Here is a 57,671-nt window from a genome sequence, read left to right as displayed (position 1 = left end):
GCCCTTCCGGCACTGCTCAGCGGGCTTCGCCCGGGGTGTTACTCGGCCTCGTCGGCCTTGACCTCGTCGTCGCCGTCAACGGCGGCCTCGACGGTCTCGGCGGCCGTCTCGACCTCGTCCTCGTCGTCGGAGAGGTCCACGACGTCACCGTTGGTGTCGACGACCTTGGCGGCCTCGACGACGACCGCGAGGGCCTTGCCGCGGGCGACCTCGCCGACCAGCATCGGGACCTGGCCGCCCTCGACGACGGCCTGGGCGAACTGGTCGGGGGACATGCCGGAGGACTGGGCACGGCGCATGAGGTGCTCGGTGAGCTCCTCCTGGTTGACGCCCAGCTTCTCCTTGTTGACCAGGGCGTCCAGGACGAACTGGGTCTTGATGCCCTTGATCGCCTGGTCCTTGGTCTCGGCGTCGAACTCCTCGACCGTCTTGCCCTGGAACTCCAGGTACTTCGCCAGGTCCAGGCCCATCTGGCCGAGCTGGTGGTGCTCCAGGTTGTGCTTGCGGGTGTTGACCTCGTCCTCGAGCAGCTTCTCGGGGATCGGCACCTCGACGAGCTCCAGCAGCTTCTCCAGGACGCGCTCCTGGGCCTGCGTGGCCTGGTCGTACTGCTTCATGTTCTCGAGGCGCTTGCGGCTGTCGGCCTTGAGGTCCTCGAGGGTGTCGAACTCGCTCGCCATCTGGGCGAACTCGTCGTCCAGCTCCGGGAGCTCCTTGGCGGAGACCTTGGTGACCTTGACGGTGACCTCGGCGTCCTTGCCCTCGGCGGAGCCGCCCTTCAGCTGCGAGGTGAAGGTGGCCTCGCCGCCGGCCTCCAGGCCCGTGACGGCCTCGTCGATGCCCTCGAGCAGCTCGCCCGAGCCGATCGTGTAGGAGACGTCGGAGGCGACGCCGTCGGGCAGCACCTCGCCGTCGACCTTGGCCTCGAGGTCGATGGTGACGACGTCGCCCTCGGCGGCGGCGCGCTCGACGTCCTTGGTGGACGCGAAGCGGCCCCGCAGCTGCTCGACGGACTTCTCGACGTCCTCGTCGGAGACCTCGATGGCGTCGACCTCGACCTCGATGCCGGAGTAGTCCGGGATCTCGATCTCGGGACGCACGTCGACCTCGGCGGTGAAGGCCAGCAGCTCGCCGTCCTTCAGCTCGGTGATGTCGACCTCGGGCTGGCCCAGCGGGTTCAGGTCGGCCTCGTTGACGGCTTCGGTGTAGAACTTCGGGAGGGCGTCGTTGACGGCCTCCTCCAGCACCGCACCGCGGCCGAAGCGCTGGTCGATGACGCGGGCCGGGATCTTGCCCTTGCGGAAGCCCTTCACCGTGACCTGCTGGTTGATCTTCTTGTACGCCGCGTCGAGGCTGTCCTTGAGCTCCTCGAAGGGCACCTCAACAGTGAGCCGAACCCGCGTCGGGTTCAGGGTCTCAACGGCGCTCTTCACGGTTCGGTCTCCTTGTGGCTGACTGCTGGGGGATCTGCCGTCTCGCTGCGATTCAGCGGTTCAGCGGACTTCGGCCCGGTACATCAGACACACGGGCACGCAGCTTGCATAGTAGCCGCAAGCGGCAATCAGCCCACAACGCGATCTTGCGGTGGTCGGGGTGGCCGGATTCGAACCGACGACCTTCCGCTCCCAAAGCGGACGCGCTACCAAGCTGCGCCACACCCCGTCGGTGCGACACGTAGGGTACATGCCCGGAGACCCTCTGATGCGCGGTGTTTCCCGAGCCCTTTCGGACAGGTCGCGGACCGGGCACGGAATGTGGTGTGCGATCCGCCGGAACGACCCGCTAGGATGCTGTCCGTGCCACGGTCCCCGGACCTGCGGCGCACGCAATGCGGGCGTAGCTCAATGGTAGAGCCCTAGTCTTCCAAACTAGCTACGCGGGTTCGATTCCCGTCGCCCGCTCTGAACGGCTCAGGGCCAGGTCGGAGGATGTTTCCTCCGCCTGGCCCTGACGCGTTCCCGGAGTCTGGGCGGGGAGTGCGGAACGGGTGTCCCGCCCGTCCCGGGCTCGGCCGTGCCGGTTGCGGTCGAGGAGGCGGACGGGTGGGGGCGGAATCGCCCGGGGCTCCGTTTCACCGGGTGCCTGGTGACTGCCCGGCGCGTCGCCGACCGGCCGTGACGGGGGCGCCTGTCGCGGTGGAGTGCATGGAGGGGCCGGCCCGGCGCGGGCCGAGGCGGCGTTCCGGCCGGTGTGCTGATCGTCCACGCGGACGGCGTGGCGGCTGCGGCCGCCCGCCGGGCCTGGGGCTACCGGAGGATCGGCCTGGCCCGCCCACGGGAGGGGCCGGGCCCCTGCGACCGCTTGCTGTCAGAGCTTGATGTTCGCGATCATCGTCGCCAGTGAGTTGAGGAAACGGTTCACGTCGTCCGCGATCGAGCTGGACGCCAGGAAGAAGCCGAAGAGGGCCGCGACGATGGCGGGGCCCGTCTTGATGTGGTTGCCACGGATCAGCACCACCAGGATGACCCCCAGCAGAACCACCACTGACAGCGAAATGGCCACTTCTGATCACACCTTCGGTCGTCCCCTGGTCGGCCGGGGGCGCACGGCCGAGAATGCCCCCACATGGACCATCCTCCCACCAACGGGCCACAGTCATACGCCCCGTGACGAAAGGCCACTGTTCCGTTTTCGTCAACGGCCGCGCCCTGTCGGCCTCAGGGGGCAGTGAGCCCCAGGAGGGAACGGACATATGCGTACTTGGCGGACAGCCGCTCGCGGGTGGGGGCGTCGAGTACGGAGAGGCGTGCGGGGTCGGCGTTGTGCGCGAGGTCTGCCTCCTTGACGAGGAGGGCGCCCGGAGTGGCCAGGATGCGGGCCGCGTAACTCTCGACCGGCTCACCGGGGCGCTTGGTGACGGCGAGAACCATGTCCTTGACGGACTGGGGAAGAGCGGCGGAATCCAGCCAGGTGAGGCTGAGCGCCTCGTCCTCGATCGCGTCGTGCAGCCAGGCCGCCGCCTGCTGCTCGGGGCTGCCGCCGCGCACGCGCACGCCTTCGGCGACGGCCGCGAGGTGCTCGGCGTACGGCCTGCCGGCCTTGTCGGTCCGGCCCTCGTGCGCGCCGCGCGCCAGGGCCTCGACCTCCAGGAGGGTCAGGGGACTGCTGGTCATGCGATCTCCCTCGCTGCCGTGCGCAGGGCCCGGGCGGCCCTGCGGACATCTGCCTGCGTCGTACGCCAGTTGGAGAACGCGGCACGCAGCCCGGCGGTTCCCCCGTGGACGGTCGGGGTGACGAACACCTCGGCGGACACCGCCTCGCGCAGGGCGGTCAGCCGGGCCGGATCGGGGTCCTCGGCGAGGGTGAAGCAGACGACGTTGAGGCGGACCGGGGCGAGGAGGGCGAAGGCGGGGTCCTCCTGCAGGGCCGCGCCGAGGGCCCTGGCGCCGGCGATGTTGCGTTCGACGACCTCCCGGTGGCCCCGGCGGCCGTAGGCGCGCAGCGTGAACCAGGCGGCGAGGGCGCGCAGCCGGTGGGAGTTCTCCGGGGTGAGGTGGACGAGGTCGGGGTGTTCGCCGAGGGGGCCGAGGTAGGCGGCGGAGTTCTGGAAGACGCGGGCCTGCAGGTCGCGTCGGCGGGTGAACTGGACGGCGCTGTCGTAGGGGACGTTGAGCCATTTGTGCAGGTCGACGCAGACGGAGTCGGAGGCGTCGAGGCCTGCGGCGAGGTGCGCGTGGTCAGGGGAGAGCGCGGCGAAGGCGCCGAAGGCGGCGTCGGTGTGCAGCCAGAAGTCGCGGCGTGGGCGGAGGGCGGCGATGGCGGGGAGGTCGTCGAAGTCGACGGTGTTGACGGTGCCCGCGTTGGCGACGACCACCGCCGGGCCGGGGGTGTCGGCCAGCGCCCGGTCGAGGGCGGCGGGGTCGACGGCCTCGCGGCCGGGCAGGGTCGGGACGCGTACGAGGGAGCTGCGGCCGAGGCCGAGGAAGGAGAGGGCCTTGGCGATGGAGGAGTGCGGGGCGCCGGAGAGGACGCGGACCGGGCCGAGGGCCGCGGCGCCGTCCTCGGCCGGGGACACGCCGACGCGCTCGCCGAGCCATTCGCGGGCAATGGCGAGGCCGGTGGTGTTGGACATGGTGGCGCCGCTGACGAAGGTGCCGGTGTGGGCGTCGGAGAGGCCGAAGAGCTCGCGCAGCCAGCCGACCGTCTCGCGTTCGAGGTCCTGGCCGGCGCCGTCCATCGAGGAGTTGGAGTTCTGGTCGTGGGCGGCCGTGAGCCAGTCCCCGGCGAGCGCCGCGGGGGTGGCGCCGCCGGTGACGAAGCCGAGGTAGCGGGGGCCGGCGGAGGCCGACAGCCGCGGCTCCCAGTGCTCGCGGAACGCGGCGAGGGCGCTCTCCGTGCCGCGGCCCTCCTCGGGGAGCGGTTCGGGGTCCCGCGGCTTCGGCGCGGGCGGTACGACGGCACGCTCGTCCAGGGTGGCGAGCGCTTCGGCGGCGGCGCGGCGGGTGGCGTCGAGCAGGTCGGGGAGCCGGGCGAGGTCGGCGGCGAGCGTGCGGTCCATGGGGGCACGGTAGGGCCGGCGCCCGCCTGCGCGGGCGGGCCAATCCCGGGCGAGTGGCCCGGACCACCTGTATCGCCGGCACCGGTCGACGCCGTTTCGACGGGCGCGCCGCGGGCGGCGGGTGATCGCGAAGCGGGGGGTGCGGGGCGTGGCCGGGGGCCCGGGCGTGGTGCTCGCGGCGGCGCCGGCGGGCCTCGGGGCGCCCGGCCCTTCGGGGGCCCGAGGGCGGGAGCGGAGCCTCGGGGCGCGCCGGCGCGCCGGCGCCGCGGGCGGCTCCGGGGCCGGAGGGGAGCCCGCCCGGTCTGCGGCCCGTGCGGCCCCCGGCCCTCCGACCAGGGGCGTCCCGGAGGGCGGGAGCGGGGCCTCGGGGCGCCCCGTGCGCCGGCGCCGAGGGCGGCTCCGGGGCCGGAGGGGAGCCCGCCCGGTCTGCGGCCCGTGCGGCCCCGACCTGCGCCGGGGCGGGGTACGGCTGCTGGAGCAGCAGGGGCGCGGCTATGGGGGTTGCGGGTGGCGGGCTTCCGGCCGGCGCACTGCGGTACGCCGTACGTGCTGGAGGGCTAACCGCGCCGCGGGACGGCCGCGACGATCCGGTGGCGGGCCTCGGTCGGACACGGCGCGGGGGGATCACCACGGGCGTGCCGGGCACCGAGGCGCCACCGACAGCGGGTGATCCGGGCGCGGGCCGGACCGGGCTCGGACACCGGCGGGCGGATCCGGGGCCGGATCCGGCGGGTGTCGGCGGGGCGTGGGGCACATCCACTGCGTCGGAGTCCGGGCGGCCGCGGGGGCGGGAGTTGGGCGAGCGGTGGTGAGCGGTCACGCGGGGGCCACGGTCCCGGCGGAGCTGCGCGGGAGGCGGTCCGCTCCATCCGGCCCGGCTTCCGGGCCGGTTTTCGCCGGAGCGTTCTCGTCCGGCTGCCTGCGCCGTCGCATCCCCTTGGTGTGCCGCGCCGCCGTCCTGAGCGGGGCTGCGACGCTACGGATCACGGCGGGGCGGCGGCCATGGAGCGGGCCGGGGGTCCGAAGGGTCGGGCAGACCCCCGGATCACGGGGACCGGCGGATGAGGAGCAGGGCGCGGTCGTCGTTGACGTCCTTGGCGACCTTCTCGATCAGGTGCCAGGCGGCGCCCTGCCAGCCGGCGGAGACGTAGCGGTCGGCTTCGCCGGTGAGGCGGTCGATGCCCTCGCTGATCTCGCGGTCGGCGGTTTCGACGAGGCCGTCGGTGAAGAGCATCAGGACGTCGCCGCGGCGGAGGTTTCCCCGGGCGGGGGTGAACTCGGCGCCGTCGTAGACGCCGAGCAGCGGGCCCTCGCCGGTCTTCTCCTGCCAGCGGCCGGTGCCGGCGCAGAGCTGGAGGGCGGGCAGGTGGCCGGCCGAGAGGAGTTCGTAGTCGCCGGTCTCCAGGTCCAGGACGAGGTGGATGGAGGTGGCGAAGCCCTCGTCCCAGTCCTGGCGGAGCAGGTAGCCGTTGGCGGCGGGCAGGAAGCCGTGCGGCGGCAGTGCGCCGAGCAGCCCGCCGAAGGCTCCGGACAGCAGCAGGGCCCGGGAGCCGGCCTCCATGCCCTTGCCGGAGACGTCGGTCAGGACGATCTCCAGGGTCCGGCCGCCGTTGGTGCGGGCCGCGACCACGAAGTCGCCGGAGAAGGACTGGCCGCCGGCGGGGCGCAGGGCCATCTCGCGGTGCCAGCCGCGTGGCAGGGCGGGCAGCTTGCTCTGGACGCGGATGCGTTCGCGCAGGTCGAAGAGCATGGTGCCGCCGCGCCGCCAGGGCACGCCGACGCGGCTGCGGAACTGCGCGATGACCAGTCCGAAGAATCCGCAGGCGGCGACGACCAGCACGGTGCCGGGGGTCACCCGCGCCGGGCCCTGGGTGTAGGGGCCGAGTACGAGGGCCTCGACGATCAGTGCGGCCGCGGAGGCGGCGTACAGGGCGAGGAGGCTGGCGGGGCGCAGCAGGAGGCCGCCGGCCACGATCGGCAGGACGAGCGCCGCCGGCGAGAACCAGACGGGCAGCATCAGCGTGCCGCAGGCTATGGCGGGGACGGTGAGCAGCAGCCCGCCGAAGGCGAGCCAGTCGGAGGCGTCTCCGCGGAAGTAGTCGACGGCGGATTTGCGCAGGACGGTGCGGCCCCGGTGCGACCGCATGCGCATCCGGGCCAGAAAGGTCTCCACGCGTGCTCCGGCCATTGCTTCGGGACCTTATCCATCCTGGCTGTGAATGCGCAGGGGTACCCCCGCACCCGCGGTCCGGGGGTGCCCGAAAACACCCGTGCCGTCATGGATTGCACTGGCGGGGATGGCCGCATGGCTCTGGAGATGTGCGTATTGCAGGGCATTGCCGGGCGATGGGCGGGATGCCCGGTACGGCCGCACGAACAGCCGTACGCCAGGGGAGCGCTAGTTCTGCTGGCAGGTGGGGCACCAGAAGAGGTTGCGGGCGGCGAGACCGGCGGTGCGGATCTCGCCTCCGCAGATGTGGCAGGGCAGGTTCGCCCTCCGGTAGACGTACACCTCGCCGCCGTGGTCGTCCACCCGCGGCGGCCGGCCCATCGCCTCGGGGAGGTGCTCGTCGCGGACGGTGTCGATGCGGTTGTCGCGCACGCCCTGGCGCATCAGGACGGCCAGGTCCTCCCACAGGGCGTCCCACTCGGCGCGGGTGAGGTCCTTGCCCAGGCGGTACGGGTCGATGCCGTGCCGGAAGAGGACCTCGGCGCGGTAGACGTTGCCGACGCCCGCGACGATCTTCTGGTCCATGAGCAGCGCGGCGACGGTGGTGCGGGAGCGGGAGATGCGGGCCCAGGCCCGGTCGGGGTCGTCGCGGTCGCGCAGCGGGTCCGGGCCGAGGCGGGCGCTTATCGCGGCCTTCTCCTCGTCGGTGATCCACGCGCAGGTGGTCGGGCCGCGCAGGTCCGAGTAGTACGCGTCGTTGGCCAGGCGCAGCCGGACGGTGTCGGTGGCCGGCGGGGCGGGTGCGGGGCCGATCGCGTACTTGCCGAAGAGTCCGAGGTGGATGTGGATCCACCCGTTCTCCTCGAATCCGAGGAAGAGGTGCTTGCCGTGGGCGTCGACGCCGTCCAGAACCCGCCCGTCGAGGAGGGCCGCGCTCTCGGCGAACCGCCCCTGGGGGCTGCTGACGGCGACCGGCCACCCGGCGAACCGCTCCAGGTGGTCCTCGGCGAGGCGGTGGATCGTATGCCCCTCGGGCACTGCGCGCTCCTCGGAGACGAGAGAAGAAGACGAGGAAGGGGAACAAGACGATGGCCGTGCCACCCGCCCGGCGGGTGGCACGGCCGGAAGCGGGATCAGCCCTGCGGGTGGTGGGCCGGGATCGGGGGGAGCTCGCCGGTCTGCTCGTAGGCGGAGAGCATGTCGATGCGGCGGGTGTGGCGCTCCTCGTCGGAGTACGGGGTCGCCAGGAAGGCCTCGATGAAGCTGACGGCCTCGTCCTGCGTGTGCATCCGGCCGCCGACGGAGATGACGTTGGCGTTGTTGTGCTCGCGGCCGAGCTGGGCGGTCTGAACGCTCCAGGCCAGGATGGCGCGGACGCCCTTGACCTTGTTCGCGGCGATCTGCTCGCCGTTGCCGGAGCCGCCGATCACGATGCCGAGGCTGTCGGGGTCCGCGGCGGTCCTCTCCGCGGCGCGGAGGCAGAACGGCGGGTAGTCGTCCACCGCGTCGTAGATGTGGGGGCCACAGTCGACGGGCTCGTGGCCGTTGTTCTTGAGCCAGTCCACCAGGTGGTTCTTGAGCTCAAAGCCGGCATGGTCGGATCCGAGGTACACGCGCATGTGACGAGTGTGGCACGAGGAGCCCCGACAGCCCGCGGCGGGTGTCGCGTAAGTCACTTCTAAAGCTCAAGTAAACCCAAAGAACGCAGATGGGACACGGCAGGACGCCGGTCCTGGACGTTCGCCCCAACGCAACGATCCGGATTGAGGTCTTCCGTCCTGCGTTCATCTCAGGTTTGAATGCCGGGGCTCGCAACCCGAGAACCTAAGGATCCGTCCATGAGTTCCACGACGACCCTTCAGAAGGCAGGCGACCCCACCGGTAACCCCGGTGAGGGTCTGCCCTCCGACGGTCTGAAGGCCGGTCTCAAGAACCGCCACCTGTCCATGATCGCCATCGGCGGCGTCATCGGCGCCGGTCTCTTCGTCGGCTCCGGTGGCGGCATCGCCAAGGCCGGCCCCGCCATCCTGATCTCCTACGCCCTCGTCGGCGCCATGGTGGTCTTCGTGATGCGGATGCTCGGCGAGATGGCCGCCGCCAGCCCGAACTCGGGCTCCTTCTCGGCCTACGCCGACCGCGCGCTCGGCCGCTGGGCCGGTTTCTCCATCGGCTGGCTCTACTGGTTCTTCTGGGTCGTCGTCCTCGCCGTCGAGGCCACCGCCGGTGCCGCGATCCTCGAGAACTGGATCCCGGCCGTCCCGCAGTGGGCCTGGGCCCTGATCGTGATGGCGGTGCTGACCGTCACCAACCTCGGCTCGGTCGCCTCCTACGGTGAGTTCGAGTTCTGGTTCGCGGGCATCAAGGTCGTCGCCATCGGCGCCTTCGTCGTCATCGGCATGCTGGCCGTCTTCGGCTTCCTGCCCGGCTCCGACAACCCCGGCGCGGGCTTCGCGCACCTGACCGACGCCGGAGGCTTCTTCCCCAACGGCTACGGCGCCGTCCTCACCGGTGTGCTCATGGTCGTCTTCTCCTTCATGGGCAGCGAGATCGTCACCCTCGCCGCCGGCGAGTCGGAGAACCCCCGCAAGGCGGTCACGCAGGCCACCAACTCCGTCATCTGGCGCATCGGCGTCTTCTACCTCGGCTCGATCTTCGTCGTGCTGACGCTGCTGCCCTGGAACGACAAGTCGATCACCGAGAAGGGCTCGTACGTCGCCGCCCTCGACTCGATCGGCATCGCGAACGCCGGCACGATCATGGAGGTCATCGTCCTGACCGCCGTGCTGTCCTGCCTGAACTCGGGCCTCTACACCGCCTCCCGCATGGCCTTCTCGCTTGGTGAGCGCGGCGACGCCCCCAAGGCGTTCGCCAAGGTCAACGCCAAGGGCGTGCCGGTCGCCGCGATCCTCGGCTCCACGGTCTTCGGCTTCGTCGCCGTCTACTTCAACTACGCGTTCAAGGACACGGTCTTCAACTTCCTCCTGAACTCCTCCGGCGCCATCGCGCTCTTCGTGTGGCTGGTGATCTGCTTCACCCAGCTGAGGATGCGCGGGATCCTGGTCCGCGAGGCCCCGGAGAAGCTCACCGTGAAGATGTGGCTCTTCCCGTGGCTGACCTGGGCCACCGCCGCACTGATCATGTTCGTGATCGGCTACATGTTCGTCGACGACGCGAACCGCGAGGTGGTCACCCTCTCCACCCTCGTCGCCGGCCTGGTCGTGGCCGTCGGCGTGGTCCTGGACTTCCGCCGCAAGCGGGCCGCCGTCCAGGGCTGACCGAGCCCGATCTCGTCCCGTACACACGCCGGAGCCCGGCCCGCCTCGTCAGGCGGGCCGGGCTCCGGCCGGTACGGGGGTGGGTGGCGCCGGCGTCAGCCGCGGCGACCCACCAGCTTCCAGGCGGCCGGCAGTGCGCCCATCGCGAGAGCCGCCTTGAGGGCGTCGCCGAGCAGGAACGGGGTGAGCCCGGCCGCGACGGCGGCGCTCAGGGACATCCCGGTGGCGGCCATCAGGTACGGCACGCCCACCGCGTAGATGACCGCGGAGCCGAGCACCATCGTGCCCGCCGTACGCAGGACCGAGCGGTCGGCGCCGCGCCGCGCGAGGGCACCGACGACGGTGGCGGCGAGCAGCATGCCGAGCACGTAGCCGAAGGAGGCGCCGCCCGCGCCGGAGGTGCCGCCTGCGAACCACGGCACGCCGGCCATGCCGACGAGGGCGTACAGCGCCAGCGCGAGGAAACCGCGTCGGGCGCCGAAGGCGGTGCCGACGAGCAGCGCGGCGAAGGTCTGGCCCGTGACGGGGACCGGGGAGCCGGGCACGGGCACCGCGATCTGTGCGGCGATCCCGGTCAGGGCGGCGCCGCCGACGACGAGCGCGATGTCGCGCACGCGGCTCGCGGGCAGCAGGTCGGCGAGGACGGTGCCGGGCCGGAGGGAGACGGAAGCAGTGCTCATGAGGGGGCTCCGCGAGGTGGTGGGGGTGGGGACGATCACCGACGTTAGTGCGCGGTCCGGGGCCGCCCCACCGCTGCCCGGAACAAAGCCCCGCTCCCCGCGATGGTGGGGAATGAACAAAGCCCACCCTCCTCAACGGGCTGGCGTGATCCTCGTCACGAGCAACATCCAACAACACGTCCGTTTTGCACGGACAGCCGCCGCTCAGCGAGACTGTTGGATCCCGCCAAGCCAAAGGCGGAGTCCCCACCATCGCTGGGCCGAACGAGAGTACGAGCACCCCTCATGCGTGAGCGCCTGCCAGACGCACCTCCCACGACGGGCGACCTGCCCTCCGAACCTCTGAGCCACAGCCTCAAGCAGCGCCACCTGACCATGCTGGGGCTCGGCGGCGTGATCGGCGCCGGCCTCTTCGTCGGCTCCGGTGCGGGCATCGGCATCGCCGGTCCTGCGATCATCTGCTCGTACCTCCTCGCCGGAGTCCTCGCGATGCTGGTGATGCGCGCACTGGGCGAGATGTCGGCCGCGATGCCCGCCTCCGGATCGTTCTCCGTCTACGCGGAGCGCGCTCTCGGCCGCTGGGCCGGCTTCTCGGCCGGCTGGCTGTACTGGTTCCTGCTGGTCGTGGTGCTCGCCGTGGAGGCCACCGGCGCCGCGAAGATCGCGAACGGCTGGGCGCCCTCGGTCGACCAGTGGGTCTGGGTGCTGCTCTTCATGGTGGTCTTCACCGTCAGCAACCTGGCGGCGGTGAAGAACTTCGGCGAGTTCGAGTTCTGGTTCGCCGCCCTCAAGGTCGGCGCGATCGTGCTCTTCCTGATCCTCGGCACCCTCGCGATCTTCGGCGTACTCCCGGACACGGATCCGGTCGGCATGGCCAACCTCACCGGCCACGGCGGCTTCTTCCCCGAGGGCTTCGCAGGCGTGGTCGCCGGCATGCTCGCCGTCATCTTCGCCTTCGGCGGCCTGGAGGTCGTCACGATCGCGGCAGCCGAGTCCGACGACCCGGCCCGGTCGGTGTCCCGGGCGGTCCGCAGCGCCGTGTGGCGCATCCTCTTCTTCTACGTCGGCTCGATGGTGGTCATCGTGACCCTGCTGCCGTGGGACTCGCTCGAGCCGGGGCAGAGCCCGTACGTCGCCGTCCTGGACTCCATCGGCATTCCGGGGGCCGGCCAGATCATGAACATCGTGGTGTTCGTGGCCCTGCTGTCGGCGCTCAACGCGAACCTGTACGGGTCCTCGCGCATGATCTTCTCGCTGGCCGAGCGCGACGAGGCGCCGAAGTCGCTGCTGACGGTCTCGGGCGGCGGCGTGCCGCGCCGGGCGGTGTTCGCCTCGGTGGCTTTCGGCTTCGTCTCGGTGGTGCTCAACCTGCTGTGGCCGGAAACGATCTTCCTCTACATGCTCAACGCGGTCGGCGCCGTACTGCTGTTCGTATGGGCGCTGATCGCGGTCTCGCAGCTGAAGCTGCGCCGCCGGATCGAGCGGGACATGCCCGAGCGGCTGGTCCTGCCGATGTGGCTGTTCCCGTACGCCACCTGGGCCGCGCTGGCCGGGATGGCGGCGGTCCTGGTGCTGATGCTGTTCGACGACTCCGCCCGCCCGCAGCTGCTGTGGTCCACGGGCGCGGCCCTGTTGGTCCTCGCCGTGGCGGGCGTCCGCGAGCTGCGGGAGCGGCGGGAGCGGCAGGCCGGCTGACGGGCCCGGCCGAATCCGAAGGTCTCGCAGTTGGTGCTGCGCCGCCGGCTGGAGCGCGAGGCCCCCGAGAAGCTCGTCGTACGGATGTGGTGCTTCCCGTACCTGACCTGGGTGGCGCTCGCCGGGGTGGCCGGCGTCCTGGTGCTGATGGCGCTGGGCGAGGACACCCGGGTCCAGGTGATCTTCACGGGCGGGCTCGGCGTCGCCCTCGCCGCGACCGGATACGTACTGCAGCGCCGGGCGGCCGCCGCCCGCTGACAACCCCTCGACCGCAGGTGGGCCCCGTGCGTGCGCACGGGGCCCACCTGCGTTCCACAGAGGCGACCCTTACGTGTGAGCTGGAATAGATACTGCTAGCGTGCAGTTGCGCATTAATTGCAATTAGCGATTGGCACGCCGAGGGGACCGGACAACACGCATGGCCATCTACACGCTTCCTGAGCTTCCGTACGACTACGCGGCGCTGGAGCCGGTGATCAACCCGCAGATCATCGAGCTGCACCACGACAAGCACCACGCGGCCTACGTCACAGGCGCCAACAACACGCTGGAGCAGCTGGCGGAGGCGCGCGACAAGGAGAACTGGGGCGCGCTCAACGGCCTCGAGAAGAACCTCGCGTTCCACCTCTCCGGCCACATCCTGCACAGCATCTACTGGCACAACATGGCCAGCCCGAAGACCGGCGAGGGCGGCGGTGAGCCCACGGCGGCCGACGGCCTGGGCGACCTGGCCGACGCGATCACCGAGTCCTTCGGCTCCTTCGCGAAGTTCAAGAAGCAGCTGACCTTCGCGTCCTCCGCCACCCAGGGCTCCGGCTGGGGCGTGCTCGCGTACGAGCCGGTCAGCGGCCGCCTGATCGTCGAACAGGTCTACGACCACCAGGGCAACGTGGGCGTCGCCAGCACCCCGATCCTGGTCTTCGACGCCTGGGAGCACGCCTTCTACCTGCAGTACAAGAACCAGAAGGTGGACTTCATCGAGGCGATGTGGAACGTCGTCAACTGGCAGGACGTCTCCAAGCGCTACGCCGACGCCAAGGCGAACACCCCGCTGCTGATCCCTGCCAAGGGCTGATCGCACCCCGAGCCCGTCCGCCTCGTGATCGTCTTCTCAACCTTCACCCGCGGGCGTGTCCAGCAGAAGACCCCCGTGAGGACGTGACTCACGGGGGTCTTCTGTGTGTTCCGGCCGAACGGGCTACTCGAAGGACGGGCCCTTCGTGCGGGTCCGCTTGATCTCGTAGAAGCCGGGGGTGGAGGCGACGAGCAGGGTGCCGTCCCACAGCCGGGCCGCGGCCTCGCCGCGCGGGGTCGGGGTGACGACCGGGCCGAAGAAGGCGACGTCGCCCTCGCCGTCGGCGCCCGGAACGGAGATCACCGGGGTGCCGACCTCCTGGCCCACGCGGTCGATGCCGTTGTTGTGCGACGCCCTGAGCACCTCGTCGTACTCGTCGGAGTCGGCGTACGCGAGCAGCTCTGCCGGCAGGCCGACCTCGGCCAGCGCCTCGGCGATCACCTCGCGGGTCGGGCCCTTGTCCTCGTTGTGGATGCGGGTGCCGAGCGCGGTGTAGAGCTTGCCGGTGATCTCGTCGCCGTGCTTCTGCTGGGCGGCTATGACCACGCGTACGGGAGCCCAGCCCTTGGGGCCGAGCAGCTCGCGGTAGACCTCGGGCAGCTCGTCGAGCTTGTTCTCGTTCAGGACGGCGAGGCTCATCACGTGCCAGCGCACCTCGACGTCGCGGACCTTCTCGACCTCCAGCATCCAACGGGACGTCATCCAGGCCCAAGGGCAGAGCGGGTCGAACCAGAAGTCGACCGGGGTCTTCTCGCGCACCTGGGTCTCGGTCATGTCTCTCCTCGGTGTCGGTCTCGGGCGGCAAAGGCATCAACGGCGCATGTCCTTGGTGGCCAACCAGGACGCCCTCGCACGCATTCCCCGTCGTGCGAGGATTCGACCAAGAACGCGATCACGCACGAAGGAGTGCAGGTGCCCGGAGAGAATCTGTCCCGCGAGGAGGCCCGCGAGCGGGCCGAGCTGCTGTCCGTCGACGGGTACGAGGTCGTCCTCGACATCAGGTCGGCGGTGGACGAGGCCGAGCCGGCCGACGGTCCGCGGACCTTCCGCTCGGTGACGACGATCCGCTTCCGGGCCGCGGCCCCCGGCGGTGCCACCTTCGCGGACCTGATCGCCCCTTCGGTGAACTCCGTCACGCTGAACGGGCGGGAGCTCGACGTGGCGACCGTCTTCGACGGGGCCCGGATCACCCTGGACGACCTGGCCTCCGAGAACGTCCTGGTCGTGGACGCGAACTGCGCGTACAGCCGGACGGGCGAGGGCCTGCACCGCTTCGTGGACCCGGAGGACGGCGAGGTCTACCTCTACACGCAGTACGAACCGGCCGACGCCCGGCGGGTGTACGCGAACTTCGAGCAGCCGGACCTGAAGGCGCCCTACCGCTTCGAGGTGACCGCGCCCGAGGGCTGGCAGGTGTGGAGCAACGGCGCCGAGGAGTCCCGCGAGGGGCAGACCCGCCGCTTCGCGGAGACCGCGCCGATCTCCACGTACATCACCTGCGTGGTCGCCGGACCGTACCACTACGTGACGGACACCTACACCCGCGGGGACCTCACCATCCCGCTCGGCGCGATGTGCCGCAAGGGGCTCGCGAAGCACTTCGACGCGGACGACGTCTTCCTCGTCACCAAGCAGGGTTTCGACCTCTTCCACGAGATCTTCGACTACCCCTACCCCTTCGGGAAGTACGACCAGGCCTTCGTGCCGGAGTACAACCTGGGCGCCATGGAGAACCCGGGGATGGTGACCTTCCGGGAGGAGTACATCTTCCGCGGCAAGGTCACGCAGGCCTCGTACGAGCGGCGCGCGAACGTGATCCTGCACGAGATGGCGCACATGTGGTTCGGCGACCTCGTCACGATGAAGTGGTGGGACGACCTGTGGCTGAAGGAGTCCTTCGCGGACTTCATGGGCTCCTTCGGGCTCGTCGAGGCCACCCGGTTCGACCAGGCGTGGGTCACCTTCGCCAACAGCCGCAAGGCGTGGGCCTACCGTGCCGACCAGCTGCCGTCCACGCACCCGATCACGGCCGACATCCGTGACCTGGAGGACGCGAAGCTGAACTTCGACGGCATCACCTACGCCAAGGGCGCGGCGGTGCTCAAGCAGCTGGTCGCCTACGTCGGCCGGAAGGCGTTCCTGGAGGGCGCCCGCCGCTACTTCAAGGCGAACGCCTATGGGAACACCACCCTCGACGACCTGCTGTCGGTGCTCGGCGAGGTGTCCGGGCGGGACATGGCCGAATGGTCGCGGGCCTGGCTGCAGACGGCGGGCGTGAACGCGCTGACCCCGCTGGTGACCTACGACGCCGCCGGCCGGATCACCGAGCTCGCGGTCCTCCAGGAGGGCGACGAACTGCGCCCGCACCGGGTCGGCGTCGGTCTGTACAGGCTGGAGCCGGACGGCGCGCTGGTCCGCTACGCCCGGGCCGAGGCGGACGTCTCCGGGTCCCGCTCGGTGATCGCGGAGCTGGCCGGGCAGGACCGGCCCGACCTGGTCCTGGTCAACGACGAGGACCTCACCTACTGCAAGATCCGCTTCGACGAGGGTTCGCTGGCCACGCTGCGCGCGCACCTGGGCGACCTGACGGATCCCCTGGCGCGGGCGCTGAGCTGGTCGGCGCTGTGGAACCTGACGCGGGACGGCCTGATGCCGGCGCGCGACTTCATCTCGCTGGTGCTGGCGCACGCGGGCCGGGAGACGGACGTCGGCGTCCTGCAGCAGCTGCACGCGCAGGCGCAGGCCTCGGTCACCCACTACGCGGCGCCGGACCGGCGCGAGCAGAGCGGCCGGGACCTGGCGGCGGGCGCGCTGCACGAACTGCGGACGGCGGAGCCGGGGTCGGAGCACCAGCTCACCTGGGCGCGGTTCTTCGCGGCGAGCGCGGCCACCGAGGGCGACTTCCAGCTGCTGCTGGGGCTGCTGGAGGGTTCCGCGCGGATCGACGGGCTGGACGTGGACCAGGAGCTGCGCTGGGACTTCCTGCTGCCGCTGGCCGCGCACGGGGCGGTGGACGAGGCCGTCCTCGCCGCCGAACTGGTCCGGGACGACACGGCGTCGGGCAAGCGGCACCAGGTGCGGTGCCTGGCGGCGCGCCCCTCGCAGGCGGTGAAGGACCAGGCGTGGGCAGCGGTCGTCGAGTCGGACGCACTGTCGAACGCGCTGGTGGAGGCGACGATCGCGGGCATGCAGCAGTCCTCGCAGCGGGGCCTGCTGGCGGCGCACGCGGGGCGCTACTTCGAGGTGATCGAGCGGGTGTGGTCCGACCGGTCGATCCAGATCGCGATGGACATCGTGCGGGGCCTCTACCCCTCGCTCCAGGGTGACGCGGCCACGCTGGACGCCACCGACGCCTGGCTGGCCGGGCATGAGGACGCCGCCCCCGCGCTGCGCCGCCTGGTTCTGGAGGCCCGCGACGACCTGGCCAGGGCCCTGCGCGCCCAGGCCTGCGACGCGGCGGCGGGCAACTGACCTGCGCCGCCGCTGCCGGGGTCTGACCCGGCAGCGGCGGCTCGACCCGGTCAGCCGTACGGGCGCACCCCATCGGCAGTCGAACGCCCGTACTTTAGCCCCGTCTTGTCCGGATTTGTCGACGAGCGTGTAACAGGGGTTAGCAAGGCCATGGCCTGAGGGAATCACCGCGTCATGAACCACAACGCACCCCTCCCCCTCGCCCACCTCACCGGCAACCGTCCCCGCGTGCTGACCCTGGCGCAGCTGCGCGAGCACGGCGTGAGCGCCTCCGAGGCCGCCCAGCGGCCCTGGCGACAGATCCTGCCCGGCGTGTTCCTGCTCCACGCCGGACCGGCGACCAGCGAGGAGCGGCTGCACGCCGCGCTGCTGTACGCGGGACGGCGCGGTGCGGGCGAGGCCATGATCACAGGGCTGGCGGCGCTGGCCCTGTACCGCTTCGCCTCCGCACCCCCGCTGCTCGCCCTCTCGCACATCGACGTCCTCGTGCCCGGCATTCGGCGGCTGCGGTCCACCGGCGACGTGCGGATCGTGCGCGCGCACACCGCGCCCCGGCCCCAGGAGGTGACCGGGCTGCCTGTGGCACCCGTCGCGCGGGCCGTCGCCGACGCCGTCGCACAGCTCTCCGACGCCGGCACCGTGCGCCGGCTGCTGAGCGAGGCCGTCCGCAGCGGGCATTGCGAACCGGCCGCCGTCGTACGGGAGCTGACGGTGGCCCGGCTGCTGAACCGGCCGCACGTGGTGGATGCCGTCGATTCCCTCCTCGCGGAGGGCCGGGTCATCGCCGAGGACCGGCTCTACCAGGTCGTACGCGGCCACGAACTCCCCGACCCCGTCTGGAACGTGGATCTGCGGATCCCCGGTGGCCCGCACCTCGGCGGGGTCGACGCGTACTGGCCCGAGCACGGCGTGGCCGTGGAGATCGACACGCGCGCCCCGCGCCAGGGGGAGGACGAGGAGTGGTCCGAGTGCGTGCGCAAGCGCGAGACCCTGGAGCGGCTCGGGGTGACCGTCGTCCACATCACCCCGCGCAAGCTCCGCGACTGGCCCGAGCAGCAGGCCGCGGTCATCCGGACCGCCCTGACGGCTTCCGTCGACCGCGAGCCCGGCGCCTACCTGGTGGTGCTCCCGAGGTGAGGGGAGTACTCCGGGGCACTCCACAGCAGCCGCCCCGGATGCACGGCCTCCACCACCGACTCCACGCGGAAGAGGGTGCGGCGGCCGCCGTCGGACGCGAACTCCGTCCGGGCCCGGCCGCTGAGCTGGAGGACGGACCCCTTCTCCCAGTCCGGGAAGAGCAGCCCCGCCCGCGGGTCGGCCGTCAGGTTCCCGAGGGTCAGGAACATCGCGTTCCCCGCGTAGTCGGGCCAGGCCAGCTCGACCGGGGAGAGCACCTCCACGAAGCCCGGCAGGCCGCCGCGGTGGCTGGCGTCGACCCCGTCCGCCTCCGCCGTGGTGGCGACGAAGAAGGTGTCGGCGCCGCGTACGGTGCGCACCTGGCCGGCGGTGAGCGCGTCCCCGCGGCGCACCACACCGGCCCCCTCCGCGACCACTTCCAGCGGCTGCCGCTTCTGCAGGTACTTCGGGCAGTTGGCGAAGACCTGCTCGGCCTCGACGGTGAAGCCCCGCGGGGTCGCCGCGAGGGTTCCGTTCAGCCGCATCCGGCGCCGGGTCCGCGGGTCGAGCGCGATGGTCCCGACCCGGGTCCCGGCCGTCCCCAGCGCCCCGGCGAGCGGGTCGCCCGCGGGAGGGCCGCCCGCGACGGCGATCCGGTGCGGGCCTGTGGCCCGTACGAAGCCGGGCGGCCCGGTGAGCAGGGAGGCCCACATCCGGCCGGAGCCGTCGGCGGCCCCGACGACCAGGTGCGGCTGGAGCTCCAGGAAGGCCGCGGCGACGTCACGGATGCCCGTACCGATCGAGCGGCCGACGTGCTCGGCCGGCCCGCGCACGCCGACCCGCTCCTGCACCGCCAGCGACCCCCAGTGGTAGACGCCGCTCATTAGAAGAAACCGCAGGTCGGGGCCCCTGTGGTGGGGGCGGGGGCATCCTCGGCGCCGGTCGGCACGGAGATCTCCAGGCGCGTGCCGTCGGGATCGTGGAAGAAGATGCCGCCGGAGACCGCGCCCTCGCCGTGCGCGACGACGCCCTCGTAGGCGAACTCGACGCCCAGACCGCGCAGCCGCTCCTCGTAAGCGCGCACCTCCTCGATGGCGCCGGCCGAGAACGCCAAGTGGTGCAGGCCGGCGGCGGCGGGCGCGAATGCTCCGTCGGCCTGCTGCCAGAGCGTGAGGACGAGCTCGCCGTCCCGGCCGAGCAGGGCGAAGCGGCGACCCTCCTCCTTGCCCTCGCCCAGCACCTGGAAGTCGAGGGCGTCGCCGTAGAAGGCGAGCGAGCGCTCGAGATCGGTGACGTTCAGGCCGACGTGCCCGGTGCGGAGCTTGCTGATGGCAGTGGTCATGACGGGTCCCTCCACGGAGATCGTCCAACAAGTTCTAACCTTCTAAATTCAATTTAACGGTTAGAGCGAGAGGCGTCAACCGCTCACGTACTCTTGAGGGGTTAGCGAGCGAGGAGACGGACATGACGACGGCGGACCCGCGGCCCCTGACCGGAGAGCCGATCTCCCTCGACCTGCTCAACACCCGCTGGGTGCAGGAGGGCGAGGCCGTCGACCTCTTCGCCGGCGCGTTCGGGCTGAGTCGGGTCGAAGGACTCGCGGTCTGGCTGGAGTCGACCGGGCTGGCGGGCCGGTTCCGGGCCGACGCCTCGACCCTGGTCCACCTGATGACCGCGCGCGAGGCGCTGGCCCGCGCGGTGGCGGACCCGGCCGACGAGAGCGCCCGGGCGCTGGTCGACGCCGTACTGGAACACGGCCGCATCCGCGCCACGCTGACCGCCGAAGGTCCGGGCGAGCGAGCCGAGTTCGCCGATCCCGCCTGGGGGCCGGCCTGGACGGCCGCACGCGACTACCTCGACCTGCTGGGCTCCGCGCCCGACCGGATCCGCAAGTGCGCCTCGGAGACCTGCGTCCTGCACTTCCACGACACCTCGCGCAACGGGACGCGGCGCTGGTGCTCGATGTCCGCCTGTGGAAACCGGGCGAAAGCCTCACGCCACTACGCGCGCACGCGCGAGCGCTGATCGCTCGAAATCTGTCACACCCGCACCGGGGCGCGACCCCGCCCCGGTACCGACTTGGGGCCACTAAGTCGATAAATCAACTCTGCTCCCCCTGGGGTTCGCACCACTGTGCCCTGATACGGCCGCACTGGCGGAAACACCGCACTGGCGAATGTCCGCCACGGTAGGTCTCGGTCGATGACATCCCTCCCCAAAGAGCGGTCGGTTGCGCAAAGCTGACCGGTCATCCGGCACCGAAATCCGGACCGTATCTTTCACTTACCAGGGATGCTGATGACCCTCGAATCCCCCAGCTCCATACCCGGGGCCAGACGCGCCGTGCGCGTCGCGGCCGCGGCCGGCCTGGTCGCCGCCCTCGTGACGGGCGGCGCCGTGCCGGCCTTCGCGGCGACCGGAGCCGACACCCCGGGCACCTCGCCGGCGGTCAAGTCCGCCGACCAGAAGCTCGGTTCGGCCGACGTCGAGCTCCTCCAAGAGGCCAAGGCCAAGGGTGACGCGAACGTCACCGTCATGGTCGCGACCGCCCCCGGCCAGACCAAGCAGGTCGCCGACCAGCTGGACTCCGTCCAGGGCGCCTCGGTCGGCCGGACGTACGACAACCTCGGTTACGTGCGCGCCACCCTGCCGACCGGTCAGGCGGAGGCCGCGCTGAAGGCGGCCGCCAAGCTGTCCTCGGTGCACGGCATCGACCTGCGCCACGAGATCCAGCTGCCGGACCCGCGGCCGGACTCCGGCCGGGAGACCGGCACGGTCAAGAAGACCGCGGCCGAGACGTACGCGGCGCCGGACAAGAACACCCCGGCGAAGAACCCGTACAACCCGTCCTTCGAGACCGGTGCGGTCGACTTCGTCGCGAAGAACCCGCAGGCCGACGGCCGCGGCGTGACCATCGGCATCATGGACTCGGGTGTCGACCTCGGCCACCCCGCCCTGCAGAAGACCACCACCGGCGAGCGCAAGATCGTCGACTGGGTCACGGCCACCGACCCGATCACGGACAACGACGGGACCTGGCGCGCCCAGATCACCCCGGTCTCCTCCGCGGGCGGCTCCTTCACCGCGGGCGGCCAGAGCTGGAAGGCGCCCGAGGGCAGCTTCCAGTGGAGCCGGTTCAGCGAGTCGATCACCGCCACCGGCGACATGGCGGGCGACGTGAACCGCGACGGGGACACCACCGACCGGTTCGGCATGCTGTACGACGCGGCCGCCGGCACCGTCCGCGTGGACACCGACCAGGACGGCGACTTCACCGACAACGAGCCGATGAAGCCGTACAAGGACGGCTACCAGATCGGCTACTTCGGCACGGACAACCCGGCGACCGAGGTCGCCGAGCGGATCCCGTTCGTGATCGAGATCCGCAAGGACGTCCCGATGGACCCGCTCGGCGGGGACTGGGTCGGCAAGAAGGCCGACTTCGTCAACATCGGCATCATCGAGTCCGAGCACGGCACGCACGTAGCCGGCATCACCGCCGCCAACAGCCTCTTCGGCGGCCAGATGAACGGTGAGGCGCCCGGCGCCAAGCTCGTCTCCTCGCGCGCCTGCTCCTGGTCCGGCGGCTGCACCAACATCGCGCTGACCGAGGGCATGATCGACCTCGTCGTCAACCGCGGCGTGGACATCGTCAACATGTCGATCGGCGGCCTGCCGGCGCTGAACGACGGCAACAACGCGCGCGCCGAGCTCTACCGCAACCTCGTCGACACCTACGGGGTCCAGCTGGTCATCTCGGCCGGCAACTCCGGCCCGGGTGTGAACACCATCGGCGACCCGGCCCTCGCGGACAAGGTCATCTCCGTGGGCGCCTCGGTCTCGAAGGAGACGTGGGCCGCCAACTACGGCTCCGGCGTGAGCACGAAGTACAACATGTTCCCCTTCTCCTCGCGCGGTCCGCGTGAGGACGGCGGCTTCACGCCGACCATCAGCGCCCCCGGCGCGGCCATCAACACCATCCAGACCTGGCTGCCCGGCGCGCCGGTGAAGGAGGCCGGCTACACCCTGCCGGCCGGTTACGGCATGCTCCAGGGCACCTCGATGGCCTCCCCGCAGGCGGCGGGCGCGAGCGCCCTGCTGATCTCGGCCGCGAAGCAGCAGAACATCAAGCTGACCCCGGCCTCCCTGCGGGTCGCGCTCACCAGCTCCGCGAAGAAGATCGAAAACGTCCCGGCGCACGCGCAGGGTTCGGGTCTGATCGACGTGAACGGCGCGTGGGAGTCCATCCAGCGCGACGCGAAGGCCAACGAGTTCACCGTCAAGGCGCCGGTCGACACCGCGATCGACCAGTTCCTGAAGACCCCGGGCTTCGGCACCGGCCTGTACGACCGCGAGGGCGGCCTCAAGGTCGGCCAGAAGAAGGTCTACAACGTCGTCGTCACCCGCACCACGGGCGTCAAGTACGGCACGCGGCACGACCTGAGCTGGCGCAACAACGACGGCACCTTCAAGGTCGTCGGCGGCTACGACTACGTCACCCTGCCGCTGAACAAGCCCGTCACCATCAAGGTCGAGGCCAACGCCAAGACGGCCGGCGTCCACAGCGGCATCCTGCAGCTGGACGACGAGACGACCGAGGGCATCGACAAGCAGATCCTGACGACCGTCGTGGCTTCCGCCCCCCTGGCCGCGCCGGCGTTCTCCCTGTCGCAGTCCTCCACCGTGCAGCGCAACTCGCACAAGTCGTACTTCGTGACCGTGCCGCCGGGCGCCAAGAGCCTGGAGGTCGCGCTCAGCGGTCTCGCGGCGGGCGCCCAGACGCGCTTCATCGCGATCCACCCGTACGGCGTGCCGGTCGACCCGACGGCCACGACCAACTGCTACCCGAACTACGACAACCCGGCCAACACCTGCCGCCCCGACGTGCGCTCGTACCCCGAGCCGACGCCGGGCGTCTGGGAGATCGAGGTCGAGGCCCGTCGTACGTCTGCGGTCCTGGACAACCCGTTCAAGCTGGACGTCTCCGTGCTCGGCGCGGCCTTCGACCCCGCGGTCAAGGTCCTGCCCGAGGTGAAGCAGGGCACCCCGGCCCCGGTCCAGTGGAGCGTCAAGAACGGCGGCGCGGCCATCACCGGCGGCAAGCTCAAGGGCGGCCCGCTCGGCTCCGCGAAGGTCGCCAAGCCGACCATCGCCAACGGTGAGACCCACACCACCGAGATCGCCGTGCCCGCGGGCACCTCGCGCCTCGACGTCGCGATCGGCAAGGTGTCCGACACCGCCGCCGACCTCGACCTCGAGGTCTACAAGGACGGCGTCAAGGTCGGCTCCGCGGCCGACGGCGACTCCGAGGAGGCCGTGAGCCTGGTGAACCCGGCCGCGGGCACCTACACCGTCAAGGTGATCGGCTACGCGGTCCCGTCCGGCTCCACCACGTACGACTACCGCGACGTGTTCTTCTCGGCCGCCCTGGGCTCCGTCCAGGTCGACGAGGCCGCCGCGGTGAACCTCGCCACCGGCGCCACCGCGCAGGTCTCGGCGAACGTCCTGGTCACCAGCGCGGCCCCCGAGGGCCGTCAGTTCTTCGGCCAGGTCGAGCTGCTCAACGCCCGCGGCACCGCCGCCGGCACCGGCAGCGTGCAGATCGAGAAGGTCCTCCCGTAGCACCTTCCGCAGGAAGACCCGAGGGGGCGGCGCTCTGACGAGCACCGCCCCCTCGGGCCGTTCCCCCGGCTTCTGCCACCCGCCGAGCGAGCGCGGCGACTCGGCGAAGGCGCTCGGGGGTCCTTGATGCCCGCCCCGGTGAAGGTGCCGCCGGCCGGGTGGCCGACGCCGTGGTCGGCGGCTTCCGCGACGGCCGCGAGCGCCGGTGGGGACCGGCGTCGACGACTGTTGCGGCGAATGGCACGCACGGTGGATCTCCCCGAGGTATGTTGCGATCAGCAGTCGATCATGTCCGCATAGCGGTCATGATCGACCGGACGGCAAGAGGCCCCCACCAGGCAAAACGGTCGTTCCGGGGCCGTGGGACACGGCCGCCGTGCACTCGTCATGGGTGTTCACATTCAGAACACCGTCCGTTCCTCGGACAATAAATTGGACAAGGCGCGTGGGGTCGAACGCATGATGGCTCCACGCGCGCCCGCGTCGTACCGCAGCAGAAGGAGTCACCGTGAGGGTCGGAATCGTCGGAGCCACCGGACAGGTCGGCGCAGTCATGCGCAGCATCCTCGCCGAGCGCAAGTTCCCGGTGGACGAGCTGCGCCTGTTCGCCTCGGCCCGGTCCGCCGGCTCGACGATCGAGTGGGAGGGCCGCGAGATCACCATCGAGGACGCCTCGGCCGCCGACTACTCCGGCCTGGACATCGTGCTCTTCTCCGCGGGCGGCGCCACCTCGAAGGCCCTCGCCGAGAAGGTCGCCTCGCAGGGCGCCGTCGTCATCGACAACTCCTCCGCCTGGCGCAAGGACCCCGAGGTCCCCCTCGTCGTCTCCGAGGTCAACCCGCACGCGATCAGGAACCGCCCCAAGGGCATCATCGCGAACCCGAACTGCACCACCATGGCGGCCATGCCGGTGCTGCGCCCGCTCCACGACGAGGCCGGCCTGACCTCGCTGGTCGCCACCACCTACCAGGCCGTCTCCGGCTCCGGCCTGGCCGGCGTCGCCGAGCTCGACGGCCAGGTCAAGGCCGTCTCCGAGGGCGCGACCGCGCTGGTCCACGACGGCGGTGCCGTCGACTTCCCTGAGCCGGGCGTCTACAAGCGTCCGATCGCCTTCAACGTGCTCCCGCTCGCGGGCTCGATCGTCGAGGACGGCTCCTTCGAGACCGACGAGGAGCAGAAGCTCCGCAACGAGTCCCGCAAGATCCTCGAGATCCCGGAGCTCAAGGTCTCGGGCACCTGCGTGCGCGTACCGGTCTTCTCCGGGCACTCCCTCCAGATCAACGCCCGCTTCGACCGCCCGATCAGCGTCGAGCGCGCCTACGAGCTGCTCAAGGACGCCGCGGGCGTGGAGCTCTCCGAGATCCCGACCCCCCTCCAGGCCGCCGGCAAGGACGCGTCGTACGTGGGCCGCATCCGCGTCGACGAGACGGTGGACAACGGCCTGGCGCTGTTCGTGTCGAACGACAACCTCCGCAAGGGCGCAGCGCTGAACGCGGTCCAGATCGCGGAGCTCGTGGCCGAGGAACTGCGCGGCTGACCCCGCACCGGACGGGAAGGAGGGCGGGCGCCGCACGGCGCCCGCCCTCCTGCGTGTCAGGGCCTGCGCACCTCGAACAGGAAGCAGCCGAACTCGGCGGCTCGGACGTGGACGAGGGCCACCGCGGGATCGGCGAAAGCCTCGGCGAGGGCATGCTCGATCACCCCGTCGGGATCCTCCCCGAGGTCCAGGACCCGCCCGCCGAGGATGTGCCCGCGAGCGTCGTACCGCCGGGCAGTGCGCCGCGCCCCCGCCCGGGCGAAGGGGTGTCCGCCGCCCCCCGCGGGTCCCCCGCACTCCTCGGCGTGGACGAAGACGGGCCCCTGCTCGTCGTAGGCGCCGGGATCGGCCCCGGTCCGGGCCGCCCACCGGCGCAGCGGCGCGTAGGAGACGAGCGCGATCCGCTCCCCCGCCGCACTGGTGCGCAGGCAGCATCGCAGCGGCGCCCCGCCCTCCACGTCGGTGTAGGGGACGACGCTGCGTCCCGCGTCGTCGCGCACGCGGAGCTGCCGGAGCGCCGCCTCCTCGATGGGCCTCGCCCGGTGTCTGCTGCTCATGCCCACCAGCCTGCAGCGGACGCGCGCCGCCGTCCGGCGGGTTTACGACCTCGCGTTCGCCCGTGGATTACTCCGACGCGGCGGCCCTGCCCCCGTGGAAGGATGGCGGGGCAACGTCACCATCGAAGGAGATGACCGCGTGCCAGGCACGAACCTCACCCGTGAAGAGGCGCAGCAGCGTGCGAAGCTGCTCACCGTCGACTCGTACGAGATCGAACTCGATCTCAGCGGTGCGCAGGAGGGCGGCACCTACCCGTCCGTGACCACCGTGCGCTTCCAGTCGGCCGAGGCCGGGGCGGAGACCTTCATCGACCTGGTCGCCCCGGCGGTGCACGAGGTCGTCCTCAACGGCAAGTCGCTCGACGTCGCGGCCGTCTTCCGCGACTCCCGGATCGCCCTGGCGCACCTCGCGGCCGGGGCCAACGAGCTGCGGGTCGTCGCGGACTGCGCGTACACCAACACCGGTGAGGGCCTCCACCGCTTCGTCGACCCGGTCGACCAGCAGGCGTACCTCTACACCCAGTTCGAGGTGCCGGACGCGCGGCGGGTCTTCGCCAGCTTCGAGCAGCCCGACCTGAAGGCCACGTTCCAGTTCACTGTGACGGCCCCCGAAGGCTGGACGGTCATCTCGAACTCCCCGACGCCTGCGCCGGCGGACGTCAAGGACAACGTCTGGCGTTTCGAGCCGACCCCGCGCATCTCCTCGTACATCACGGCGCTCATCGTCGGCCCGTACCACGCGGTGCACAGTTCCTACGAGGGCAAGGACGGCCAGTCCGTGCCGCTCGGCATCTACTGCCGTCCCTCGCTCGCCGAGTTCCTCGACGCGGACGCGATCTTCGACGTGACCCGGCAGGGCTTCGACTGGTTCCAGGAGAAGTTCGCCTACGACTACCCGTTCGCCAAGTACGACCAGCTCTTCGTACCGGAGTTCAACGCGGGCGCGATGGAGAACGCGGGCGCGGTCACCATCCGCGACCAGTACGTCTTCCGCTCGAAGGTGACGGACGCGGCGTACGAGGTGCGCGCGGAGACCATCCTGCACGAGCTCGCCCACATGTGGTTCGGCGACCTCGTCACGATGGAGTGGTGGAACGACCTCTGGCTGAACGAGTCGTTCGCCACGTACACCTCGATCGCGTGCCAGGCGTACGCGGAGGGCTCGAAGTGGCCGCACGCGTGGACCACGTTCGCCAACTCCATGAAGACGTGGGCGTACCGGCAGGACCAGCTGCCGTCCACCCACCCGATCATGGCGGACATCCGCGACCTCGACGACGTCATGGTCAACTTCGACGGCATCACGTACGCCAAGGGCGCCTCGGTGCTCAAGCAGCTCGTCGCCTACGTCGGCATGGACGCCTTCTTCAAGGGCGTGCAGGCCTACTTCAAGGCGCACGCCTTCGGCAACACGCGCCTGTCGGACCTGCTGGGCGCGCTGGAGGAGACCTCGGGCCGCGACCTGACCGCCTGGTCGAAGGCGTGGCTGGAGACGGCCGGCATCAACGTCCTGCGCCCGGAGGTCAGCACCGACGCGAACGGTGTGATCACCGCCTTCGGCATCCGCCAGGAGGCGCCCGCGCTGCCCGCCGGGGCGAAGGGCGAGTCCACGCTGCGCCCGCACCGCATCGCCGTGGGCCTGTACGAGCTCCAGGACGGCGCGCTCGTGCGCACCGACCGGATCGAGCTGGACATCGACGGCGCGCTGACCACGGTGCCGGAGCTGGTGGGCCGCGCCCGCCCGGCGGTCTTCCTGCTGAACGACGACGACCTGTCGTACGCGAAGGTCCGCCTGGACGAGGAGTCCCTCGCCGCGGTCACCGCGCACATCGGCGACTTCGCGGAGTCCCTGCCGCGCGCCCTGTGCTGGGCGTCGGCCTGGGACATGACGCGTGACGGGGAGCTCGCCACCCGCGACTACCTGTCGCTGGTGCTGTCGGGCATCGGCAAGGAGTCCGACATCGGCGTCGTCCAGTCGCTGCACCGGCAGGTGAAGCTGGCCATCGACCTGTACGCCGACCCGGCGTGGCGGGAGGAGGGCCTGGCGGCCTGGACCGAGGCCACCCTGGAACACCTGCGTGCGGCGGAGCCGGCCGGAGACCACCAGCTGGCGTGGGCGCGGGCCTTCGCGGCCACCGCGCGCACCGAAGGGCAGCTGACGTACCTGTCGGCGCTGCTGGACGGCTCGGCCGAGATCGAGGGCCTGGCCGTCGACACCGAGCTGCGGTGGGCGTTCCTGGAGCGGCTCGCCGCGACGGGCGCCGCGGACGAGACGGCGATCGCGGCGGAGCTGGAGCGGGACGCGACGGCGGCCGGCGAACGCCACGCGGCGACCGCCCGGGCGGCCCGCCCGACGGCGGAGGCCAAGGCCGCGGCGTGGGCGTCGGTGGTGGAGTCCGGCGACCTGCCGAACGCGGTGCAGGAGGCCGTGATCGGCGGCTTCGTCCAGACCGACCAGCGCGAGCTGCTGGCCCCGTACACCGCGAAGTTCTTCGCGGCGGTGAAGGAGGTCTGGGAGACCCGCAGCCACGAGATCGCCCAGCAGATCGCGGTGGGCCTGTACCCGGCGCTCCAGGTCTCGCAGGAGACCCTGGACGCGACGGACGCCTGGCTGGCCTCGGCCGAGCCGAACGCCGCGCTGCGGCGTCTGGTGTCGGAGTCCCGGGCGGGCGTCGAACGCGCCCTGAAGGCCCAGGCCGCCGACGCCGCTGCCGCTGCCGCTGCCGCTCAGGTGTAAGGGCCCGGGCTCTGCCGCACCCGCGGGGGGCGAAGGCCTTCCCGCGGGTGCGGCGGCGTAGCGGGGGCCCCGCACCCCGCGGCCCCCACGCCGCCATGGGCGGCGCGGCGTGGATGACCCGGGCACCGCCCCGGAGGGGGGCCTCGAACTCCACAGCCCTCGCTGGAAGGTGCCCCGGGCGGGTGGGACGGCCAGCCCGCCGGCGTTCGTGGAGCGGGGTCCGGGGGCCGCGGCTTCGGAGAACCGGGGGGCGGGGCGGGGAGACGGCTCCGCGCAGCGGCGGCCCGCAGCCCCGTCAGGGCCGGGCGGCGACGGTGCGCAGGGCCGTGAGGACGTGGGCCACCGCGGGAGCGGACTCGGCGCCGCGGCGGACCGCGGCGATCACGTGCCGCGTCGGCCGGTCCCGCGACAGCACCCGGACCGCCACGCCGGACGCCCGGCTCGACACCATCCTCGGGACCAGGGCCACGCCCATGCCCGCCTCGACCATGGCCAGGATCGCCGTCCACCCCGACGCCGAGTGGGCCTGTTCGGGGACGAAGCCCGCCGCCTCGCAGGCGCCCCGGGCGATCTCCGACCACGGGCCGCTGCCCCCGTAGATCCACGGGTCCCCGGACAGGTCCGCCAGCCGCAGGTCCGCCGTGTCCCGCAGGGGGTGCGCGGGCGGGAGCGCCACGTCCAGCGGGTCCTCCATCAGCGTGACCCGGGTGAACCTCCGGTCCCGCGCGGTCGGCGCGTGGGCCGCCAGCGACAGCGCGAGGTCCACGCCTCCGGCCGACAGGAGCTCGTACGACTCCGCGGCCTCGGTCTCCCGGATCCGGACCTCGACCCCCGGGTGGGTCTTGCGCAGTTCGGCCACCGCCGGGACCACCAGGGCGGGCACGGCGGTGGAGAACGCGCCGACCCGTACCTTCCCCGCGTCCCCGGCGAGGTAGCCCGCCAGTTCCGCGTCGGCCCGCTCCAGCTGCGCGAAAACCTCCTCCGCGTGCCGCAGGACGAGGTGGGCGGCGTCGGTGAGGCGGACTCGGCGGCCCTGTGCCTCCAGCAGGGCCACGCCGAGCTGCCGGGCGAGGTTCGTCAGCTGCTGCGAAACGGCCGAGGGCGTCATGTGCAGCGCCTCGGCCGTCGCGGTCACGGTCCCGCGTTCGGCGAGGGTCCGCAGGATCCGCAGCTTCTTGATGTCCCACTCGGTCATGGGGCCGAACCTACCGCCGGGCACTTCCCAGCCCGACCCCGCCGAGGATCAGCGCCATGCAGAGCAGCTGGGCCGGTCCCGTCGGCTCGCCCAGCAGCAGGAGGCCGAGCCCTGCCACGCACACCGGCTGGAGGTAGTAGACGACTCCCGCGCGGGCCGCCCCGATGATCGAGACGGCTCTGTTCCAGGCGAAGAAGGCGACGGCGGAGGAGAACACTCCGACGTACAGCAGCGGTCCGACCGTGCCGGCCGTCGTCTCGAAGCCGCCCTGGACGTGGAGGGAGACGGCGTAGGCCGGGGCCAGCATCAGCGCGCCGAGCACGAAGGTGGTGATCAGGAAGGCCAGTCCGCCGAGTTCGGCGGGCTTGCGCCTGAGCAGGGCGCTGTACGTGGCGAAGGAGAGGGCAGCGGCGAACATCCACAGGTCGCCGGCGCCGAAGTCGAAGCCGATCGAGCCGTCCCCGACGAGCAGCAGCACGCCGAAGGCGGCGAGCAGCATTCCGCAGGTGCGGCGGGCGCCCAGGCGTTCGCCGCCGAGGCGGGCGTACAGCGCCATGATCACGGGCGAGGCGGCCATGATCATGCCCATGTTGGAGGCCGAGGTGGTCAGTCCTGCCTGGTGCACGAGCGTGTTGTAGAGGGCGACGCCGAACAGCGACGCGAGCGCGGTGTGGCCCAGATGGCGGCGGATCAGGGTCCGCTGCTGCCAGGCCTGGCGGGCGGCGAAGGGGGCGACGGCGAGCAGGGCGATGATCCATCGCCAGAAGACCGCCTGGACGGGCGGGACGGTCTCGGCCATGCCGCGGGTGGCGACGAAGCTGCCGGACCAGACGACCGTCGCGAGCAGGGCGAGGAGTACGCCCAACCCGGCAGCACCTTTCTTGCCGGTGCTGCCGGGTTCGGCGTGCGAAACGGTGCGGACGCGGTCCCTGACGGCCACGGTGCGTCTCCCCCTCGGGGTCGGTCGGACGGATGTCGAGGGACCTACGGTCGCACCCGCCCATCGGTCAGGTCCATCGAAATGTTTCGATCGCTCTCTTCAGTAGAACTGAACGGTTTGGGGGGTCGGGCGGCTGCCAGCTGTCCGGCGACGGTGGCTGCGAAGGCGAGCGCCATGCCCCCGAGCTGTACGGGGGTGAGCGCCTGTCCGAGGGCCGCCCAGCCGATGACGGCCGCGGTGAGCGGGGAGAGCGGTCCGAGGAGGGTGACCGACGTCGCGCCGAGCTGCCCGATGCCGCGGAACCAGAGCCAGTAGGCGATGCCGGTGTTGATCAGCATCATGTAGCCGTAGCCGAGGAGGGCCTCGCCGTCGAGGGCGGGCGGTGCGCCCTCGACGAGGGCGGCCACCGGGATGATGACGAGGCCGCCGGCCGTGAGCTGCCAGCCGGTCATGGCCAGCGGTCCGACGCCCTCGGGCCGGCCCCAGCGCTTGGTCATCACGGTGCCCGCGGCCATGGAGGCTGAGGAGACCACGCCGGCGACGACACCGACCAGGTCGAGTGCCGCCTCGGCCCTGAGGACGACCATGCTCACGCCGAACGCCCCCACGACGGCGGTCAGCACGGTACGCAGGCTCGCGCGTTCCCCGAGGACGAGGGCGGCGAGGCCCACGACGAACAGGGGGCCGGCGGAGCCGAGTACGGCCGCGACCCCGCCGGGCAGCCGGTAGGCGGAGAGGAACAGCAGCGGGAAGAAGGCGCCGATGTTGAGGGCCCCGAGGACGGCGGACTTCCACCACCATTCGCCCTTGGGCAGGGTGCGGGCCAGCACGGTGAGCAGCAGGCCTGCGGGGAGGGCCCGCATGACGCCGGTGAAGAGCGGGCGGTCGGGCGGCAGCAGCTCGGAGGCGACGGCGTAGGTCGAGCCCCAGGAGACGGGGGCGAGGGCGGTCAGGGCGACGGTGGCGAGACGCTTCACGGCGGGTGGCTCCTCGTACGGGTGAGGAAGGGCGGGAGCGGGCCTGGTGTTCAGGCGGCCGCGGTGGCCGGACGACGGTCGGCTGCGTCCCCGGCCGGGGCGGCTCCGGCGACCGCGGCCGGGGCGGCTCCGGCGACCGCGGCCGGAGGCTCGGCGTGCACGGCTTCGGCCGGCAGGTGCCGCTCCAGCCGCAGCAGTGCCAGGGCGGCGCCGAGCGCGGCGACGGTGAGGACGGCCCACGGCAGGCGGCCGTCCACGGCGAGCAGGGCGGTGAAGAGGGAGGGGGCGAGGGCGCCGGCCAGCGAGTAGGACAGCTGGTAGGTGGCCAGGTAGCGGCCGCGGACCGGCTCGGGGGCGGCGGAGACCGACAGGGCGCCTCCGGAGGGGCTGTGCACCAGCTCGCCGACGGTGTAGACGACGACGATGACGAGTAGGGCGGCCAGGGTCGCGCCCTGGCCGGGGCGCAGCGTGCCGAGCACGATCTGTCCGGCGAAGGCGGCGGCGAAGAGCACCGCACCGAGGGCGGCGGAGCGGGTGCGGCGGGCGCCGGAGCGGCGGACGCGGCCCGCGACCAGCACGCCGATCCCGGCGCACAGGGCGGTGTTGAGGGTGAAGGCCGCGCCGGTGAGGGAGTCGGGAGCCTTCAGCCAGGTGGAGAGGTAGAGCGGGAAGAGGACGGAGAGGGCGCAGTAGCCCAGCGCGGTGAGGAAGTTGGCGGCGGTGAGCGCGAGGAAGGGGCGGTCGCGCAGGACCGTCCGGTAGCCGGCGTCCGGCCGCCCGGCGGTGGCGGCTCGGGTCTCCCGGGCCGGGACCGGGCGGACCCGGCTGACGAGCAGTCCGGCGAGCGCGAAGGCCAGCGAGTTGGCCCAGGCGGTGTGGCTGAACGCGCCGGTGCCCCACAGCGCGAGCACTCCGGAGACGAGGAGGGCGCCCGCGCCCATGCCGGCGTTCTGCAGGGCCCGGGTGGAGGCCTGGAGCCGGTCGCGCGCGGCGCCCCGCGCCACCTCCCCGATCAGGGACTGCTGCACGACGGAGAAGGAGCGGTCGGCGAGCGCGGTGACGAGGGCGACGGCAGCGAAGGCGGCCGGCGAGCTCGCGAAGGGGTAGAGGGCGAAGCCGAGCGCCCGGATCCCGTAGAGCAGCAGATTCACCCGCTTGGCGCCGAACCGGTCGACGGCCGAGCCGGCCAGGGGCATGAGAACCAGCCCGGCCAGGCCGGTGACCGTCATGACCAGGCCGACAAGGGTGAAGGAGAGGCCGGTGACGTGGTGGAAGAAGACGAGCGAGAAGGGGACGTACATGCCGATCCCGATCGCGCTGATTCCGATGCCGAGGAGCAGCGACCGCTCCCCCGCGACCTTCGCCTCCCCGGCCTTGGACGTCCTGCCCCTGAACCCCGCCATGACGGCCCCTCCCCGATTCGGTTGCTGACAAGTAGCTTACCGCTAAGCTACTTTCCGTCAAGCAACTTTCTTGCGAACGATCCGGGCGAACCGGAATACTGCGCTCATGAGTGAGGACAAGGACGCCGTCGACGCGATCACGGCCCAGTGGTTCGCCGTGCGCCCCGAGCTGGACACGGCCCCCATGGCCGTCTTCGGACGCATCTACCGGATCGCCAAGGCCATGGGCGACGCCATGGAGGAGCGCTACCAGCGCTTCGGCATCTCGCGGGGGGAGTTCGACGTCGTCGGCACGCTGCGCCGTTCGGGTGCCCCGTACACGCTCTCGCCCCGCCAGCTCTCGGCGACGCTCATGCTCACCACGGGCGGCATGACGGGGCGGCTGGACAAGCTGGAAAAGGCCGGGCTGCTGTGCCGCAAGCCCGATCCGCACGACCGGCGGGGGCTCCAGGTGACGATCACCGACCGCGGCCTGGCGCTCGTCGACGAGGCCGTCACCGCCGGCCTGGAGGTACAGCGCGCCGCGCTCACCGGGCTGACCGACGAGGAGGTCGCCCAGCTCACCGGCCTGCTCCGCAAACTGCTGGCCGGGGTCTGAGGACATGACGAGGCGCCAGGGGTCGACGCACGGCCGATGCGGATCGGCGGTGCGGACCCCCGGCGCCCGGGAAGGTCACACGGCTCCGGCCCCCGCGGGGCCGGAGCGGGTCAGGCGTGCTTCTTCTTCGGCCTGTCCGACTTGTCGAGGGCCATGACGAGACCCACGATGACCAGGAAGATGACGATCGGCAGGGCCACGTACAGGCCGAGCGTCTCGCCGATGCTCAGACCCGGGCCCGGGTCGTCGCCGTCGTCGCGGGTCAGCGCGAGAGCGGGAGACGTCATCAGCAGCATCATCAGCGTCGTTCCGGCCGAGACGGCGCCGGCGCGCAGAGCGTTCTTCTTGTCCACGGTGCAAACGTAGCGAACACCTAAACGCCACGCGCGTCCGGGGGTGCCGTACGAGGACCCGCCCCTTCCCGCACCGCGCTGAGCAGCGCGTTCGCCCGGGGCGAGGCCATCAGCTCCTCCAGCGTCAGCGGCCTGCCCGAGGCGTCGGCGACCGGCAGCCGCCAGTTGGGGTACTGGTCCCAGGTTCCCGGCAGGTTCTGCGGCCGCCTGTCCCCCACCGCGTCCGGCAGCCATACGCCCACCAGGCGCGCGGGGGTGCGCAGCAGGAAGGCGTACAGGGCCCGCACGGCGGCCTCCTCGCCCTTGGTGTCGAGGCCGAGCCCGTCCAGCAGGGCCAGCCACTCGGCGGTGTCGGCGGCATCGTCGGCCCGTTCGAGCTCGGCCGGACGGGTCAGCAGGCCGAGCCGGTCGCGCAGTTCCACGTGGCCGCCGGCGAGTTTGGCGGCCGTGGGCGGCAGGTCGTGGGTGGTGACGGTGGCCAGGCAGTCCGCCCTCCAGGCCTGCGGGGCGAGCGGGCTCCCGTCGCCCGACCAGTCGCGCTCGAACCACAGCACCGACGTGCCGAGCACCCCGCGCCGGGCCAGCTCCCGGCGCACGTGCGGCTCCACCGTCCCGAGGTCCTCGCCGATGACCGGGGCCCCGGCCCGGTGCGCCTCCAGCACCAGGACCGCCAGCATGGCCTCGCCGTCGTAGCCGACGTACGTGCCCTCGGCGGGCGGGGTCCCCTCCGGGATCCACCACAGCCGGAACAGGCCCATGACGTGGTCGATGCGCAGTGCGCCGGCGTACCGGAAAACCCCGCGCAGCAGCGAGCGGAAGGCGGCGTAGCCGGTGCCGGCCAGCACGTCGGGGCGCCAGGGCGGCAGCCCCCAGTCCTGGCCGCGGGCGTTGAAGGCGTCGGGCGGGGCCCCGACCGAGATCTGGCGGGCGTGGAGCGCCGGCTCGGAGGCGTCCGAACCGGCCGGGTGCACCCCGACCGCCAGATCGTGCACGATGCCGACGGCCATCCCCGCCTCGCGGGCCGCACGCTGGGCGGCGGCGAGCTGGCCGTCGGTCAGCCAGACCGTCCAGCGGTGGAAGTCCGTGCGCTCCCTCGGATCCTCGCCCATGTGCGAGGCCTGCCGGCCCGCATGGATGTCCAGTGACGGCCCTCCCTGCGCGCAGAACGCACGGTAGTCCGCTTCCCGTTCGGGGGTCCGCGGGACGGCGTACAGCAGCTCCAGGGCCTGCCGCTTGAGCGCCCAGACGGCGTCCCGGTCGATCAACGCCCCCTTCTCCAGCACCTCGTGGCGCAGTGCGGCGCCCCGGGAGGCCAGTTCCACCAGGGCTTCCCGCTCGGGGCAGTCGGCGTACTCGGGGACGTCCTCGATCCGCAGGTGGACGGGGTCGGGGAAGCGGCGCGAGGACGGCCGGTACGGCGAAGGGTCGGTCGGTGTCCCCGGCAGGGAGGCGTGCAGCGGGTTGACCTGGATGAAGTCCGCGCCGTGCGTCCGGCCGGCCCAGCACGCGAGTCCGGCGAGGTCTCCCAGGTCCCCCATGCCCCAGGACCGCTCGGACAGCAGGGAGTAGAGCTGGACGAGCAACCCGTGGGCGCGGTCGGGGGCGGCGGGGGCCCGTTCGGGAGCCACGATCAAGGTGGCCTCGGCGGTCCGCCCGTCGGGGGCTTCGGCCGTGATCCGGTGGACCCCGAGGGGAAGTCCGGGCCCCCAGGCGGACTCCTCTCCCGACTCCTCCGCGACCACCGCGACCCGGCTGCCCGCCGGGAGTCCGGCCGGGAGCGGCGGTACGGGCTCCCCCTGCCAGAGCACCACCGTCGGCGGCAGCAGCCGCCGGGCGGCCTCCTCGGCGGCCTCCTCGGCGGACACCCGGATGCTCTCGGCGTCGTCGGTGGCGACGCCGAGCAGGCCGAGGATCGTTCTGATGGCGGCCTCGGAGACCTGGACGGTGACGTCGGGGGCGGGCTGGTAGGCGGTGGCGATGCCGTGCAGGGCGGCGAGCCGGGCCAGGTCGTCCATGGACGGGCGCTCCTTCGTGCGTGCGGGCAGGAGGGGATGAGGGTGGGTCAGAAGCGTGGAGCACAAAAGCGGGACGCCGCCGGGGAACAACGCAGCCATACCCACTCGGAGGGGCCGCATTCCTGGCAGATCCGGGGCAGATCACCCACCCGCATTGACACTCCGGCCGCACGGGTGGTGGGCTCGGGCTCATTCGTACGAGTGGGGGACGTCTCGCGACGAGGAGGCTCTGTGCAGCTCAGGGGCAGGAAACGGTCGACGGCCGCCGCCATGGCGGTGATCGGGTCGCTGCTCGGCGGTGCCGTGGCGTCCGCGCCGCCCGGATTCCTCGCGGGGTCCTCCACACCGGACGGTCCGACCGCCGCACCGGGCACCTCCGGTGCGGCCGGCGCTGCCGGCGCTGCCGGTGTCGGTGCCAACGGCGCCGTCGGCCCCGTCCTCGACCCCGGCGCGGACACCCCCCGGAGCGCCGCCGAAGGGCCCGCCGTATGGCCCCGGCCGCAGTCGATGGCCGCCGATCCCGCGCGCGAGGTGCCGCTCGGCAGGGAGGCCGTGCTGGTGGCGCCGGCCGACGCCGATCCGCATGCCCTCCGGGTGGTGCGCGAGGCCCTGCGCAAGGCGGGCGTGAAGACCCTGCACGAGCCGGACCCCGGCGACCCGCTGCCCGAGCGGGGCACCGTGGTTCGGCTCCAGGACGCGGCCGCCCAGGAGGCGCTGCTGGCGCTGGGCGCCACCGCGGCCACGGACCTGCCGAACGGCGGGTACCGGCTGGCCGTGGGACGGCCCGGCGGGCGGGACACGGTCGCGCTGGCCGGCGTCGGCGAGGAGGGGCTCTTCCACGCTGCGCAGACCCTGCGCCAGCTGCTCGCCGCGGGCGGCGGGAAGGTGCCCGGCGTCCTGGTGCGCGACTGGCCGGCCGCGCCGGTGCGCGGGATCACCGAGGGCTTCTACGGGCAGCCGTGGACCGAGGAGCAGCGCCTGGCCCAGCTGGACTTCATGGGCCGCACCAAGCAGAACCGGCTGCTGATCGCGTCCGGCGACGACCAGTACCGCACGACGGGCTGGCGCGAGGACTACCCCAAGGAGCGGCAGGAGGAGTTCCGCGCGCTGGCCGAGCGGGCCCGCGCCAACCGGGTCGTGCTGGCCTGGGCGGTCACCCCGGGGCAGTCCATGTGCCTGTCGTCGGCGGGCGACAGGGCGGCGCTCGCACGCAAGCTGGACGCCATGTGGGACCTGGGCTTCCGCGCCTTCCAGGTGCAGTTCCAGGACGTCAGCTACACCGAATGGGGCTGCCGGGCGGACCTCCAGCGCTACGGCAGGGGCCCGGAGGCTGCCGCGAAGGCGCACGCGGAGGTCGCGAACGAGCTGGCCGAGCACCTGGCCTCCCGGTATCCGGGGGCGCCCGCGCTGTCGCTGCTGCCGACCGAGTACTACCAGGAGGGCGCCACCGCCTACCGGACGGCCCTGGCCCGCGGGCTGGACGCGCGGGTGGAGGTGGCCTGGACGGGCGTCGGCGTGGTGCCGCGCACGATCACGGGCCGGGAACTGGCCGGGGCGCGCTCGGCCCTGGGGCAGCAACCCCTTGTCACCATGGACAACTACCCGGTCAACGACTGGGATCCGGGCCGCATCTTCCTCGGCCCGTACGCGGGCCGCGAACCGGCGGTGGCGGGCGGCTCGGCGGCCCTGCTGTCCAACGCGATGCAACAGCCCATCCTGTCGCGCATCCCGCTCTTCACGGCGGCCGACTTCGCCTGGAACCCGCGCGGCTACCGGGCCGGCGAGTCCTGGCAGGCCGCGGTGCGCGACCTTGCGGGCTCGGACCCGCGGGAGCGCGAGGCGGTGGCGGCGCTGGCCGGGAACACCACGTCGTCCGGGCTCAGGCAGGAGGAGTCGGCGTATCTGAAGCCGCTGGTCGAGCAGTTCTGGAAGGCCCGGGCCGCGGGTGACCCGGCGGCCGGGACCGAGCTGCGCAAGGCGTTCACGGTGCTGCGCGAGGCCCCGGCCCGGCTGACCGCCCTCTCGGACGAGGCCGGCCCCTGGCTGGAGCGGCTCTCGCGCTACGGAACGGCCGGCGAACTGGCCGTGGACGTCCTGCAGGCCCAGGCCCGCGGGGACGGGGCGGCCGCCTGGCAGGCCTCCCGGGCTCTTGCCGAGGCGCGCAAGGCGCTGGCCGAGCCGGGACCCGCCCAGGTGGACAAGGCCGTTCTGGACCCCTTCCTGGAGAGGGCGGCGACGGAGGCGGACGCCTGGACCGGGGTCGCCCGCACGACCGGCACCGTGACGAAGGACGCACAGGCCTGGACGGTGCGGCTGGACTCCGTGCGCCCCGTCTCGGCGGTGACGGTGATGACGGACCCGCTACCGGCCGGTTCGCGGGGTGCCGTGGTGGAGGTCCACGTACCGGGCGAGGGCTGGCGCAAGGTCGGCGACGCGGCGGCATCGGGCTGGACCCAGATCGACACGGCGGGACTGCGGGCGGACGCGGTGCGCCTGGCCTGGGCCGGGGCCGCGCCCGTGGTGCACCAGGTGGTCCCGTGGTTCGGGGACGGCCCCCGGGCCCGCTTCGAGCTCGCGGACGGCGGCCGGACCGACGCCGAGATCGGCGGCGCCCCGCAGCGGGTCACCGCCCAGCTCTCCGCCCTGGGCCCCGGCGAGATCCGCGGGCCGCTGTCGGCGCAGCCGCCGGCGGGCATCGAGGTCCGCCTCCCGCCGACCGCGGTGGTACCGCGCGGCGGCCGGGCGTCGATACCGATGGAGGTCGTCGTCGCCCCGAACACCCCGCCGGGCACCTACCAGGTCCCGGTGGCCTTCGACGGGGAAACCCGCACCCTGACGGTGCGGGCGGTGCCCCGTACCGGCGGACCGGATCTGCTGCGCACCGCGCGGCCGACCTCCTCGGCGAACGAGACCCCCGCCTTCCCCGCCTCGGCGGCCGTCGACGGCTCCCCGAGCACCCGCTGGTCCTCACCTCCGGTGGACGGCGCGTGGTGGCAGGCGGAACTCCCGGCCCCGGCCCGGGTCGGCCGGCTGGAGCTGCACTGGCAGGACGCGTACCCGTCGGCCTACCGGGTGGAGACCTCGGCCGACGGGGTGACCTGGCGGCCGGCCGCGGCCGTCACGGCCTCCAAGGGCGGGCGCGAGTCGCTCCGGCTGGACGCTCCGGACACCCGGTTCCTGAGGGTGACGTGCGAGCGCCGCGCGACGCGCTACGGCTGCTCCCTCTGGTCGGCGGAGGCGTACGCGGTCACGCCGTAGCCCCCTGCCGGGGCTCCCGCGCGACGACGGGGCGCAGGCCGTCGCCCGGCCTGCGCCCCGTTTCCCGGGCGCCGTCCGGGACCCCGCGCCTCAAACGCCGGCGGGGCTGGTCCACAGCCGCGCCGGCGTTCGGTCCGGGCCGGGAACCGTCAGGAGGCCGCCACGCCGATCCCGATCCGCTCCAGCGCGTCCTCGGCCCCGTACGGCTGGAGGTACGGCATCCAGCGGGGATCCCGGTGGCCGGTGCCGATGATCCGCCAGGCGAGGCCCGAGGGAGGGGCCGGCTGATGGCGCAGGCGCCAGCCCAGTTCCAGCAGATGCCGGTCGGCCTTGACGTGGTTGCAGCGCCGGCACGCCGCGACGACGTTGTCCCAGACGTGCTGTCCGCCCCGGCTGCGCGGAATGACGTGGTCGACGCTGGTGGCGACGGCACCGCAGTACATGCAGCGGCCGCCGTCCCGCGCGAACAGGGCGCGCCGGGTGAGTGGAACGGGCCCCCGGTAGGGGACCCGCACGAAGCGCTTGAGCCGTACCACGCTGGGCGCGGGGACGACCCTTGTCGCGCTGTGCAGATAGGCGCCGGATTCCTCCAGGGAGACCGCTTTGTTCTCCAGGACGAGGACGAGCGCGCGGCGGAGCGGTACGACGCCGAGGGGCTCGTACGACGCGTTGAGGACCAGGACGTGCGGCACGGACTGCCTCCTTGTACGTCGGCGGCGCGTGGCTCGCGCCGGGACGATCTGCTCTCCAGTCTCTCCTTACGGCTGGTCGAAGCGCCACCACTCGCCCGTAACGGGTCCGAGGTGTTTTCAACCACAGTCAGTCATCCCCAGGTGAGTCTGGTCTCTCCCTCGAACACGGCACCAAGGTGAAGGGATTGCCCCGTTAGTGTGGTTGGTCTGCCCGCGCACCCGCCCCCGGACCCTGTCCGGGGGGACACCCCCGGACGGGCAGGCCGCTACATCTGGAGGTTCCTGTCGTGCCCTGGCCCGCCGCTCTGCTGCCGCTGGCAGCCGATGTCCCGGACACGCCCGCTTCGGTCAAGGAGGCGCAGGAGAGCGTCACCGAGGCCGCGAGCTTCATCGAGCAGAACTGGGCCACCTGGCTGAGCATCGGTCTGCGGATCCTGCTGATCGTCGTGATAGCCGCCGTGATCCGCTCGGCGGTCCGCAAGGCGCTGACCAAGCTCATACACCGGATGAACACCAGCGCCGAAGCGGTCGAGGGAACCGCGCTCGGCGGGCTGTTGGTCAACGCCGAGCGGCGGCGCCAGCGGTCGGAGGCGATCGGTTCCGTCCTGCGCTCGGTGGCGTCCTTCCTGATCCTCGGCACGGCCGCGCTGATGGTCCTCGCCGCCCTGAAGATCGACCTGGCCCCGCTGCTGGCCAGTGCCGGTGTGGCCGGTGTCGCCATCGGTTTCGGCGCGCGCAACCTGGTCACGGACTTCCTCTCCGGCGTCTTCATGATCATGGAGGACCAGTACGGAGTGGGTGACAAGATCGACGCCGGGGTCGCCTCGGGCGAGGTCATAGAGGTCGGGCTGCGCGTGACCAAGCTGCGCGGAGACAACGGCGAGATCTGGTACGTGCGCAACGGCGAGATCAAGCGGATCGGCAACCTCAGCCAGGGCTGGGCGACCGCGGCCGTGGACGTCCAGGTCAAGCCCTCGGAGAACCTGTCGCGGATCCGCGAGGTGGTCCAGCAGGTCGCCGACTCGATGGCGAAGGAGTCCCCCTGGGACGAGCGCCTTTGGGGTCCGGTGGAGGTGCTGGGCCTGGACGAGGTGCTGCTCGCCTCGATGACGGTGAAGGTGTCCGCGAAGACGATGCCGGGCCAGCAGTTCGCGGTGGAGCGGGAGCTGCGCTGGCGGATCAAGGAGGCCTTCGACGCCGCGGGCATCCGGATCATCGGCGGCGTGCCGGCCGCGGACGAGGAGGACGAGGCCCCGGCGGACCCGACGGCCTCCGTCGCCGCGCCGTCGGCGCTGGCGAACCCCGCCTCCCCGCAGTCCCTGGCGACCGCCCCGATCCCGCCGCCGGCCGGCCCGCGCATCACCAAGTAGCGGCCCGGCCCGCCGCCGCTGCGCTGCCCCGCAGCCGGCCCTCAGGGGCCGGCCCCGCGGGGCAGCGCCATTGACACGGTTCGAAGGGTGATAGGAAACTTACCTAACAGATCGCCTTTGAGGGAGAGCCGCCGCATGCCCGCCGCCACGCCCGGAACACCCAGCCTGTTGCGCGCCATGAACGACCGGGCCGCACTCGACCTCCTCCTGGCGCACGGCCCGCTGTCGCGGACCCGCATCGGGCACCTGACCGGGCTGTCCAAGCCCACCGCCTCCCAGCTGCTGGCCCGGCTGGAGGCCGCCGGGCTCGTGGTGGCCACCGGCACCGACGGCGGCCGCCCCGGACCCAGCGCCCAGCTGTACGCGATCAACCCGCGGGCCGCGTACGTCGGCGGCCTCGATGTCACCCCGGGGCGCGTCCTGGCCGCCGTCGCCGACCTGACCGGCGCCGTGATCGCCTCCCACGAGGTCCCGTACACGGAGGGCGCGGCGGCGGTCGACCAGGTGACCGAGGCACTCGGCGGTGCCGTCAAGGCTGCCGGCCTGCACCGTTGCGACCTGCACCGGGTTGTCATCGGCACGCCCGGCGCCTTCGACCCGCAGACCGGCCGGCTGCGCTACGCCAGCCACCTCCCCGGCTGGCACTCCCCCACCCTCCTCGAGGACCTGGCGGCAGCCCTGCCGATGCCCGTCGAGTACGAGAACGACGTCAACCTCGCCGCCGTCGCCGAGCAGCGGCTCGGCGCCGCCCGCGGACACGAGGACTTCGTCCTGCTGTGGAACGAGGAAGGGCTCGGCGCCGCGCTGGTCTTCGGCGGACGGCTGCACCGCGGCTGGACCGGCGGCGCGGGCGAGGTGGGCTTCCTGCCCGTGCCGGGCCGCCCCCTGGTCCGGCAGGTCACCCGGGCGAACTCCGGCGGCTACCAGGAGCTCGCCGGCGTGGAGGGGCTGCCCCGCCTCGCCGCGGAACTGGGCGTCGAAACGCCCAACGGCCCGGCCGCGTATTCGGCGGACGGCCCCGACGCGGGCCCGCACGGCCCGGAGGTCGCCGCCGCGGTCGCGCTGCTCGCCCGGGCCGCCGCCGCGCCCGAGGGGGCGCACCTGCGCCTCCTCCAGGCGTACGCCACCGCACTGGCCACCGGCCTCGCCGCGCTGGTCGCCGTCCTGGACCCGGAGATCGTGGTCCTGGCGGGGGCCGCGATCGGCGCGGGCGGCGAACCGCTGCGGGAGCTGCTGGAGGCCGAGCTCGCCGAACTGGCCCCCTCCCGCCCCCGGCTGGTCCCGGGCGAGGTCCTTCAGCGGCCCGTCCTGCACGGCGCGCTGGAGAGCGCGCTGGCCGCCACCCGGGACGAGGTCTTCGACACCTCCCGCTGACCCCGCCTCACCCCGCACACCCCCACACGCTCCGCCGGCACTCCACAGGCCCCACCGGAAGTTCCCTCCCGCAGAGAGCGAGCCCCGCCATGCCCAGAACCGGACGCCTGACCACCGCAGCCGCCCTCCTCGCGGTGATATCCGCACTCGCCACGGCCTGCACGGGCCGGGCCGCCGACGCCGCCACCGACGACCCCGAGGCGGAGGTCACCCTCTCCTTCTGGCACGGCTGGTCCGCCCCGGGCGAGGTCAAGGCGATCGAGGACGGCATCGCCCGCTTCGAGGAGGAGCACCCGAACATCACGGTCGAGGTCACCGGCAACATGACCGACGACAAGATCAACCAGGCGCTGCGGGCGGGCGGGGACAAGGCCCCCGACGTGGTCTCCTCCTTCACCACGGACAGCGTCGGCAAGTTCTGCAACTCCGGTGCCTTCGCCGACCTGAACCCCTTCCTGCAGAAGTCCGGCATCGACAAGGCGAAGGTCTTCCCCAGGCCCCTGCTGGAATACACGCAGTTCAAGGGCAACCAGTGCACCCTGCCGCTGCTGAACGACGCCTACGGCCTCGTCTACAACAAGACCGCCTTCGCGGCCGCCGGCATCACCGAACCTCCGAGGACCTGGAGCCGGTTCGTCGAGGTCGCGCAGAAGCTGACGAGGGCGGACGCGTCGGGCGACAGTTACGAGCAGGTCGGCCTGATGCCCACCTTCCACGGGTACGAGACCACCCCCATGCGGCTGGCCGCGCAATGGAGCCCCACCTACTTCGACGCGGACGGCCGGTCCAACCTCTCCCGGGACCCGGCCTTCGCGAAGATGCTGACCGTGCAGAAGGACCTGGTGGCGGCGCTCGGCGGGTACGAGAGGCTGGAGCGGTTCCGCAGCACCTTCGGCGACGAGTGGAGCGCCGAGCACCCCTTCCACACCGGCCGGGTGGCCATGCAGATCGACGGCGAGTGGCGGGCGCCCATGGCCGAGGAGGCGGGTGTGGGCTTCGAGATCGGCACGGCTCCGCTGCCCGTCCCGGACGACCAGGCCGCCGACTACGGCAAGGGCTACCTGTCCGGCACGGTCGTCGGCATCGCCTCCGGCAGCAAGAAGCAGAACGCGGCCTGGGAGCTGGTCAAGTACATGACCACCGATACCGAGGCGGTGGTGGCCTTCGCCAACGCGATCCACAACGTGCCGTCCACGCTCGCCGCCCTGGCGTCCCCGGCCCTGGAGGTGACCCCGCAGCTGCGGACCTTCATCGACATCGCCCGGCACCCGAAATCCGGCACCACCCCGGCCCGGGCCGACGGCGGCACCTACCAGCTGACCTTCCAGGACTTCGCCTACGCGGTCGAGAAGGGCGAGGTCGCCGACATCACGGCCGGCCTCGCCAAGGTCGACCGGCAGATCGACACGGACATCGCGAAGGCGGAGTAGCCGATGTCCGCCGCCCGCGCCCCGCGGTCGAAGCGCCTGCGGCCCGCACTGCGGACCGCAGCCTTCCTGTCCCCCTGGCTGATCGGATTCTCGGTCTTCTTCGTATACCCCCTGCTGTCCACCGTGTACTTCTCCTTCACGAAGTACGACGGCTTCCGCCCGCCCGCCTTCAACGGCCCGGACAACTGGAGCTACGTCTTCGCCGACTATCCGCTGTTCTGGCCGGCGATGCGCAACACCCTGTGGCTCGTGGTGGTGATGGTGGGCTGCCGCGTCGTCTTCGGCCTCGGCGTCGGCCTGCTCGTCACGAAGATCAAAACCGGGGCAGGGGTCTTCCGGACCCTCTTCTACCTGCCCTACCTGGCGCCACCGGTCGCCGCGACCCTGGCCTTCGTCTTCCTGCTCAACCCCGGCACCGGCCCCGCGAACACCCTGCTGGACGCGGTGGGACTGCCCACCCCCGGGTGGTTCACCGACGCCGACTGGTCCAAGCCCGCGCTGACCGCCCTGGCGCTGTGGGGGGTGGGCGACCTGATGGTCGTCTTCATGGCCGCACTGCTCGACGTACCGAAGGAGCAGTACGAGGCCGCCGAGCTGGACGGCGCCGGGGCCTGGGCGCGGCTGCGCCACATCACCCTGCCCACCATCTCGCCGATCATCATGTTCGCCGTGGTCACCGGGGTCATCCAGGCCATGCAGTACTACACCCAGCCGCTGGTGGCGGGGAAGGTCGCAGCCGGGGTGATCGGCGGTTCCGGCCAGCAGTTCGAGCCGGGCTACCCGGACCGGTCCACACTGACCCTGCCCCAGCTCGTCCACAACCTCGGCTTCCAGCGCTTCGACTACGGCGCCGCCTGCGTCGTGGCGCTGGTCCTGTTCGCCCTCTCCATGGCCTTGACCGCACTCCTGGTGCGGCGCCGCGGCGGTCTGATCGGAGCAGGACGATGAGCACCCGCCGGACCGTGGCCGCCCAGCGGCGCAAGGCCGCGCTGCACTGGATCGCGGTGCACTCGCTCGGTGTGGCCGCCGCCCTCTTCTTCGTCCTGCCCTTCGTCTTCCTCCTGCTCACCTCCCTGATGGGCGACCGGCAGGCGCTGACCCGCGACCTGTGGCCCGACACCTGGGAGTGGGGCAACTACGCCCGGGTGTGGCACACGCCCGGCTTTCTGACCTGGTGGCGCAACACACTCCTGTACGCGGGACTGGGCACCCTGTTGACCGTGGTCTCCTCCGTGCCCGTCGCGTACGCCCTCGCCAAGTTCCGCTTCCGCGGGCGCGACCTGTCGCTGATGCTGGTGGTCGCGATGATGATGCTGCCGCCGCAGGTGGTGGTCATCCCGATGTACCTCTTCTGGGCCAGGCAGCTCGACCTGTCGGGCAGCCTGTGGCCGCTCATCCTCCCGATGGCCTTCGGCGACGCCTTCTCCATCTTCCTGCTGCGCCAGTTCCTGCTGACCATTCCCGACGACTACCTGGACGCGGCGCGCGTGGACGGCTGCGGCGAGGTGCGCACCCTGCTGCGCGTGGTCGTGCCGATGGCCAGGCCCGGCATCGCGGCCGTCGCCCTGTTCCAGTTCTTCTACGCCTGGAACGACTACTTCGGCCCGCAGATCTACGCCTCCGACAACCCCGCCGCCTGGACGCTCAGCTACGGACTGGAGTCCTTCAAGGGGGCGCACCACACCAACTGGAACCTGACCATGGCCGCGACCGTGCTGGTCATGGCCCCGGTGATCGTCCTCTTCTTCTTCGCCCAGAAGGCGTTCGTCGAGGGAGTCACCCTGACCGGCGTGAAAGGCTGACGACGTTGAAACTCGCAGTGGTGGGCGGCGGTTCCACCTACACCCCTGAACTGATCGACGGCTTCGCGCGGCTGCGCGACGCCCTGCCGGTCGAGGAGCTGGTGCTGATCGACCCGGCCACCGAGCGGTTGGATCTGGTCGGCGCCCTGGCCCGCCGGATCTTCGCCCGGCAGGACCACTCCGGCCTGGTCACCACGACCACCGACCTCGACGCGGGTGTCGCCGGGGCCGACGCGGTCCTGCTCCAGCTGCGCGTCGGCGGCCAGGCCGCCCGGCTCCAGGACGAGACCTGGCCCCTGGAGTGCGGCTGCGTGGGACAGGAGACCACCGGCGCGGGCGGGCTCGCCAAGGCCCTGCGCACCGTCCCGGTGGTCCTCGACATCGCCGAACGGGTCCGCCGGGCCAGCCCCGACGCCTGGATCATCGACTTCACCAACCCGGTCGGGATCGTCACCCGGGCCCTGCTGCGGGCCGGGCACAAGGCCGTCGGCCTGTGCAACGTCGCCATCGGCCTCCAGCGGAAGTTCGCCGCCCTGCTGGACCTGGCCCCCGCCGACGTCCACCTGGACCACGTCGGCCTCAACCACCTCACCTGGGAGCTGGGCGTGCGCCGGGGTGGACCGGCCGGCGAGGACCTGCTGCCCGGGCTGCTCGCCGCCCACGGGGAGGCCGTCGCCGCGGACCTGCGGCTGCCGCGGGCCGTGCTGGACCGGCTCGGCGCCGTCCCCTCGTACTACCTGCGCTACTTCTACTCCCACGACGAGGTCGTCCGGGAAATGGGCAGCAAGCCCTCGCGGGCCGCGGAGGTCGCCGCGATGGAGCGAGAACTGCTCGCCCTGTACGCGGACCCGGCGCTCGACGAGAAGCCGGCGCTGCTGGCGAAGCGGGGCGGCGCCTTCTACTCGGAGGCGGCCGTGGACCTGGCGGCCGCGCTGCTGGACGGCGGCGGCACGGACGTGCAGGTGGTCAACACGTACAACAACGGCACGCTGCCCTTCCTGCCCGACGACGCCGTCGTCGAGGTCCAGGCACGCGTCGGCGCCACCGGTGGCCCCGGCCCCGTGCCGCTCCCGGTGCCGCGCCTGGACCCGCTGTTCGCCGGGCTGATCGCGCACGTGACGGCGTACGAGGACCTCGCGCTGGACGCGGCCCTGCGCGGCGGCCGCGAACGGGTGTTCAAGGCGCTGCTGGCACACCCGCTGGTCGGCCAGTACGACCTGGCCGAAGGGCTGACCGACCGGCTCCTGGCGCACAACAAGGAGCACCTGCCGTGGGCGTGACCCTCCCTCCGGTCCTCGCGATCGACGCGGGCAACAGCAAGACGGACATCGCGCTCCTCGGTCCCGACGGGTCGGTGCTGGCCACCGGGCATGCCGGGGGCTTCCAGCCGCCCCGCACCGGGGCGGCCGCGGCCGTGGACGTCCTGGCCGAGGCGCTGGCCTCGGCGGGGGTCCCCGCCGGCGGCGGGTCGGGGCCCGTCGCCGAACACGTGTCGGCCTGCCTCGCCAACGCCGACTTCCCGGTGGAGGAGCGGCGGCTGGCGGACGAGATCGGGCGCCGCGGCTGGGGGCGCACCACCGCCGTGCACAACGACACCTTCGCGCTGCTGCGCGCCGGCCTGCCCCCGGGCGCGCAGCCGCGGGGTGTCGCCGTGGTGTGCGGGGCGGGCATCAACTGCGTCGGGATGACGCCGGACGGGCGGACCGCGCGCTTCCCCGCGGTCGGGCGGATCTCCGGCGACTGGGGCGGCGGAGGCGGACTGGCCGAGGAGGCCCTGTGGTTCGCGGCGCGGGCGGAGGACGGGCGGGGCGCGGCGACCGAGCTGGCCCGGGCGCTGCCCGCCCGCCTGGGCCACGACTCGATGGCCTCCCTGATCGAGGCGATGCACCTGGGCGACGTCCCCGCCGCCCGGCGGCACGAACTGGCGCCGGTGCTGTTCGAGGTGGCCGCCGCCGGGGACCCGGTGGCGCTCTCGCTGGTGCACCGTCAGGCCGACGAGGTCGTGGCCATGGCCGTGGTGGCGCTGGCACGCCTCGGCCTGCTGGACGAGGAGGTGCCGGTGGTGCTGGGCGGCGGGGTGCTGGCGGCCCGGCATCCCGGCCTCGACGACCGGATCGCGGCGGGCCTCGCCCAACGGGCCCCGCGAGCCCGGGTCACGGTGGTCACGGCGCCTCCTGTGCTGGGCGCCGGGCTGCTGGGCCTGGACGCGCTCGGCGCCCCGGCGGAGGCCCACGGAAAACTCCGTGCCCATTTCGGTTGAACCCGCCCCGGAAAGCGCCCGGTCTGGAACCGTTGCGGCGGTAAGGACGTATTGACGGTGAAGGGGTGACGAAAGGCACCCGCGGGGGCGGATCGCCCCGGATCCAGCACCGGGTGCTGTGGTCCACCGGCACTACGGCCATACTGCTGCTGCGCAGGGGGACCCCCCCGGCGCCGGCTGGGGGACGACAGGACCGAGGGGGAGGTCACGGTGGCGATCACTTCACGCGCGCCCGCGCCCGGGGGCGGTGTCTCCGCGCCGCCCGCCGTCGCGCCGGCGTCGCCGCCCGACGGGCCGCCGGGGCGGAGCACCGCCTGGTCCGAGGGAGTGCAGCGGCTGCGTGAGGCGGCCACCACCGAGCCGGGCCGGCTGCGGATCATCGGAGCGGCACTGGCCGCCCTGATCGTGCTGTTCGGCACCGTGAGCGTGTGGGAGATCTCCGCCCGGGCCACCGCCGCCGACGACGTGGTGGGGCGCAGCCAGCCGCTGAGCGCGGACGCGGCCAGCATCTACCGCTCCCTCGCCGACGCCGACACCACCTCCTCCAGCGGATTCCTCCTCGGCGCGCAGGAGCCGCGCGAGGTCCGCCAGCGCTACGAGAAGGACATCGCCAACGCCTCACGCCTGCTGGTGAGTGCCGCAGCCAACACCGGCGGCAGCAAGGAGTCCCGCGAGCAGATCACCCTGCTGAGTGAACAGCTGCCGCGGTACACCGGCCTGATCGAGCAGGCCCGGGCCACCAACCGGCAGGGCCTGCCGCTGGGCGGCGCGTACCTCCGCTACGCCAACGAACAGATGACCACACAGCTGCTGCCCGCCGCCCAGCGGCTGTACGAGGCGGAGACCCGTCGGCTGCACACCGACGACGACGACGCCCGGTCCTGGCCGCTGGGTTCGCTGGGCCTCGGCCTGCTCGCCGTGGCCGCCCTGGTGTGGGCGCAGCGGCGCAACTACCGCCACACGAACCGGGTCTTCAACCACGGGCTGGTGGCCGCCACCGCCGCCTCCGTGGTGGTGCTGCTCTGGCTGTCCGTCGGCCACACGGTGGCGCGTTCGTCACTGAGTGAAGCCCGCACGGACGGGCAGGAGTCGATGAAGGTGCTCAACGACGCGCGGATCGCCTCCCTCCAGGCCCGGGCGAGTGAGAACCTGACACTGATCGCGCGGGGCGCCGTACTGGCCGAGGACAAGAAGTCCGACAAGTACGACGTGGACTTCACGAACAACATGAAGCAGCTGGACGCGGGGCTCGCGACCGCGCTGCGGCTGGCGGACGACGACGACGGCCGGACGCCGGTGAGCCGGGCCGTGGACGGCGTCGAGCAGTGGAAGCAGCGGCACACGGCGGCCCGGGAGGCGGACTTGAAGGGCGACTACGAAGCCGCACTGCCCCAGGTCGTCGGGGACGCGCAGCACAAGGAGAGCAGCGGCGCCGCCTTCGACACGGTGGACGCCTCCCTGGAACAGGCCGTCGCCCACGAGCAGCGGGAGTTCACCCGCGCCGCCCAGGACGGGCTCGGCGCGCTGACCGGCCTGGTGACGGGCGCGGCGGTACTGGTGGTCATCGGCGCGACAGCGGCCCTGCTCGGTATCGGGCGCAGGCTTTCGGAGTACAGGTGAGAGCGATGCGGATACGGGCGGGGCGGACGGCCGAGAGCCATGGGGAGTACGCGGAGCACGAGGTCCGCAGCCGTGCCCCGGGCCCGGTGTCCGGGGTCCGGCGGGCCGCGCGCCGGCTGCGCGGCTGGGGCGGCGTGAGCGCGATGGCGGTCGCCTGCGCCGTGACGGCCGCGGTGGTGTTGCTGCCGCTGGCCCACGCGACTCCGGACGCCACCCCCGCGGTCCCTGCCCACGGACCCGCCCCGGCGGCCCCGGCGGCGCCCTGGGTCCTCTCGGACACCTGCCAGGACCCCGAGGCGAGCTTGCGCCCGTCCGACGTGGACGGTGCGGCCATCGCGCGGATCAAGGCGGCGGGCAAGCTCGTCGCGGGCGTGGACCAGAACAGCTTCCGCTGGGGGTACCGCAACCAGACCGCTGAGGGCGGCCGCCTCGACGGCTTCGACATCGACCTGGTCAAGGCGATCGCCAAGGACATCCTCGGTGACGAGAACGCGGTGATCTACCGGGCGATCCCGACGAGCCAGCGCATCCCCGCCCTCCAGGAGGGCCGCGTCGACATCGTCGTGCGGACCATGACCATCAACTGCAAGCGGCTGGAGGACGTCGCCTTCTCGACGGCCTACTTCGAGGCCGGGCAGCAGGTGCTGGCACCGAAGGGCTCGCCGATCACCGGGTACGACGCCTCGCTGAAGGACAAGCGGATCTGCGTCGCGGCCGGTTCCACGGCCGAGAGCGCGCTCAAGGCCCAGTCCTACGGCGCGGCGCCGGTCACCGTGGCCAACCAGCTCGACTGCCTCGTCCGGCTCCAGCTGGCCGAGGTCGACGGCATCATCACGGACAACGCCCTCGCCGCCGGCCAGGCGGCGCAGGACCCCTCGGTGCGGCTGGTGGGCTCGCCCTTCACCCGCGAGTTCTACGGGGTCGCCATGAACAAGGACGCCCCCGACCTGGTCCGCCGGGTCAACAAGGTGCTGGAGAGCTACCGCGCGGGCGGCAATGACAGCCCGTGGATGAAGGCGTACCTCAAGCACCTCCAGCCCGTGCTCCCCGGCGTGGCCGGGCCGCCCGCGCCCAAGTACCGGGAGGGCTGAGGCCGGTGGCGATTTCGGGCACGGGACCGGGCACGAGGTCGGAGGCGGAGGGCGACACGGAAGCGAACACGGAGGCGGCGGCGGAAGCGGAGGCACAGTCGGTGGAGGTGGGGTCTGCAGTGATGGACCGGGACGGCGTCGACCGCGCCCTGACCAGGCTGGGCGCCGAGCACGAGGCCGTCGAGACCTCGCTGCTCGCCCTCCAGGACCACGCCGGGCGCCGGCTGCTGGAGGGCGCCGAGCTGGCCGGGCTCACCAAGGAGCGGTGGGCGGCCGCCGACGCGGACATCACCCTGCTGTGGACGTACTTCGACGCCTACAGCGGGGCGCTGACCGCCGCCCGGGAGGTCCGTGAGCGGCGCCGCTGGCCCAACCGCGACGACCTGGTCGAGCTGACCGAGCGGCTGCGCGGGCCCGGCGTCCTGATCGCCGGGTCCGCCACCGGGGGCGCCGCGCTGGCGGAGCGGCTCTCCCTCGCCGAACTCGTGACCCGGATGAACGACCTCTACGCGCGTTCTCTGGACGTGGTGGTCGCGGCCGACGCCGTCTGGTCGGCGCTGCCCGCCCGGATCGACCTGCTCTCCGCCGAGCTGCACCGCACCCGGTCGCTGGCCCACTCGGTGGGCGTGCGGCCGGGTGAACACCCCGCGGGCGACGACCTGGAGCGCATCACCGCCGAACTCACCGACCTGCGCGCCCAGGTGATCGCGGATCCGCTGGCCTTCTGGCGGTCCGCCGCCGGCAGTTCCGCTCCCGGCGGCGGCCGTCCGGACACCGGGCGCTACGACCGGGCCGCGCTCGCGCTGGAGGACGTACGCCGCGAGGTCGAGGCGGTGCTGACCGTACGGCAGGACGCCGAGCAGCGGCTGATCAGCCTGCGCGACGTGCTCTCGCGGGCCGACCGGACCCTGGCGGAGGCGCGGACGGCGCGCGGCGAGGTGCTGGCGAAGATCGCCGCCTCCGAGGTGCCCGTGGTCAGCGGCCCGCCGACGGTGCTCCAGGAGCAGCTCGCGGCGGCGGCCGACCACCGGCGCCACGCGCGCTGGCACCGGCTCTCCCCGCTGCTGGAATCCCTGGAGGAGCGGGCCGAGGAGGAACTGCGCAGGGCCCGTGAATCGTTGACCGCGGTGACGGCTCCACTGGCCGTGCGGGCCGAGCTGCGCGGGCGGCTGGACGCCTACAGGGCGAAGGTGGCCCGCCACGGGCTGGCGGAGGACCCCCTGCTGATCGAGAGGTACGACACGGCGCGGCGGATGCTGTGGAGCGCGCCGTGCGACCTTCGGGCCGCCGAACAGGCCGTCCTGCGCTACCAGCAGGCGGCGGCGGAGTCGCTGGTGCCGCAGCACCGGCCCGGGCCACCGCACGGAGCAGAGCGGCCCGACGGGCCGGGGACGGAGGACGCATGAGCCGGAACGGAGCAGTGTGCGTCCGCCCCGGCTGCCCGGGGACGTACGAGGACATGGGCGGCGGCGAGCTGTACTGCGACACCTGCGGCCTGGCCCCGGTCGGCTCGGTCGCGGCGGGCGCGGAGAAGCTGGTGTCGCCGCCGACGGGCATGACGAGCGCGGCCCGCGGTTCCCTGGGCTCCGCACGGTCCCATGGCTCCCACGGGTCACAGGGCTCCCAGGGGTCCCACGGTTCGACGCGTTCCTCGGCCTCGGCCCGGTCCTCCCGGTCCTCCCGGTCCTCCTCCTCCCGCCGCTCGGTGTCGGGTCGGCTGTCGCGGTCCCTGACGGGCGGGGCGTCCACCCGCTCGGTCTCGGTGCGCAGTTCGGGCTCGGCCCCCTCCTCCTCGGGGCGCAGCCGGCTGGGCGCCGGCCTGGTCAGCGTTCCGGAGGTACCGCGCCCGGATCCCTCGACGGCGGTACTGGAGAACCCGGAAGTGCCCGAGCGCAAGCGGTTCTGCTCGCGTTCGGACTGCGGCGCCCCGGTGGGCCGGGCCCGCGGGGACCGGCCGGGCCGGACGGAGGGCTTCTGCACCAAGTGCGGGCACCCGTACTCCTTCGTGCCCAAGCTCCGCGCCGGTGAAGTGGTGCGCGGCCAGTACGAGGTGGCGGGCTGCCTCGCGCACGGCGGCCTCGGCTGGGTGTACCTGGCGGTGGACCGGGCGGTCGCGGACCGGTGGGTGGTCCTCAAGGGCCTCCTCGACACCGGCGACCAGGACGCGATGGAGGCCGCGATCTCGGAACGGCGCTTCCTGGCGGAGATCGAGCACTCCAACATCGTGCGGATCTACAACTTCGTGGAGCACCTGGACCAGCGGACCGGTTCGCTGGACGGGTACATCGTCATGGAGTACGTCGGCGGCAAGTCGCTGAAGGAGATCGCGAACGAGCGGCGCCGGCCGGACGGGCGGCGCGACCCGCTGCCGGTGGAACAGGCCTGCGCCTACGGCATCGAAGCGCTGGAGGCGCTGGGCCACCTGCACAGCCGGAACCTGCTGTACTGCGACTTCAAGGTCGACAACGCGATCCAGCAGCAGGACCAGCTCAAGCTCATCGACATGGGCGCGGTGCGGCGGATGGACGACGAGGAGTCGGCCATCTACGGCACCGTGGGCTACCAGGCCCCGGAAGTCGCGGAGCTCGGGCCGTCGGTCGCCTCCGACCTGTACACGGTGGCGCGCACGCTGGCCGTCCTGACCTTCGACTTCCAGGGCTACACCAATGTGTTCGTGGATTCGCTGCCGGACCCGGAGCACATCGAGGTGTTCCGGCGGTACGAGTCCTTCTACCGGCTGCTCGTCCGGGCGACCGACCCGGACCCGGGGCGGCGGTTCGCCTCCGCGCAGGAGATGGCCGACCAGCTGACCGGTGTGCTGCGGGAGGTGGTCGCGCTGCAGACGGGCATGCCGCGGCCGCAGCTGTCCACCCTCTTCGGTCCGGAGCTGCGGGTGCCGGACACCCGGCTGTTCGCCCGCACGGACACGGCGGACACGGTCGTCTCCCGCCTGGGCGACCGCGCGGTCGCCCCCCGCCGGGGCGGCGGCGGTCTGCGGAGCCGCTGGGGCCGCGCCCTGCCGACGGCTTCGGCGCCGGGCAGAACCGGTGTTCCGGCCACGGCCGCCGGCACGTCGGGCCCGCAGGGCTTCACCCGGCCCCGCGGCAGCACCCCGCCGGGCGCCACGCCCGTGCCGGGCGCGGCCTCCTCCGCGGTATCTGCCGCCGCGTACCCGCCCGCCTTCGGCCCAGGCACCCCGCCCGGTGGCGTGAGCCTGCCCGCGGCGGCCCCCGGCGCGCCGGGCCCCTGGCACCCAGCGCCCGGCGGCGCGGCCGCTGCGGCGGTGACCGCCGCGCCCGGCGCGGGAGACCCGCCCTCCTTCGGCGGAGGCAGCCTGCCCGGCGCAGCCTCGGGCAGGGCCGGGCTCGGGACCACCGCCACGCATGTGGCCGGGGCGGCCGTGCCCCGGGCACGGCGGGCTCCCGCGACCTCGGCGGGCCCCGCGCCCGCCGCCGTGACCCCGCCGCCCGCCGGGGCGGTGCGCCCTGTCACCACGCTGGATGCCCGCGACAGCGCGCTGGCGCTGCCCGTGCCGCTGGTGGACGCCGCCGACCCCAACGCCGGTTTCCTGACCGGTCTGCTGGCCTCCGCGCCCGGCGATCTGCTGGGCGCGCTGGCCTCGGCGCCCGCCGACTCGGCCGAGCTGCGGCTGCGGGAGCTGCGCGCCCGGCTGGAACTCGGCGAACTGTCCGCGGCCGGGGCCGCGCTGGCCGAACTCGAGGCCCGTCACCCGGACGACTGGCGGGTCGTCTGGGCCCGCGGCATCGCCTCGCTGGCCACCGGTGACGACGAGACGGCGGCCCTGTCCTTCGACGCGATCTACGACGCCTTCCCGGGCGAGCCGGCGCCGAAGCTGGCCCTCGGGCTGTGCGCCGAGGTGCTGGGCCAGCTGGACAACGCCGCCGAGTACTACCGCCTGGTCTGGATCACCGACCCGGGATTCGTCAGCGCGGCCTTCGGGCTCGCCCGGGTCCAACTGACCGCCGGCGACCGGGACGGAGCCGTGCGCACCCTGGAGTCCGTGCCGGAGGCGTCCATCCACTACACCGCCGCGCGGGTGGCGGCCGTACGCGCACGTCTGCGCGACCGCTCACCGGACGAGCCGCTGCTGGCCGATCTCGCGGCCGCCGCCGACCAGGTGGAGGCCCTGCGGCGGTTCGGGCTGGACCCGGAACGGCAGGAGTTGCTGGCGACGGAGGTTCTGGGCTCGGCCCTGGACTGGGTACTGTCGGGTGGCCGGGGTGCCGACCCCGGTCGGACCTCGCTGCTCGGCAGTCAACTGGACGAGCGGGGCCTGCGCTTCGGACTGGAGCGCTCGTACCGCGTACTCGCCCGGCTGGCACGGCGCGGCGAGGAGAGGATCGAACTGGTGGAACGGGCCAACCGTTTCCGTCCCCGGACGTGGGTGTGATTGATGTCGATGCATCGGCTGTCGGGCTGCCCCAGCTGCGCGGAACCCCTCGAAGAGGGTGACCGTTTCTGCGGTCTCTGCGGCTATGCCCTGACCCCTTCTCCCGCGGCGGCGTCCACGGACCACCCGACCGTCCCCATCCCACCGGCGCCTCCCGCGCCGGCCGCGCCCGCGCCTCAGGCCGCCGTCACCGCGCGGGCCCAGGCCGCCCCCGCGGGCGGCTACGGGATCCCGGCCCGGGCCGGCTCGCAGGGCTCCGCCGGCGCGGGCGAACCCGCCCCCGGCTGGGGGAGCGTGGCCGCGGCCGCGCCGACGCTGGTGGGGGACCCGGCCGACTGGGCCGCCCCGGCACAGCATCAGCCGGAACCGGAACCGGATCCTCGCCCGAGCCCGGCCGGAGCCTCGTACGCGGGCGCGGGCGGGGAGAATCTGTACGGCACCGGAACGGCTCCCGAGGGAACCTCCTCCCGGGGCGCGGCCGATCCCGCCCGCCGGCGCGCCCAGGACCCGACGGACGGCCCGGAAACCCGCCACGACCGCCCCGGCGGGGACCCCGGCACATCGCCCGAGGGGGCGCCCCGGGCCGCGGACAACCCGTACGGGAACCCGTACGACAGCGCCTCCCCTTCCGGTGCCGCGCCGGGCGGCAAGACCTGCGTGGCCTGCCGGGCCGGGCACGTCGACACCGACGGGTACTGCGAGCACTGCGGGCACGCGCAGCCCCGGGAGCGCGACCACGTCGAGGAGGAGCTGGGCAGCGTCGCCGCCGTCAGCGACCGGGGGCTGCGCCACCACCGCAACGAGGACTCGTTCGCCGTGTCGGCCACCGCCCTGCCCGACGGTTCGGCCGCCACCGTGGCCATCGTGTGCGACGGGGTCTCCTCCGCGAGCCGCCCCGACGAGGCGTCGGCCGCCGCGGCGGCCGCCGCGAACGAGGCCCTGCTGGAGGCCCTCCCCCGCGGCGCACACCCCCAGGAGGCCATGCACGAGGCGATCCTGGCCGCCGCCGCGGCGGTCGACGCCCTGGCCCCGGAGGTCCCCGGCGCTCAGAACGCGCCCGCCTGCACCCTGGTCGGCGCCGTCGTCAGCGGCGGTCTGCTGACCATCGGCTGGGTGGGAGACAGCCGCGCCTACTGGGTGCCCGACGACCGAGCCGCGCTGCCCCGCCGCCTCACCGAGGACGACTCGTGGGCCGCCCAGATGGTCGCCGCCGGCCTGATGGGCGAGGCGGAGGCCTACGCGGACGTCCGCGCGCACGCCATCACCGGCTGGCTGGGCGCCGACGCGTACGACCTCGAACCGCACACCGCGATCTTCAAGCCGGACCACCCCGGCGTGGTCGTGGTCTGCACGGACGGACTGTGGAACTACGCGGAGTCCGCGCGGGAGATGGCCCAGGTGCTGCCCGCCGACGCGGCGGTCCGCCCGTTGCACAGCGCACAGGTGCTCGTGGGGCACGCCCTCGACGGCGGCGGCCACGACAACATCACCGTGGCTGTCGTGCCGTTCGCCACGCAGCCCGAACGGGATCGGGGAGCGGCCCCGGAGCCCGGCGCGGCAGCACCGCCGGAACCGGAAGTGGAAGCGCGCCCGCAGGTCTGACCCGCCTGCCCGAGCCCTCTAGGAGTCCAGCCGATGGCGAATTTCGCCAAGCCGAGCGCACCGCGCTTCAGCGTGGACGTGTACCAGAACGAGTTCCTTCCCGAAGGCGGGCGGGACGTCCACGCCATCGTCACCGTCACCGCCACCGGCGGTGGCAGCGTCACGCGCGGGAAGCCCGCCGACGGCACGGCCGCCGTGGTGATCATGGTCGACTGCTCCGGTTCCATGGAGTACCCGGCGGAGAAGATGCGCGGCGCCCGTGAGGCCACCGCGGCGGCCGTCGACACCCTGCGCGACGGCACCGCCTTCGCGGTGATCGCCGGCACGCACGTGGCGAAGGAGGTCTATCCCGGCCAGGGCCGCCTCGCCGTCGCCGATCCCGTCACCCGGGCGCAGGCCAAGGAGGCGCTGCGCGGCCTCAGCGCCGGCGGGGGCACCGCCATCGGCACCTGGCTGCGCCTGGCCGACGGCCTGCTGCGCGGCTCCACGGCCGCCATCCGCCACGGCATCCTGCTCACCGACGGACGCAACGAGCACGAGGAGCCGGCCGTCCTGCGCGCCACCCTCGACGCCTGCGCGGGCCGGTTCACCTGCGACGCCCGGGGTGTGGGCACCGACTGGGAGGTGAAGGAGGTCACCGGCATCGCGAGCGCCCTCCTCGGCTCTGCCGACATCGTGGCCGACCCGGCGCACCTCACCGAGGACTTCACGCGCATGATGGAGAACGTCATGGGCAAGGAGGTCGCGGACGTCTCACTGCGCCTGTGGACCCCGGTCGGCGTGGAGATCCAGTACGTCAAGCAGGTCGCGCCGACCGTCCAGGACCTGACCGACCGCCGCACCGACA

44 protein-coding genes and 2 tRNA genes (1 of these 46 running past the window's edge) are annotated in these 57,671 nt (G+C 72.7%); 26 read left to right on the top strand and 20 right to left on the bottom strand.

The genetic code is table 11. The annotated features are described in order from the left end of the window. Positions 1–38: 38 nt before the first annotated feature. Both tig and ACZ6JS_RS05170 read right to left on the bottom strand, forming a co-directional pair. Positions 39–1,433, bottom strand: a complete 1,395-nt coding sequence (gene tig, locus ACZ6JS_RS05175; RefSeq protein WP_469295878.1) for a trigger factor — start codon at positions 1,431–1,433, stop codon at positions 39–41. Positions 1,434–1,585: 152 nt separating this feature from the next. Continuing rightward, positions 1,586–1,662 (bottom strand) — tRNA-Pro (locus ACZ6JS_RS05170). 168 nt (positions 1,663–1,830) lie between these two features. Between ACZ6JS_RS05170 and ACZ6JS_RS05165 the strand changes: the two genes are divergently transcribed. Continuing rightward, a tRNA-Gly gene (locus tag ACZ6JS_RS05165) sits at positions 1,831–1,901 on the top strand. A 406-nt stretch (positions 1,902–2,307) separates the two neighbouring features. Here ACZ6JS_RS05165 and ACZ6JS_RS05160 read toward each other — a convergent pair. From ACZ6JS_RS05160 to ACZ6JS_RS05135, 6 genes are all read right to left on the bottom strand, one after another. Further along, on the bottom strand, positions 2,308–2,502 hold the full coding sequence (locus ACZ6JS_RS05160; protein WP_030026959.1) for a membrane protein: 195 nt from the start codon (positions 2,500–2,502) through the stop codon (positions 2,308–2,310). Between the two features lie 155 nt (positions 2,503–2,657). After that, a complete protein-coding gene (locus ACZ6JS_RS05155; protein ID WP_469295876.1) occupies positions 2,658–3,113 on the bottom strand; it encodes an HD domain-containing protein in 456 nt (151 codons plus the stop codon). Then, a complete protein-coding gene (locus tag ACZ6JS_RS05150) occupies positions 3,110–4,498 on the bottom strand; it encodes a pyridoxal phosphate-dependent decarboxylase family protein (protein WP_469295874.1) in 1,389 nt (462 codons plus the stop codon). The genes ACZ6JS_RS05155 and ACZ6JS_RS05150 overlap by 4 nt, the downstream gene beginning before the upstream one ends. A 1,045-nt stretch (positions 4,499–5,543) precedes the next feature. Then, positions 5,544–6,686 (bottom strand): SpoIIE family protein phosphatase, encoded by a 1,143-nt coding sequence (locus ACZ6JS_RS05145; protein ID WP_469295872.1) that lies wholly within the window; start codon positions 6,684–6,686, stop codon positions 5,544–5,546. A 210-nt stretch (positions 6,687–6,896) separates the two neighbouring features. Beyond that, positions 6,897–7,706: an Fpg/Nei family DNA glycosylase gene (locus tag ACZ6JS_RS05140; protein ID WP_469295870.1), complete on the bottom strand. Its 810-nt coding sequence runs from the start codon at positions 7,704–7,706 to the stop codon at positions 6,897–6,899. Positions 7,707–7,801: 95 nt separating this feature from the next. Beyond that, the gene (locus ACZ6JS_RS05135) at positions 7,802–8,287 is read right to left on the bottom strand and encodes a ribose-5-phosphate isomerase (RefSeq protein WP_469295869.1); all 486 of its coding nucleotides are present in this window, start codon (positions 8,285–8,287) and stop codon (positions 7,802–7,804) included. Positions 8,288–8,506: 219 nt separating this feature from the next. Between ACZ6JS_RS05135 and ACZ6JS_RS05130 the strand changes: the two genes are divergently transcribed. Next, positions 8,507–9,943, top strand: a complete 1,437-nt coding sequence (locus tag ACZ6JS_RS05130) for an amino acid permease (protein ID WP_469295867.1) — start codon at positions 8,507–8,509, stop codon at positions 9,941–9,943. 95 nt (positions 9,944–10,038) lie between these two features. Here the strand turns inward: ACZ6JS_RS05130 and ACZ6JS_RS05125 are convergent, their stop codons facing one another. Continuing rightward, positions 10,039–10,623 (bottom strand): biotin transporter BioY, encoded by a 585-nt coding sequence (locus ACZ6JS_RS05125; RefSeq protein ID WP_469295865.1) that lies wholly within the window; start codon positions 10,621–10,623, stop codon positions 10,039–10,041. A gap of 285 nt (positions 10,624–10,908) precedes the next feature. On the opposite strand from ACZ6JS_RS05125, the gene ACZ6JS_RS05120 reads away from it, so the two are divergent. The 3 genes from ACZ6JS_RS05120 to ACZ6JS_RS05110 all read left to right on the top strand — a co-directional run bounded on the left by ACZ6JS_RS05120 (position 10,909) and on the right by ACZ6JS_RS05110 (position 13,393). Beyond that, on the top strand, positions 10,909–12,318 hold the full coding sequence (locus ACZ6JS_RS05120; protein ID WP_469295864.1) for an amino acid permease: 1,410 nt from the start codon (positions 10,909–10,911) through the stop codon (positions 12,316–12,318). A gap of 30 nt (positions 12,319–12,348) precedes the next feature. Then, positions 12,349–12,576: a hypothetical protein gene (locus tag ACZ6JS_RS05115; RefSeq protein WP_469295862.1), complete on the top strand. Its 228-nt coding sequence runs from the start codon at positions 12,349–12,351 to the stop codon at positions 12,574–12,576. Positions 12,577–12,736: 160 nt separating this feature from the next. Next, a complete protein-coding gene (locus tag ACZ6JS_RS05110; RefSeq protein ID WP_469295860.1) occupies positions 12,737–13,393 on the top strand; it encodes a superoxide dismutase in 657 nt (218 codons plus the stop codon). A gap of 123 nt (positions 13,394–13,516) precedes the next feature. Here ACZ6JS_RS05110 and ACZ6JS_RS05105 read toward each other — a convergent pair whose 3' ends face one another. Beyond that, on the bottom strand, positions 13,517–14,167 hold the full coding sequence (locus tag ACZ6JS_RS05105; protein ID WP_030958437.1) for a mycothiol-dependent nitroreductase Rv2466c family protein: 651 nt from the start codon (positions 14,165–14,167) through the stop codon (positions 13,517–13,519). A gap of 138 nt (positions 14,168–14,305) precedes the next feature. Here ACZ6JS_RS05105 and pepN (ACZ6JS_RS05100) point away from each other — a divergent pair, with 138 nt between their 5' ends. Together pepN (ACZ6JS_RS05100) and ACZ6JS_RS05095 are read left to right on the top strand one after the other, a co-directional pair. Beyond that, positions 14,306–16,864, top strand: coding sequence for an aminopeptidase N (pepN, locus tag ACZ6JS_RS05100; RefSeq protein WP_469295858.1), 2,559 nt, complete (start codon positions 14,306–14,308; stop codon positions 16,862–16,864). A 174-nt stretch (positions 16,865–17,038) separates the two neighbouring features. Next, positions 17,039–18,001 carry a hypothetical protein gene (locus ACZ6JS_RS05095; RefSeq protein ID WP_469295856.1) on the top strand — a complete coding sequence of 321 codons (963 nt, stop codon included), beginning with the start codon at positions 17,039–17,041 and terminating at the stop codon, positions 17,999–18,001. Here ACZ6JS_RS05095 and ACZ6JS_RS05090 read toward each other — a convergent pair. Together ACZ6JS_RS05090 and ACZ6JS_RS05085 are read right to left on the bottom strand one after the other, a co-directional pair. After that, a complete protein-coding gene (locus tag ACZ6JS_RS05090) occupies positions 17,977–18,864 on the bottom strand; it encodes a pyridoxamine 5'-phosphate oxidase family protein (RefSeq protein WP_469295855.1) in 888 nt (295 codons plus the stop codon). The genes ACZ6JS_RS05095 and ACZ6JS_RS05090 overlap by 25 nt on opposite strands. Then, entirely contained in the window at positions 18,864–19,322 is a 459-nt protein-coding gene (locus ACZ6JS_RS05085; RefSeq protein ID WP_469295853.1) for a VOC family protein, read from the bottom strand. Before ACZ6JS_RS05085 ends, ACZ6JS_RS05090 begins: the two co-directional genes overlap by 1 nt. Positions 19,323–19,444: 122 nt before the next feature. Here ACZ6JS_RS05085 and ACZ6JS_RS05080 point away from each other — a divergent pair, with 122 nt between their 5' ends. From ACZ6JS_RS05080 to ACZ6JS_RS05070, 3 genes are all read left to right on the top strand, one after another. Next, positions 19,445–20,005 (top strand): CGNR zinc finger domain-containing protein, encoded by a 561-nt coding sequence (locus ACZ6JS_RS05080; RefSeq protein WP_469295852.1) that lies wholly within the window; start codon positions 19,445–19,447, stop codon positions 20,003–20,005. Between the two features lie 273 nt (positions 20,006–20,278). Next, complete coding sequence (locus ACZ6JS_RS05075) at positions 20,279–23,602, top strand: S8 family serine peptidase (RefSeq protein ID WP_469295850.1); 3,324 nt, start codon at positions 20,279–20,281, stop codon at positions 23,600–23,602. A gap of 508 nt (positions 23,603–24,110) precedes the next feature. Next, entirely contained in the window at positions 24,111–25,139 is a 1,029-nt protein-coding gene (locus ACZ6JS_RS05070) for an aspartate-semialdehyde dehydrogenase (protein ID WP_469295848.1), read from the top strand. A 56-nt stretch (positions 25,140–25,195) separates the two neighbouring features. Here the strand turns inward: ACZ6JS_RS05070 and ACZ6JS_RS05065 are convergent, their stop codons facing one another. Then, positions 25,196–25,696: a DUF1203 domain-containing protein gene (locus ACZ6JS_RS05065; RefSeq protein WP_469295846.1), complete on the bottom strand. Its 501-nt coding sequence runs from the start codon at positions 25,694–25,696 to the stop codon at positions 25,196–25,198. A gap of 139 nt (positions 25,697–25,835) precedes the next feature. On the opposite strand from ACZ6JS_RS05065, the gene pepN (ACZ6JS_RS05060) reads away from it, so the two are divergent. Continuing rightward, on the top strand, positions 25,836–28,433 hold the full coding sequence (gene pepN / locus ACZ6JS_RS05060) for an aminopeptidase N (protein WP_469295844.1): 2,598 nt from the start codon (positions 25,836–25,838) through the stop codon (positions 28,431–28,433). A 295-nt stretch (positions 28,434–28,728) separates the two neighbouring features. On the opposite strand, the gene ACZ6JS_RS05055 is transcribed toward pepN (ACZ6JS_RS05060), so the two are convergent. The 4 genes from ACZ6JS_RS05055 to ACZ6JS_RS05040 are packed head-to-tail and all read right to left on the bottom strand — an operon-like array spanning position 28,729 to position 32,948. Then, positions 28,729–29,628 carry a LysR family transcriptional regulator gene (locus ACZ6JS_RS05055; protein ID WP_469295842.1) on the bottom strand — a complete coding sequence of 300 codons (900 nt, stop codon included), beginning with the start codon at positions 29,626–29,628 and terminating at the stop codon, positions 28,729–28,731. Between the two features lie 10 nt (positions 29,629–29,638). Then, complete coding sequence (locus ACZ6JS_RS05050) at positions 29,639–30,568, bottom strand: DMT family transporter (protein ID WP_469295840.1); 930 nt, start codon at positions 30,566–30,568, stop codon at positions 29,639–29,641. 44 nt (positions 30,569–30,612) lie between these two features. Beyond that, the gene (locus tag ACZ6JS_RS05045) at positions 30,613–31,545 is read right to left on the bottom strand and encodes an EamA family transporter (protein WP_469295839.1); all 933 of its coding nucleotides are present in this window, start codon (positions 31,543–31,545) and stop codon (positions 30,613–30,615) included. A 50-nt stretch (positions 31,546–31,595) separates the two neighbouring features. Beyond that, positions 31,596–32,948 carry an MFS transporter gene (locus ACZ6JS_RS05040; protein ID WP_469295837.1) on the bottom strand — a complete coding sequence of 451 codons (1,353 nt, stop codon included), beginning with the start codon at positions 32,946–32,948 and terminating at the stop codon, positions 31,596–31,598. A 106-nt stretch (positions 32,949–33,054) separates the two neighbouring features. Here ACZ6JS_RS05040 and ACZ6JS_RS05035 point away from each other — a divergent pair, with 106 nt between their 5' ends. After that, a complete protein-coding gene (locus tag ACZ6JS_RS05035) occupies positions 33,055–33,546 on the top strand; it encodes a MarR family winged helix-turn-helix transcriptional regulator (protein WP_030819106.1) in 492 nt (163 codons plus the stop codon). Between the two features lie 110 nt (positions 33,547–33,656). Here ACZ6JS_RS05035 and ACZ6JS_RS05030 read toward each other — a convergent pair whose 3' ends face one another. Beyond that, the gene (locus tag ACZ6JS_RS05030) at positions 33,657–33,899 is read right to left on the bottom strand and encodes a hypothetical protein (RefSeq protein ID WP_392577722.1); all 243 of its coding nucleotides are present in this window, start codon (positions 33,897–33,899) and stop codon (positions 33,657–33,659) included. Between the two features lie 20 nt (positions 33,900–33,919). Next, the gene (locus tag ACZ6JS_RS05025) at positions 33,920–35,914 is read right to left on the bottom strand and encodes a 4-alpha-glucanotransferase (protein ID WP_469295835.1); all 1,995 of its coding nucleotides are present in this window, start codon (positions 35,912–35,914) and stop codon (positions 33,920–33,922) included. A 231-nt stretch (positions 35,915–36,145) separates the two neighbouring features. On the opposite strand from ACZ6JS_RS05025, the gene ACZ6JS_RS05020 reads away from it, so the two are divergent. Continuing rightward, entirely contained in the window at positions 36,146–39,172 is a 3,027-nt protein-coding gene (locus ACZ6JS_RS05020) for a beta-N-acetylglucosaminidase domain-containing protein (RefSeq protein WP_469295833.1), read from the top strand. Positions 39,173–39,321: 149 nt separating this feature from the next. Here ACZ6JS_RS05020 and ACZ6JS_RS05015 read toward each other — a convergent pair whose 3' ends face one another. Beyond that, positions 39,322–39,864 (bottom strand): HNH endonuclease, encoded by a 543-nt coding sequence (locus tag ACZ6JS_RS05015; protein ID WP_030840658.1) that lies wholly within the window; start codon positions 39,862–39,864, stop codon positions 39,322–39,324. 287 nt (positions 39,865–40,151) lie between these two features. Between ACZ6JS_RS05015 and ACZ6JS_RS05010 the strand changes: the two genes are divergently transcribed. The 13 genes from ACZ6JS_RS05010 to ACZ6JS_RS04950 form a co-directional block, all read left to right on the top strand. Beyond that, entirely contained in the window at positions 40,152–41,234 is a 1,083-nt protein-coding gene (locus tag ACZ6JS_RS05010) for a mechanosensitive ion channel family protein (protein ID WP_469295831.1), read from the top strand. A 135-nt stretch (positions 41,235–41,369) separates the two neighbouring features. Continuing rightward, complete coding sequence (locus ACZ6JS_RS05005; protein ID WP_469295829.1) at positions 41,370–42,608, top strand: ROK family transcriptional regulator; 1,239 nt, start codon at positions 41,370–41,372, stop codon at positions 42,606–42,608. A gap of 89 nt (positions 42,609–42,697) precedes the next feature. Further along, positions 42,698–44,038, top strand: coding sequence for an ABC transporter substrate-binding protein (locus tag ACZ6JS_RS05000; RefSeq protein WP_469295827.1), 1,341 nt, complete (start codon positions 42,698–42,700; stop codon positions 44,036–44,038). Positions 44,039–44,041: 3 nt separating this feature from the next. Next, positions 44,042–44,986 (top strand): carbohydrate ABC transporter permease, encoded by a 945-nt coding sequence (locus ACZ6JS_RS04995; protein ID WP_469295826.1) that lies wholly within the window; start codon positions 44,042–44,044, stop codon positions 44,984–44,986. Beyond that, positions 44,983–45,840: a carbohydrate ABC transporter permease gene (locus ACZ6JS_RS04990; protein ID WP_469295824.1), complete on the top strand. Its 858-nt coding sequence runs from the start codon at positions 44,983–44,985 to the stop codon at positions 45,838–45,840. Before ACZ6JS_RS04995 ends, ACZ6JS_RS04990 begins: the two co-directional genes overlap by 4 nt. Positions 45,841–45,845: 5 nt before the next feature. After that, complete coding sequence (locus ACZ6JS_RS04985) at positions 45,846–47,120, top strand: family 4 glycosyl hydrolase (RefSeq protein ID WP_469295822.1); 1,275 nt, start codon at positions 45,846–45,848, stop codon at positions 47,118–47,120. Next, on the top strand, positions 47,111–48,100 hold the full coding sequence (locus ACZ6JS_RS04980) for an N-acetylglucosamine kinase (RefSeq protein ID WP_469295820.1): 990 nt from the start codon (positions 47,111–47,113) through the stop codon (positions 48,098–48,100). The genes ACZ6JS_RS04985 and ACZ6JS_RS04980 overlap by 10 nt, the downstream gene beginning before the upstream one ends. A gap of 210 nt (positions 48,101–48,310) precedes the next feature. Next, positions 48,311–49,720 (top strand): hypothetical protein, encoded by a 1,410-nt coding sequence (locus ACZ6JS_RS04975; RefSeq protein WP_469295819.1) that lies wholly within the window; start codon positions 48,311–48,313, stop codon positions 49,718–49,720. Positions 49,721–49,863: 143 nt separating this feature from the next. Further along, complete coding sequence (locus tag ACZ6JS_RS04970) at positions 49,864–50,811, top strand: glutamate ABC transporter substrate-binding protein (protein WP_469296406.1); 948 nt, start codon at positions 49,864–49,866, stop codon at positions 50,809–50,811. Between the two features lie 122 nt (positions 50,812–50,933). Then, positions 50,934–52,217 carry a coiled-coil domain-containing protein gene (locus ACZ6JS_RS04965; protein ID WP_469296404.1) on the top strand — a complete coding sequence of 428 codons (1,284 nt, stop codon included), beginning with the start codon at positions 50,934–50,936 and terminating at the stop codon, positions 52,215–52,217. Beyond that, positions 52,214–55,222, top strand: a complete 3,009-nt coding sequence (locus ACZ6JS_RS04960; RefSeq protein WP_469295818.1) for a tetratricopeptide repeat protein — start codon at positions 52,214–52,216, stop codon at positions 55,220–55,222. Before ACZ6JS_RS04965 ends, ACZ6JS_RS04960 begins: the two co-directional genes overlap by 4 nt. A 3-nt stretch (positions 55,223–55,225) precedes the next feature. Next, the gene (locus ACZ6JS_RS04955) at positions 55,226–56,824 is read left to right on the top strand and encodes a protein phosphatase 2C domain-containing protein (protein WP_469295817.1); all 1,599 of its coding nucleotides are present in this window, start codon (positions 55,226–55,228) and stop codon (positions 56,822–56,824) included. 33 nt (positions 56,825–56,857) lie between these two features. Beyond that, positions 56,858–57,671, top strand: the 5' portion of a protein-coding gene (locus ACZ6JS_RS04950; RefSeq protein ID WP_469295816.1) for a VWA domain-containing protein. The gene runs 512 nt beyond the window's last position; 814 of the gene's 1,326 nt are visible here — the first part of the coding sequence; it begins with the start codon at positions 56,858–56,860; its stop codon lies off the right edge, out of view.

It is taken from the genome of Streptomyces sp. NPDC046349 (assembly GCF_055587885.1).
This window is presented reverse-complemented; position numbering and strand designations above follow the sequence as displayed.

Excerpts from the sequence above, each read along its gene's own strand:
- ACZ6JS_RS05125 (WP_469295865.1), bottom strand. The coding sequence starts at position 10,623 with ATGAGCACTGCTTCCGTCTCCCTCCGGCCCGGCACCGTCCTCGCCGAC.
- ACZ6JS_RS04955 (WP_469295817.1), top strand. The coding sequence starts at position 55,226 with ATGTCGATGCATCGGCTGTCGGGCTGCCCCAGCTGCGCGGAACCCCTC.
- ACZ6JS_RS04995 (WP_469295826.1), top strand. The coding sequence starts at position 44,042 with ATGTCCGCCGCCCGCGCCCCGCGGTCGAAGCGCCTGCGGCCCGCACTG.
- ACZ6JS_RS04960 (WP_469295818.1), top strand. The coding sequence starts at position 52,214 with ATGAGCCGGAACGGAGCAGTGTGCGTCCGCCCCGGCTGCCCGGGGACG.
- ACZ6JS_RS05110 (WP_469295860.1), top strand. The coding sequence starts at position 12,737 with ATGGCCATCTACACGCTTCCTGAGCTTCCGTACGACTACGCGGCGCTG.
- ACZ6JS_RS05065 (WP_469295846.1), bottom strand. The coding sequence starts at position 25,696 with ATGAGCAGCAGACACCGGGCGAGGCCCATCGAGGAGGCGGCGCTCCGG.
- ACZ6JS_RS04970 (WP_469296406.1), top strand. The coding sequence starts at position 49,864 with ATGGCGGTCGCCTGCGCCGTGACGGCCGCGGTGGTGTTGCTGCCGCTG.
- ACZ6JS_RS05005 (WP_469295829.1), top strand. The coding sequence starts at position 41,370 with ATGCCCGCCGCCACGCCCGGAACACCCAGCCTGTTGCGCGCCATGAAC.
- ACZ6JS_RS05025 (WP_469295835.1), bottom strand. The coding sequence starts at position 35,914 with ATGGACGACCTGGCCCGGCTCGCCGCCCTGCACGGCATCGCCACCGCC.
- ACZ6JS_RS05130 (WP_469295867.1), top strand. The coding sequence starts at position 8,507 with ATGAGTTCCACGACGACCCTTCAGAAGGCAGGCGACCCCACCGGTAAC.
- ACZ6JS_RS04965 (WP_469296404.1), top strand. The coding sequence starts at position 50,934 with ATGGACCGGGACGGCGTCGACCGCGCCCTGACCAGGCTGGGCGCCGAG.
- ACZ6JS_RS05150 (WP_469295874.1), bottom strand. The coding sequence starts at position 4,498 with ATGGACCGCACGCTCGCCGCCGACCTCGCCCGGCTCCCCGACCTGCTC.
- ACZ6JS_RS05040 (WP_469295837.1), bottom strand. The coding sequence starts at position 32,948 with ATGGCGGGGTTCAGGGGCAGGACGTCCAAGGCCGGGGAGGCGAAGGTC.
- ACZ6JS_RS04990 (WP_469295824.1), top strand. The coding sequence starts at position 44,983 with ATGAGCACCCGCCGGACCGTGGCCGCCCAGCGGCGCAAGGCCGCGCTG.
- ACZ6JS_RS05085 (WP_469295853.1), bottom strand. The coding sequence starts at position 19,322 with ATGACCACTGCCATCAGCAAGCTCCGCACCGGGCACGTCGGCCTGAAC.
- ACZ6JS_RS05135 (WP_469295869.1), bottom strand. The coding sequence starts at position 8,287 with ATGCGCGTGTACCTCGGATCCGACCATGCCGGCTTTGAGCTCAAGAAC.
- ACZ6JS_RS05145 (WP_469295872.1), bottom strand. The coding sequence starts at position 6,686 with ATGGCCGGAGCACGCGTGGAGACCTTTCTGGCCCGGATGCGCATGCGG.
- ACZ6JS_RS05090 (WP_469295855.1), bottom strand. The coding sequence starts at position 18,864 with ATGAGCGGCGTCTACCACTGGGGGTCGCTGGCGGTGCAGGAGCGGGTC.
- ACZ6JS_RS05155 (WP_469295876.1), bottom strand. The coding sequence starts at position 3,113 with ATGACCAGCAGTCCCCTGACCCTCCTGGAGGTCGAGGCCCTGGCGCGC.
- ACZ6JS_RS05105 (WP_030958437.1), bottom strand. The coding sequence starts at position 14,167 with ATGACCGAGACCCAGGTGCGCGAGAAGACCCCGGTCGACTTCTGGTTC.
- ACZ6JS_RS05055 (WP_469295842.1), bottom strand. The coding sequence starts at position 29,628 with ATGACCGAGTGGGACATCAAGAAGCTGCGGATCCTGCGGACCCTCGCC.
- ACZ6JS_RS05080 (WP_469295852.1), top strand. The coding sequence starts at position 19,445 with ATGACGACGGCGGACCCGCGGCCCCTGACCGGAGAGCCGATCTCCCTC.
- ACZ6JS_RS05120 (WP_469295864.1), top strand. The coding sequence starts at position 10,909 with ATGCGTGAGCGCCTGCCAGACGCACCTCCCACGACGGGCGACCTGCCC.
- ACZ6JS_RS05000 (WP_469295827.1), top strand. The coding sequence starts at position 42,698 with ATGCCCAGAACCGGACGCCTGACCACCGCAGCCGCCCTCCTCGCGGTG.
- ACZ6JS_RS05095 (WP_469295856.1), top strand. The coding sequence starts at position 17,039 with ATGAACCACAACGCACCCCTCCCCCTCGCCCACCTCACCGGCAACCGT.
- ACZ6JS_RS05075 (WP_469295850.1), top strand. The coding sequence starts at position 20,279 with ATGACCCTCGAATCCCCCAGCTCCATACCCGGGGCCAGACGCGCCGTG.
- ACZ6JS_RS05035 (WP_030819106.1), top strand. The coding sequence starts at position 33,055 with ATGAGTGAGGACAAGGACGCCGTCGACGCGATCACGGCCCAGTGGTTC.